Here is a 57671-nt window from a genome sequence, read left to right on the forward strand (position 1 = left end):
CAGAGATATTACATACAAAGCAGAGAGGAAAACAAGCATGGTCAGGCAAATCGTTGCTTATGCCGGATCTTGGCTTTCTTGTGACCACGACGACTAATGGCACTTGTACAGCCTATGCTGTGGAGGGTGTTATGGATAAAGCTATAACAATGCTCCAGTTTAAACTGGGGGGCAATGATTGATACTGAGTTGGCTGATTCTATATTCACCATTGCACAAAGACCTCATAAGTTTTATGCTCTACCATAGAGTAAAAAGCCCATAAAATAAAAGAAAGGTATCAATGTCCTCTAAACTTACGCGTAACCAAACATTGGTTCTCAATACTTTAAAGAATGCGCAAGGACCTTTAAGTGCTTATGCGATTCTTGATCATTTACGCAAAGAAGGATTTCGTGCACCTCTCCAAGTTTATCGCGCATTAGAAAAACTTGTCCAACTCAAGTGTATTCATCGTCTTGAAAGTGTAAATGCTTTTATGGCTTGTTTACATCCTGAAAATTGCCAACACGAACTGACAACTTTTATCATTTGTGAGAATTGTGGTAAGGTCAATGAAATACAAAACCAAACGATTGTATCTAACCTTAAACAAATGGTTCAAGCAGTCGACTTTCAAGCACACAGCAGCACCCTAGAAATACGAGGCATTTGTAAACAATGCGCAACAGAGTAAGATCTCAATACTTGCAAGTCTGTATATTTAGCATTATGTTCTAAACATTATGTTCTAGAATTGTCTTATTCTTTGAAACACTCTTATTCGTCTTTACATATGTATCGCTTTTTATCCTATAGCGATGAGCTTATTTTGCGCATTGAAAAATAAATTTGAAAGTATAAAATCATGTCTACATCTGAGACAACTGTTTCAACAAAAAAAAAGAAAATAATGCACGCTCTTCTTGTTGCCTGTGCGCTTTGTGTGCTTTGGTTTGGCTATAAATGGATAACAGATTGGCGTTATATGCTGGCAACAGATGATGCTTATGTCCAAGGAGATATAGCAGCTATTGCTCCTAAATTAAATGGATATATTGAAAAGATTGCTATTAAAGCAAACCAAATTATCAAGAAAGACGATGTCTTATTTCACTTAGACGATGGCGATTATCAAATAGCCTTAGAACAGACAGAAGCCCGTCTCAACACACAACAAAAAACGCTTCTCCGTATTGATGCACAAATTATAGCTGCACGCAGTATTTTAGATGATGCGCAAGCACAAAAAGCTGCCGCCTCAGCCATAGCAACGAATGCACAACTAGCCTTACAACGCACGACGAAACTTAAAGCAAATCACTATGCACCTCAATCGGATGTGGATGATGCCCAATCAGCTTATGAACAAGCCATTGCAAATGTTAAACGTGCAGAAGCACAAATAGCTGCGGCACGTGCGAATATTCAAGTTCTAGAAGCACAACGAAGTGAAACAGAAAGCCAAACAAAGAGTTTAGAGCTTTCGCGTAAAAAAGCACAACGTGATCTTGATTCAACCATTATCCGGGCTCCATTTGATGGCATTATTGGGAATTTAACAGCAAAAACGGGCGATTTTGTGGTAAATGGCCAGCGCCTTGCCGCATTAGTCCCTCTCCACGCACTTTATATTGAAGCGAACTATAAAGAAACGCAGTTACAAAATATTCATTCAGGACAAACTGCTTATATTGTTGTTGATGCCTTCAAGAAAGATGTATTTACAGGTAAAGTACTTTCCATTTCCCCTGCAACGGGAGCTGTTTTTTCTCTCTTGCCACCACAAAATGCTACCGGTAACTTTACAAAAATTGTTCAACGTATTCCTGTACGGATTGCTATTCCAGAAGACGTTTTAAAAACAGGGCGTATTCGAGCAGGAATGAGTGTTTCAGTGGAAATTGATACACGTACAAAGCCACAAGAGAAAGATCTCTTATAACAAACGATCAATGATCTTAACGAGATATCTCCCATGCCCGAGTCAACACACTCTCAAGAACACATAGGAATCCAAAAAATTGTCGTTTTCATTGCTATGTCTTTTGGCATGTTCATGGCTATTTTGGATATTCAAATTGTTTCTTCCTCTTTAGCTGAAATTCAGGCTGGTCTTTCAGCAAGTTCTGAAGAGATTTCATGGGTTCAAACCTCCTATCTGATCGCTGAAGTTATCATGTTACCTCTTTCTGGATTCTTAGGAAGATTGCTTTCAACACGTGTTTTCTTTAGTATATCAGCTATCGGATTTACGATTACTTCTATTCTTTGCGCAACGGCAACATCGATTGAAGAGATGATTGTGTACCGAGCACTCCAAGGCTTTATTGGTGGAGGTATTATTCCGAGCGTCTTTGTTGCCTCCTATGTGCTTTTTCCACCATCAAAACGCCCTATTGTGACCCCTATCGTTGGACTGGTAGCAACATTAGCCCCCACCATTGGTCCAACAGTGGGCGGCTATCTCTGTCACATCTCATCATGGCATTGGCTCTTTCTCATTAATGTACCTTGCGGGGTTATTATCTCGATTCTCGCTTGGAAATTGATTGATTTTGATAAAGCTGATCCTTCTTTAATGAGCAAATTTGACTGGTTAGGACTCGTTTCTATGGCAGTATTTCTAGGAACTTTGGAATATATTCTAGAAGAAGGGACACGACGTGATTGGTTCAATGATAATTTGATTTTAACTTTATTCATTGTTATGATCTTATCAGCAGTCTTTTTCTTCTGGCGTGCTTTGACCGCAAAAGAACCAATTGTTGATCTCTCAACTTTTGCGAACTTTAACTTTTCAACCGCATCAATTTTTTCTTTTATGCTTGGAATAGGTCTTTATGGACTCACATATCTTTATCCTGTCTATTTAAGCCAAATTCGTCATTACGATGCTCTCATGATTGGAGAAACGTTATTCCTTTCGGGATTTGTCATGTTATTAACCGCCCCCCTTGCCGGATTCCTTTCAGCACGAATTGATGCACGTTTGATGATAGCGATAGGACTTTTTGGCTTTGCATTAGGAACTTGGATGGCGAGCTCTATCACAGACAATTGGGATTTTTGGGAACTCTTTTGGCCTCAATTTTTCCGTGGTTTTTCTATTATGTTATGTATGGTCCCTGTTAATAATATTGCCCTCGGGTCACTTCCACCGGAACGAATGCAAAATGCTTCTGGGCTGTTTAATCTCACACGTAATCTTGGTGGTGCCGTGGGACTTGCTATTATCAGCACCCTTATAACAAAACGCACAGACCTGCATTACGCACGAATAGCTGAAACCGTTCAATACGGAAATAACCAAGCAACTGAAATGCTTTCAAAGCTTACTCTATACTTCAAAACTGCAACTTTTGATTCACAGACTCTTGCTCTTTTCCAAATTTTTAATATGGCACGTATACAAGCAATGATTATGGCTTTTAGCGATCTTTTCTTTATAATAACCATTATCTTTATCGTCTTGACATTCATGACCCTTTTTCTCAAAAAAACGCCTCCCCTCACCGACACTCCTTCAGGTCACTGAGCTTAATCTTATGAAAGTTATCAAATCTTGTACCTGATATTTACACGCCCTACCCTTCGCATTCGGATAGGCACGCGTTCACATATTGATGCAAAATACGAAAAGCAAATATCTTTCCATATTTTATATACCAGAAAAGGCTTCAGCAAAAACATGTTTAAGTATAGCCTTCCTCCATTGAGGAATAATCATTTTAAATTTACAAACTCTTTAAGTACAAATTCATTTAGATATTTTTAGAGACATCGATAATCATCACAAAAAAGCTTTTCTTCTGATTCACTGTAATTTATGGAATGGACCAATGGCACCAAAAATAAAATTTTTATTTTCATGAGTCTAGCTTTAAATCCTAACTTCAATTGAAAGATTTTCAGTATCCATCAACTGGAAAAGCTCTGTAAAAAATCGATAAAAACGGCTCACAAGTTTTTCTAAAACCATCTAAAACAGCGCAAAAGATGCAAACCCCTCAATAAACAACTGAAATTATCATAGAATCCAGAAATGCAAATGAAGAAAAAACTGATAGGCAATAAATCTCTCTTCAAACTTTGCATCTCAGAAAAATATCTTGCCATGAAGAAAAATGATTCCCACAGCCATCGCTGTTGGCAAATAAAACTCCCTAAGCAACTTTATAATGCTGAAAGCGGTTTAATTTTTCTCGTTCTCCACTAGAGACCAAAGTACCGTAGCATCCAGAAAGATATTCTGGTATCAATTCCAACGCTTGAAAACGGTGCTTTTCATAAGGGCCCGGCATTGCCAAATTTTTTGTTAAACTGCTTGAGAAACCAAAACGCTGATAAAAGTCACAATCCCCCACAAGCAAAATAGCCCCATAACCTAATTCTTTTGCCTTTTGAGTTGCATGATGCATCAGAACAGATCCTATCCCCATACCAGAATATTCCTCTGAAACAGCCAAAGGTCCTAAAAGCAAAGCATGTTGTGTGCCATTTTGCTTTTTTTTAAACCGCACATGCCAAAGCCGTACACTCCCCACCAGCTCTCCAAGTGCATTTTTAACAACAAAGGATAACCCACACGCCGCCAAACGCCCACGACGTAAAGCTTCTGATGACTTACGCCTACGTCCCTTTCCCAGAGCTAAATCGAGCAAGTTTTCCCGGTGTGGTTTATCAGCTTCTTGTTCACAAGCAAGCGTAAAAAGCGCACCATTTTTTGTTTGAAAATGTATCATATTCATCTTTGACACACACCTCACTATACCTTTGTTGTGATAAATAAGAAACTTAAATCACATAAGACCGCAAAGGCTCAAAACCATTAAAAGCAACAGAAGCATAAGTTGCCGTGTAAGCACCCGTTCCATGTATCAACAACGCATCCCCTACCGTAAGAGATAAAGGTAAGGGATAAGGTATTTTTTCATAAAGAACATCCGCCGAATCGCATGTTGGACCTGCTAAAATGCAAGGCACCATTTCCGTATCATTATGGGGTGTTTCAATAGGATAGCGAATAGCTTCATCCATCGTCTCAGTAAGACCATTAAATTTTCCAACATCAAGATAAACCCATCGGACATTATCATTGTCCGCTTTTTTGGATATAAGCACAACTTCTGTGCGAATAACACCAGCATTCCCAACCATCCCACGCCCTGGCTCGATAATGGTTTCAGGAATACGATTACCAAAATATTTTTTCAAGGAATCAAAAACAGCCGTACCATAAGCTTGTTCGGTAGGAACATCTTTCAAATAACGCGTTGGAAATCCCCCTCCCATATTAACGAGCTTTAATAAAATCCCTTCTTGCTCCAAATGTCTAAAAACCGTAGCCGCATCGAATAAAGCACGATCCCATGCATTCAGATCTGTCTGTTGAGATCCTACATGAAAAGAAACACCATACGCTTGTAAACCTAATTGATGTGCCCGACGTAAGACATCGACAGCCATGGCAGGAACACAACCAAACTTACGCGACAATGGCCACTCTGCCCCTTTTCCATCAGTCAGGACACGACAAAAAACGCGAGCTCCTGGAGCAGCACGCGCAATTTTTTCTACTTCTTCAACACAATCAACCGCATAAAGCGAAAGACCCAATGCATATGCGCGCGCAATATCACGCTCTTTTTTGATGGTATTTCCAAAAGAAATACGATCCGGCGTCGCTCCTGCTTTTAACGCCATTTCAATTTCTGCAACAGAAGCAGCATCAAAAGACGATCCTAAAGATGCAAGCAAACGCAAAATTTCAGGAGCAGGATTTGCCTTTATCGCATAAAAAATGCGAGACTGAGGAAGAGCTTTTTCAAAATTTAAATAATTTTCACGGACAACATCAAGGTCAACAATTAAGCATGGCCCTTCAGAATGATGTTTTGCAAGAAAATCACGAATACGTTGCGTTACCATTTGCAATTCTCCCAAGGGAAGCAATCCCTTCCTCTCTATTTAGACAGCAGAGAGCCGCCAATAACCAAAAGACGAAAAGCATACAACCGCCTCCTACACCCTGATGACAAAAAAATCAGGAAGAAAACAGAATTGTATTGAGCGAAGGAACAGCGCGAAAACCGCGTTATTCTACTTTATCTGCCTTTTTGATTGGAGTTGAGAAAACCACTTCCGCACTGAAGGCAATGAGGTGTGCCTCTATAGTTACCTCAGCGTTTGGACAGCTGAAAGACACCAGAAAGGCCCGCACCGTCGTTGCTTCAAGATGTCCTCATTCTTCCGGTTGGCCAAAAGAATGACTGGAGCGGTTAGTTCCAGGTACCGTACCGGTTAATCTCACCATTTGAGAACCAGTGGACACCCACAGGCACGTGCGACTTTGGGCAAGATTGCATATAAGACCAATTTTTATTCATTTCAATCATTTTTTTTATTTTAAACATTTTTTAATTTTTAAAAACAAAATGATGCAAAAAAGTAACACTCCTCACCAGCAGATAAATAATCTTCCCCCTTTAAAAGCGTTACAATCTTCACGAAGAAACACATCATTTAGCTGCCAATCCACACTCTTACCTTTAAGAGAGCTTCTTTGCTTGAGGATTCCTATCCTCTCTTCTCTCATCATCTATGGAAAAGGAACTCAAAGACCCCTTGGGGAACATCCTTGTGATGTTTATGAAATCATAAGGCCAACACGACCATTTCATTTCCTCCTTTATACCAGTCTCATCTTTAACAGCTTACTAATCGTATATTATATCATTCTAAAATGGCTTTTAAAAATGCATAACCTCTATATTGAGCTACCCCCTTCTCATTGCATAAAATTTGCTGTTTCAGAATGTAAGATATTTGCAAAAAAACCAACATTATAAGATCAAGGATACCGGATAAAAAGACATGGCGTCGGTTTATATCTCTCCATCAACCTCTTCGTTTTATACACCAAACAAAAAGCGAGAAAACGACTCAGCCTTATAAAATGTTCTTACGCTCCTCTTAAAAAGCTTCTCTCTTAACCAACAGAAAGTTTTAAACTTTAAGGGACAATATTTTTATGAACCTTGATGAGACTGAACAGCACGCAATTTTGCAAGTTGGAACTGCCTATGACGCTCCCGAAAACGCTGCCTATCAGCTTCATTCCGCATGTTATAACAAGAATCACACGAGACACCTTCTTCATAATGAGACGATAATTTGCTTTCAGCATTGATAGGGGAACGGCATGCCCGACACAATTCACGCCCACACTCTTCAAGACCATGGCCAACAGAAACACGCTCATCAAAAACAAAGCATTCACCCCACCACAAACTTTTTTCTTTTGGGATTTTTTCCAAATATTTAAGAATACCACCTTTGAGATGATAAACCTGATCATAGCCAAGCTCACGGACATAAGCGGTCGATTTTTCGCAGCGAATACCACCTGTACAAAACATAGCCACTTTCTTTTTCTTTTTCAAATCAGCTTCATGTTTGCGCACCCATTCAGGAAATTCTCGAAATGTTTTAATCCGTGGATCAACGGCTCCTTGAAAACTGCCAAGTGCATATTCATAATCATTGCGCGTATCAATCAAGATTGTTTCTTTATCTTGGATTAAAGCATTCCAATCTTCAGGGTCGACATAAGTACCAACAACCTTTAACGGATCAATACCTTCAACCCCCATTGTTACAATTTCTTTTTTCAATCGCACTTTTAGTCGATGAAAAGGCATTTTTGACGCCCATGAATATTTAATTTCCAGCGTTTGAAATGCCGATTCACCGTTAATAAAATTGGCTAATGCTTTAATTGCAGCACAAGACCCCGCAACAGTTCCATTAATACCCTCTTGTGCTAAAAGCAGAGTCCCTTTGATGCCATTTGTTTGGCATAAATCCAGCAAAGGTTTCTGTAATTGACGATAATGCTTCAAATCAGCGAAGCAATAAAGTGCAGCAACTTTAAAATTCTTTTCCATAAGTCTTGCCATAACGCGCGTTTCATTCAATTTCAAGATCTATTCATCGACTCTTTAACATATTGTGCTTAATCAAACGATAGCAACAATATCATCTCTCAAAGAAAGAAAAATACCATGTGCCAAAAAATAGATCACCTTTTATCACTGCTTCAAGAACAAACTGTCATACCTGTTTTGTGCATTGACGATTTACAAAACGCAATACCCCTCGCACGCGCTCTTGTCAAAGGCGGATTGAAAACAATTGAGATCACATTGAGAACAGCATATGCATGCGATACAATAAAAGCAATTGCACAAGAAGTGCCTGAAGCTATTGTTGGAGCAGGAACAATCCTCAACGATGCGCACTACGAACAAGCAGAACGTGCAGGAGCAAAGTTTATCGTAAGCCCCGGCTTCTCAAACGCATTGATCGATTGTGCAAAAAACAGTGAAATCCCCTTTCTCCCAGGCGTAGTGACACCAAGTGAATGTATAAAAGCACTAGAAAAAGGCTATTCATATCTTAAATTTTTTCCTGCTGAAGCAGCGGGGGATATTGCCTTTGTGCAAGCTTTATCCTCTCCCTTCTCTAAAATTAGGCTTTGCCCAACAGGTGGCATTACACAAAAAAATGCTACACAATGGCTCCAGCTTTCTAATGTCTTCTGCATTGGAGGATCTTGGATGGCTCCTCAACAACTTATTGCAGCAAGTGATTGGGATGCAATCAGCGCCTTAGCACAGACAGCAGCACAGCTCTTTTCTCATCCTACCAAAGCGCATTCCACAACATAAGTGGCGGCCCCCTTCAACAAGACCAAAGGCTTCACACATCCATGCACAATCTTTTAGCATTGCCATAGAACCGCAAATCATTACGCGCTCTTCATCAGGGATGATTTTCGGCAAACCTGTCGTTTCAAAAAAAGCACCGCTCTTCGAAAAGCGGCATCACAACGCTTCTCTCATCCTACAAAAGCACGTTCTACAACATAAGTGGCAGGCGCATTATTTGCCCCTTCAACAAGACCAAAGGCTTCACACATCCGTGCACAATCTTTCAGCATTGCCATAGAACCGCAAATCATTACGCGATCTTCATCAGGATTAATTTTTGGCAAACCTGTCGTTTCAAAAAAAACACCACTCTCCATAACAGTCGTAATACGCCCCATATGTTCAGAAGGTTCACGCGTAGTCATGGGATAAAATTTTAATTGTTGCGCATATTCACCAATAAGCGGATCTTCTTGTAAAGACACTACAAGCTCTTTTGCATAGGCAAGCTCATTACATTTTCGGGTTGTTTGAATAAGAACCACTTGAGAAAATTTTTCATAAGTTTCAGGATCACGGATAAGACTTGCAAAGGGTGCAACCCCTGTCCCCGTTGAAAGAAGATAAAGACGCTTACCAGGAACCAAAGCATCCAGAACCAATGTTCCCGTAGACTTTTTACGCATGAGAACTGTATCACCAATTTTAATTTTTTGGAGATGTTCTGTCAGCGGACCACCTGGAACTTTAATTGAAAAAAATTCAAGCTGCTCATCCCAAAATGGACTTGCAATCGAATAGGCACGATAAATTGGCTTTTCTGCATTTGGCAAACCAATCATAACAAACTCACCTGAACGAAAACGAAAACTTTCCGGACGATTCAGACGAAATTTAAACAAACGGTCTGTGTAGTGATACACTTCTTGAACAATAAGCGCGAACACATTTTCAGGAATCGGAAAGTTTGATGAACCGCTGTCGATGTCTGCCTGAACATGCGTAGCAAAACTATTCATAAACTCTTCCTCACCTTATTTATTGAACATAAACTTAAGTTTCTGAGCATGATATACCGCTCATATACCTCTCTGCCAATATTTCTCTTAAAACATAAATCACGTAATTAACATTTTTGTATTAAAAATAACCGAAATAGTAAAACTTTTGAGCCTTACAATCAAAAACTATAAAAATATTCCCCTTATTATATCTGTTTATCTCTATGTTGCGAAATGAAAGAAGAATAGAACACATAGTCTAACCAAATCCAAAAAAACACCACCCACAAAGTATCGGATTATCTCATGCTTATTGGTAACAAAGAAAATACAACACAAGCATTTTTAAAGGATCATCCACGCAATAAATAAAGCATACATGCAAATATACTCAAACTAAATCAACCCATAAAAATAACACAGCAATTTTATGACAATCAACACGACGCATAACACACCCTGTTCTTATTAAGACAAAATAGAATGTTTCAAAATAAATCTTTAATAAAAGAAAGCTCTTCTAAGAAGACCGCTAAATTTATGCTTGTATAAAACACAAATATTAGCGGTACTTAAAAAAACTGATGAAGAACTAGTTCTTATTGCGTTTTTATAACTTTCCAGCGCTTACCATCAGACATATACATTTTTTGTGTTCCCTTATTAACTTTTGTCACACTGTTATTAACATAAAGAGATGACCCGTAGCTAGCGCGATGATCAACAAAGATTGATTTCGACTTAAACAGACCAGGCCGTGGAAAATAAATATTAGGTGCCCAAGAACCATTGCGGGAACGAATAACGATCAAATTGTTTGCTTTCAATGCATCAGAAATCGTTTGCGCACTCAAATTTTTCTCATTTATAAAAGCAACTTGAGGTGCATGAGGTGAAGGTATCCCTTTAAGATCATTCACAACAGTGGTGCAAGAATTATTATCACAGGAAGCTTGAACCACATAAGGATCATTGCAATTTCCGTAAGTGTAGGTACTTTGCTTCGCTTTGATTGTGTTATCACCTATAGGATTTCTAAAGATTGAACGCTGCGCACCCATCACAAAACAAGATGAAAGCTGATTAACTCCTTGAGAATATTCTTCAACAAAACCAAGAGAACTATAAAACTTACCAAATGTTTTGGGAACTTCAATAACACCTACGATCGTTTTTGTACCATTCGTTAAGTCTGTTATAGTACCAGTAACCAAATTTTTATTTTTTGAAACATCTAATTTGTACTGATGCTCTATTTTCCAAGACACTTTAATATCACATTGCACCCCAGAGCCTTCATGACTGAAAAAACGGCACTGTCCACTTTTCCAACCGACAGCCTTCCAAATAGAATAATTAAAAAAATGGACACCTCCTCTATTTTGTAAACCAATATATCCATTATTTCCGTTTTTAAAGGCAAACTGGTTTGCCCAGAAATAATGAGAGCGCAATCCACCGTCATTATCGATCTTTTGAAAAAAAGACAATTGGTTAAAGTTTGAATAAGCAGGCCATGCATTCCGGACAGAAACAATTCCGCCAGCAACAACAGCATAACTTGGCGAACTCATTAAAAACAATACAAAAACGCACAATATTTTTCTGATTTTATAATACACAATTAATTTCCCCCCTAAATTTATTATAAAACTGATTCTATCAAAATCGCATTCTAAAATCAATGCTCCTAAAAGAATTCAATTTCATTATAAAATAATGATACAATACTGCAGATGGGCTCTTATTTTTTAAATATGCCTTAACCAAGAAAAATAAATAAAAGTTTTTCCTTCTAGCAATTTTGCGAGGATTATGTATCCATAACCACACCAATAAAATAAATGATATCTCTTGTCGCTAAAGCAAGTGTTTTATATTAAAAGACCGCTTTTACAGCACATTATCCAATATGAGCTGCTCATAATTTTAACAAAAACAAACAATATGCACACCCTTCCCCTCGATCATAAAAATCTATATGAAGAAATCAACGGGAACTTTTTGTCTCATTGACACGATGATAGGATTTTAAAATGAATAAATTCATAAATGATGAAACAAAATTTCCTTCTACAGCTGTGGCGACCATTAATGTGAGTGCTATTGTTGCAAATTATACAACGTTATCCCAACGTGTTTCTCCCACTGAATGCTCTGCGGTTGTGAAAGCAAATGCCTATGGGTTGGGTGTTAACAAAATTGCTCCTGCGCTTTATCAGGCTGGATGCCGCACTTTTTTTGTTGCCAAAATCGAAGAAGCGCTGCACTTAAAAACCATATTACCATCAAATGTCACGATTATTGTTCTAAACGGAATTTTACACAAGACAGGAGGGCTGATGGCTGAAGCAGGAATTATCCCTGTTCTGAATTCTTGGAATGCAATCGAAGAGTGGCAAATAGTCTGTCAAAAAAAGGATAAAAGATTTCCCGCCATTGTGCAAATTGATACCAATATGAACCGCTTAGGACTTGATAAACAAGAGGTACAAAAACTCATCAAACAGCCTACACTTTTTGAAAAAGCAGAAATAAAATATATTCTCAGCCACCTCTCTAATGGAGAGGATAACACACATTTATCCAATTATACACAATTGGCTACTTTCAAAACCATCCTTGCACAATTACCCGCTTGCAAAGTTTCCTTTGCTAATTCTGGAGGTATTTTTCTTGGAAATGATTTTTATTTTGACCTTGTTCGCCCAGGCATCGCACTTTACGGAGTTGATCCCCGTGGAAAACGCTCAACGCCTCTTAAACCTGTTTTAAAGCTTGAGGCCCAAGTTCTTCAAAGCAGCTCTGTTGAAGCAGGATGCCCTGTTGGATATGGAGAAACCTTCATTACCCATAGACCAAGCACACTTCTAACTATTTCTATCGGCTATGCAGATGGCTTGCCACGCATTCTTTCTAATAAAGGGAGTGTTTATTTTAACGGAAACAAGCTTCCTATTGTCGGGCGCATTTCTATGGATTCCATCATTGTTGACGCTACGGATCTTCATAAAAAACCTCAAAAAGGTGATTGGGTAGAACTGATTGGCGCGCATCAAACACTTGAAAAACTCTCGACAGATGCCGACACTATCCCCAATGAAATTCTGACTTCTTTAGGTTCACGCTATAAACGCATTTATATTTAGCATGCTTTAAAGAAAGAAAGTGATGACACTCTTCATTTGAGAAGATGGTATTACACACCCTTCTAGAGAAATTATGGTGAACAAATAGGTATCTCCTATACCCCAAACCCTATTATTCTATTCATCAAATATTATGCAAAGTGACATGAGAAAAAGAAAGAGCGCAAATATGATCCATTTTTAAAGGGTATAGCGCATAAACACAAATAAACTCAGAAAAACGAAATCAATCAAGAACAAAAGCCCACACAGAAGGTGTGAGCTTTTATCATTATCATAAAATAAATTTAATATGTATTTCCTAATGGCGGACAAGAACAAATGAGCATTCTATCTCCCGCAACATTATCAATACGGGAAACAGGAGGCCAATATTTATTTGCTGGATCAAGAGAGGAATGAGGGAAAGCAGCTTCTTGTCGCGAATAAGGTCGTTCCCAAGCGTCATCTACCGTATCTATCAATGTATGTGGCGCATTAACCAATGGATTATTCTCTTTTGGCCAAACACCTTCACCAACTTTTTTAGCTTCTTCAGCAATCAAAAGCAAAGCATCACAAAAACGATCAATCTCCGCTTTTGGTTCTGATTCCGTTGGTTCAATCATCAAAGTACCAGGAACAGGAAAAGACATTGTCGGTGCGTGAAATCCATAATCAATCAAGCGTTTTGCAATATCATCAACACTCACTCCATACTGGTCTTTCAAAATGCGAGTATCGACAATACATTCGTGAGCAACACGTCCATGCTTTCCTCGATAAAGAATAGTATAAGCCTTTGAAAGGCGCACAGCAATATAATTGGCATTCAATATTGCTGTTTGTGTTGCATATTTCAATCCATCAGCCCCCATCATTCGGATATACATCCAAGTGATCACAAGAATAGAGGCACTTCCATAAGGAGCAGTCGAAACAGCATACGCTGTCCCCTCTTGTTCATGACCTGGTAAAAATGGCTTGAGATGTTCTGCCACCCCAATCGGCCCCACACCAGGACCACCTCCACCATGAGGAATAGCAAAAGTTTTATGGAGGTTCATATGACAAACATCCGCCCCAATATCTGCCGGACGTGCAAGCCCAACAAGTGCATTCAAATTAGCACCATCAAAATAAACCTGTCCTCCATTTTCATGGATAACAGAGCAAATATCCTTAATACTTTCCTCATAAACACCATGGGTTGAAGGATAAGTGATCATCAGAGCTGCTAAGCGATCCTTATGCAATTGTGCTTTCATTTTGAGATCATCAACATCAACATCGCCATCACTCAAACATTTCACCACAATCACTTCCATTCCTGCCATATGCGCAGAAGCAGGATTGGTACCATGCGCGGATGCGGGAATAAGACAAACTGTACGTTGCGGTTCTCCTCGCGATTGGTGATATCTGCGAATTGCCAAAAGCCCCGCATACTCACCTTGAGCACCAGAATTTGGCTGAAAAGAAACTTGCGCAAACCCTGTAATTTCACACAACCACGCACTCAATTGATCAATCATTTCCCTATAACCCATTGCATCTTCTTTGGGCACAAAGGGATGGATATTGGCGACCGTAGACCAACTCACAGGCATCAATTCCGCTGCAGCGTTAAGCTTCATTGTGCAAGAACCAAGCGGTATCATTGCTCGATCCAATGCCAAATCCTTATCTGACAAACGACGCAAGAAGCGCATCATATCTGTCTCTGAGTGAACTGCATGAAAAAAAGGCTGTGAAAGAAAAGCACCGTCACGCCCTTTCCCCAAAAGGCGTGAAGAAACTTGATCCACCAACTTTGCACCAAAAAGCTCTGCCAAAGCATGGGCATCTTCTTCTGTCGATAACTCATCAAAATTGATGGTAATTCTGTCATCATCCAAAAGACGAACAAGACACCCACCAGCTTTTGCGAGACGCGCGATCTCTTGGGCTCTTCCCTTAACAAAAATGCTGACACAATCAAAAAAGTTTTTCCCTTCAACATGAACGCCTGCTGCTTCTAAACCAGCAACAAAACGGCATGTTAAAAGATGAATTCGTTGAGCAATTTCCTGTAAGCCTTGTGGACCATGCCAAACAGCATAAGCTGTTGCCATATTTGCCAAGAGAGCTTGTGCTGTACAAATATTCGACGTCGCTTTATCGCGTCGAATATGCTGTTCACGTGTCTGCAATGCTAAGCGAAAACCAACGCGCCCTTTTGTATCAACGGATTGACCAACAATCCGCCCTGGAATGAGGCGTGTTAGCACATCACTGACCGCAAGATAACCAGCATGTGGCCCGCCAAATCCCATTGGAACGCCATAACGCTGCATAGAGCCAACAACAATATCAGCCCCCCATTGCGCAGGTGATTCCATAAGGATGAGTGCCAAAGGATCGGCCACAACAATCACCAGAGCGTCTTTTGCCTTTGCCTCTTTAATGACTTCACTATAATCGTTAAAAAAGCCTTTTGTATCTGGCCAAGACAAAACAATTGCAGCTGTATTAGAACAAATTTCACCATCCTGTCTTATTTGAATCCCTTGTGTTTCAGCGCGTGTTTGTGCCACACTCAAAGTTTGAGGATGCAAAAGACTGTGAAGAGAAATCTTTGTTTTTTTCTCACGAGTAAAGCGTACCGCTATCGCAAGAGCTTCAGCTAACGCCGTTGCTTCATCGAGAAGTGAAGCGGCCGCAACAGGCAAACCAGTAAGTTCACTCACCAATGTCTGAAAATAAAATAGGAATTCCAAACGACCTTGGCTAATTTCTGCCTGATAGGGCGTATAAGCAGTATACCAAGCTGGATTCTCAAAAAGATTTCGTAAAATAACCGGAGGCACAAAAGTTCCATGATATCCCTGCCCAATAAAACTTTTATGCACATAGTTACGCCCCATCATCGTGGAGAGTTCTTCCAAGGACTGCCTTTCACTTGCTGCCTTTGGAAGATTAAGCGAACGCCCTAAATGGATAGCATGGGGAACCGCTTGAGAAATCAGTGTATCAATACAATCAACCCCTAAGACATCAAGCATTTTTTGCGTTTCATCAGGGCGAAGTCCAATATGGCGAGAAAAAAAATGACGCTCTGACATGACGTTCATCCAATCAGTGCTTTATAAGCAGCCTCATCCAGCAACCCTTCAAGTTGCGTTTCATCCTGCAATGTCATTTTCCAGAGCCAACCTTCTTTTTCAGCTTTTTGATTCACCAGTTCAGGGTTATCTACCAAAGCCTCATTTTTTTCAACCACTTCACCATTAAGAGGCGCATAAACATCTGAAGCTGCTTTCACAGATTCGACAACAGCAGCAGCATCTCCCTTGGAAAGTTGCGTTCCCTCTTTTGGCAAATCAACAAAAACCAAATCTCCTAACTGTTCTTGCGCATAATGCGTAATCCCAACAGTCACAACTTGTCCTTCAACATTGAGCCATTCGTGATCTTCTGTAAAATAAATTTTAGGCATCGAAAACTATCCTTTAAAATAACGTTGTTCAACAAAAGGAAGTGAATGAACAGACAATACAATCTTTTTGCCACGCAACTCTGTAAAGACTTCCGTTCCCTCAACTTTCCACTCAACAGGAACGTAGCCCATCGCTACAGGACCATCAAAAGAAGGACCAAAACCACCTGAAGTTACCACCCCAATCTGCTTGCCCTCATGATCGAAAAGCATCGCACCAGCGCGAACAGGTTGACGCGTTTGTGGTTTTAACCCAACACGACAGCGCGTAGGCCCTCTCTCCAGTGCTTCAAGAAAAGCCTTTGCTCCATAAAACTGTGCTTTTTCTCGAACACTTTTAGGAACAGCCCATGTCAGCGCTGCATCAATGGGCGTTGTATCGGGTGTAATATCATTACCATGCAAGCATAACCCTGCTTCCAACCGAAGACTGTCGCGTGCGGCAAGACCAACCCACTCTACACGAGAATCACTCAGCAATTTTTCAGCCAATGCATGCGCGTGCCCTATGGGAAGAGCAATTTCAAAACCATCTTCTCCAGTATAACCAGAACGCGTTATAAACCAATCTTGTTGTGGTTCGAATCCTTCCATAAACAACAGTTCATTACCCGGCATCCCAGCATCAACCATCACCGCTGCCGCTTCTGGACCTTGCAAAGCAAGCAGGACTCTTTCAAGAGCAATGACTTGACACGCAAAACCAACAGCTCTCTTCTCAAGTTCTTCAAAATCAGCCTGCGCATTTCCAGCATTGGCAACCAGCATAAAACGTCCCTCTGCCAAACGGGTAATGATAAGATCATCAAGAATTCCAGCCTGTTCATTGAGCAAATAATTATATCGAGATTGACCAATTTTTAACAATGCAGCATTAATAGGAAAAGCATAGGATAAAAATTCCACTGCTTGTGGTCCTTCAACGGCAATTAATTTCATATGAGAAATATCAAAAAGCCCTGCATGTGCACGTGTATGAAGATGCTCTTTCATAACCCCAAGAGGATAAGTTAAAGGCATTTTCCAACCAGCAAAAGCACCAAATTTTGCTTCTGCCTTTTCGTGCAATTGATGTAAAGGAAGCATTTTAAAAGAAGATGTTTCAAATTCTTGTGATGTACCCATAATATCTCCAAAGTCGCACTTAACGCCCACACAATATGGCCGCCTCCGCACCCTTCTGTTATAAACCTGAGAGACTCGCGAAAAAATCTTTCGCTTACACCTTCGGCGCGGACCTTCCCGACTTTCCAGATTCGCCTTAGTTCTTTTACGGTCCTTAGAGCCTGAGAGATTATGGGCTGTTTTCCCCTTCGGCGGCAGATGCGAAAGCTTGCAGTCTGCACTCTCCCGCAAAAGAATGAAAGAAACGACAATGTTCTTTCCGGCATATTCTCATCTATAATCTATCTTTTTTACACTGTCATCAGGAAAGTGATGGGTTTAGTCTTATTTTTTAACTTGCATAGACTGTTTTAAACGATTTATAATAGCCGTAAAGAAACACTGTAAAGGTTGTTAATTGGAAACAGTTATTCATTTAGCAAATTGGGATATCCGTTCTCCTCATATCCATAATAACAAACCTGAAAACAACCATTGATCACGAAAACAGCCTTTTGAGTATTATGAAAATGAGATGGCCACTCTTTAAGAAAGTGAGGAGAAGAATTACATAAGGGCTATCAGTAAGGATATAGCTTAAAAAAACTGCAAAGTATTAAACACTCAAAAGGATTGCAAAACAATACCCTCTTTTGCGCAACTGTAACCCTCATAACGGAGTTTCATACCTTTTAAGAGTAAAGATTTCGAATATTTTATCATCACTTTAACGCATAAGGGATTATTTTTTTCTCTCTCAATTATTGTCTCTCAATAGTGTCATAAATTGCGGCTATTTACATACCAAACTTCAACAAATAAGGGTTACAAGATACTCATGAAAGCGGGCAATGTCCATTACAACGACGAACATGATCTACCAAAGCAAATTGCTCTTTTTCCTTTAGAAGGAGCGCTTTTACTACCAGGTGGTTTTTTATCACTCAACATTTTTGAACCAGAAACGCTCGAAATGGTTGAAAATGTTATGGTATCTAATCGTTTATTAGGAATTATTCAACCGCTTCCATCTGAGACAGACCGTTTCTGCACACCACTTTACAAAATAGGTTGTATAGGGCGCATTACCAACTACAATGAAATGGGAAACGGGCATCTTTTCATTATATTACAAGGGGTTTGCCGCTTTACTTTAGAACAAGAATTGGTGAATACAAACCTCTATCGCACCGCTCTTATCCAACCGAATATACAAGATTTAGAAGAACCCGATATTACAGAAAATATTAATCGAGAAAACCTCCTCGACATTGTTGAGAAATATCTTACCATCCATGAAATAGAATATAATTGGGACAGTATCATGCAAGCACCAACACCTCTATTAGTGAATGCTTTTTCAGCTCTTATCCCCTTTACACCAGCAGAAAAACAAGCTCTATTAGAGGCTTCAGATATTGATATTCGTGCCCAAACCCTTCTTGCTTTAACAGAACGCTCCCTTATGAAACAAACAGGAGCACATTACCATTTAAACTAATGATTGCGAAAACATGAAAAAAATGACCACCGATCCTAAAATGCTCGAATTACTGGTTTGCCCAATCACAGGCGGGACACTCTCTTTAGACCGAAAAACACAAGAATTAATTTCATTCAAAGCAAATCTTGCTTACCCTATTCGTGATGGTATTCCCATTATGCTTGCCTCAGAAGCGCGCCCTTTACAAGATCGTGAAAAGGCAACATATAAAAAATAAAGAATCTTCTTGTAGCAGCCTGTTATCATTGATTGCTTCATGAAAATGACCACCGATCCTAAAATGCTCGAATTACTGGTTTGCCCAATCACAGGCGGAACACTCTCTTTAGACCAAAAAACACAAGAACTAATTTCATTCAAAGCAAATCTTGCTTACCCTATTTGTGACGGCATTTCCATTATGCTTGCCTCAGAAGCGCGCCCTTTACAAAATCGTGAAAAGGCAACATATAAAAAATAAAGAATCTTTATTCATTTTTGTAGCAGCCTGTTATCAATCACCTCTTCATCAAGCTGAATTCTTTTTTAACTTCATTGTCTCACTCTTCGCGCATTTTAAAAAAGCCATTTGGCTAAAAAAGTCATTTGGTAACACGCCAATTCCATCATTCTCTTTACCAACGCCCAACGTCTCATCTGCTCTAGATGGTTTCACAAGCAACATATTAACACCTCATAAGAAAGCTTTTTTCCTATGAGAACAGGATAAAATCCTCTTAACCAAAAGAGAGCATAAAAAACGCATGGGAATTAAAATTTATAATATAATCAATAACATTGATACCCACAGAAAACCAATTTATCATTCAAAAACAGATTAAATTGACAAGAAAACCGTTAGCAAACAAAATCAAACCAGCAATGACTTTTTTTACCCATATCGTCATCCCGTAATATTTTTAAAGGTGCAATAATCGGCTAATTTTCGCAAACGATTGCTCATCAAAAAAGCGGGAAGAAAAATTGACCAAAATCCCTTCAAAAGAGTGAACCTGCATTACAACAGTTGCACTTTAATGTAAGAAAAACCAACAAGCAAACTTGCCTTCATTGTGATTGACGATCTCAAGAAATTGCCCTAAGAATGAGATCAGTGGTTTTGGTCGTATACGCAGCGATCAATAGGGCCTGGAAGCCTGAAAAACTCGAACACAAAAAATGAACCCGCTTTGCGGGTATCCCGGGATTCCGGGGACTCTTGTTATGTCCAAGTGCTCTAAGCACTAAAAGCAAGAGGCTGTTTAGGTTCAGCACTTCCAGTCCCCGGAATACAAATGCGAGGGCGCTCGCAGCCGGTGGGGGATAAAGTGCAAGCAAAAAATCCACATTTGAATGATATTTCTATAGGCAAAAAAATTCGCTTTAGAAGAAGCATCATAAAGAGAGCATAAAAAATGCACGGGAATTAAAATTTATAATATAATCAATAACATTGATACCCACAGAAAACCAATTTATCATTCAAAAACAGATTAAATTGACAAGAAAACCGTTAGCAAACAAAATCAAACCAGCAATGACTTTTTTTACCCATATCGTCATCTCATAATATTTTTGAAGGTGCAATAATCGGCTAATTTTCGCAAACGATTGCTCATCAAAAAAAGCGTGAAGAACAATTGACCAAAATCCCTTCAAAAGAGTGAACCTGCATTACAACAGTTGCACTTTAATGTAAGAAAAACCAACAAGCAAACTTGTCTTCACTGTGCTTACCTTCATTGTGATTGACGATCTCAAGAAATTGCCCTAAGAATGAGATCAGTGGTTTTGGTCGTATACGCAGCGATCAATAGGGCCTGGAAGCCTGAAAAACCTAAACACAAAAAATGAACCCGCTTTGCGGGTATCCCGGGAGTCCGGGGGCTCTTGTTATGTCCAAGTGCTCTAAGCACTAAAAGCAAGAGGCTGTTTAGGTTCAGCACTTCCAGTCCCCGGAATACAAATGCGAGGGCGCTCGCAGCTGGTGGGGGATAAAGTGCAAACGAAAAATCCACATTTGAATGATATTTCTATAGGCAAAAAAATTCGCTTCAGAAGAAGCCTCATGGGGCTTTCTCAAAAACAATTAGGCAAGCATTTAGGTATAACATTTCAACAAATCCAAAAATATGAAAAAGGCTTGAACCGCGTGGGCGCAGGACGTCTACAAGAAATTGCTCATATCTTAGAGGTTCCCATTTCCTTCTTTTATGCGGATATCGCAACAAAAGAAGATAGCACATACCACCATGATGAAAAAATAACCAGCAAAGACGAATATCAACTTTTAAAAACTTTCAGAGTCCTCAAACCCGAAAAACAAAAAGCAATCTTGCGATTGGTTTCTGATCTAATGTAAAAGAACTATATTTTTTATAATTTTAGTGAATCTTTCTTAAATAAACGCTTTTATAATTTATAGAACTTTGATTTATAAAGATAATTTACTTTTTTACCTGTTAAATGAGTCCCCCAAAATATTGTAAGATTCTTTCATTTCAAAACATTCCACACCTGCTTATGTTGGATCAATCAAAACCATCCCCTTGCACATTATAAATGAGATTATCACGTGGATAAAAGAGAGAGAAGAAAGGCGTAAAAATGCCTGTAATGTATTGTCTCAGATACCAAGGGCTCTTGCAACAGGGCTCTTGCAACATTGGGAAGCGGTAAAGAATATGATGGCGCCGGTTTGTACCGTCATAAGCATAAAGATGATGGTGCTCAGTGGCTTTTACGCTATACCATTCACGGGGGCGGCGTCGTAAAATGAGCTTGGGGGCTTTAAGAGATGTCTCTTTAAAACAAACCTGTGAATTGGCAACACAATAGCGTTCTATTCTTTATGAAGAGCGTGATCCCATGAAAGAAAATGATAAACAAAAACGTGAGGCAATGCGTAATCATTACTGAAAGGATTAAATGAAAATTACAAAGTAAAAAGCGAAAACGATACTAAAAAGAGTGTTGTTCCTTTCGTAGTACTCTAAGAACAAACACGTAATGAATAAACGAGAAAAACTTCAGCAAGGCTATGATGGAGCCGGCTTGTACCTTCATAAGCGTAAAGATGGTGATGTTCCATGGCTTTTACGCTACACCATTCACAGGCGGCGTCGTAAAATGGGCTTGAGGGCTTTAAGAGATGTCTCTTTAAAACAAGCGCGTGAATGCGCAACCCAATGGCGTTCTGTTTTGCATGAGGGTCATGCCCCCCTTAAAGAACGTGAAAAACAAAAACGCGAGACAATGCGTAACCATTACTGGAAATATTACATGAAAATTACAAAGTAAAAAGCAAAAACGATACTAAAAAAGTGCTATTCCTTTCATAGTGCTCTACGAACAAACACGTAATGAATAAACGAGAAAAACTTTAGAAAGACAATGCATGATACAATCATTATAAATTGTAAAATGTAACCATCGCAAGGGAAACAATTGACAGGAGATAAGCAGTTCACTAAATTGAAGCGCTGTCAAAGAGATCCGCATGTGGCTTGGCGTAAAATATTCAAGCTTTCTTAATTCTTAACAACCAAGAGAATGACAAATTAAAAAATGAATCGACCCGTATTACTTATAGGAAAAAATAAGTATACATGAAAGTAAGACCTCTAAAACCAATAATATGATTTAATATTCTTGGCCAACTCATACTCTTATAAGGGTTGCCTAAGGAAAAAAGAGAGAAGGACAGGAGTATGGAAAAATGAGTTTTAAAGTTGCAATTGTTGGCGCAACTGGAAATGTTGGTCGTGAAATGCTTACAATTCTAGAAGAGCGTGGTTTTCCTGCTCATGGAATCGTTCCTTTGGCATCACGACGCTCCTTAGGGCAAAATGTTTCTTATGGTGATAAAACTTTAAAAGTAAAAGCACTTGATAATTATGATTTTTCTGACACGGATCTTTGCCTTATGTCTGCGGGCGGAAGTATTTCCAAAGAATATGCCCCTAAAATTGCCGCGTCCGGATGTGTGGTCATCGACAATTCATCCACTTGGCGCTATGATACCAACATCCCATTAATTGTGCCTGAGGTGAATGCACAAGCCATTGATGCATTTTCTAAGCGCAATATTATCGCTAATCCCAATTGTTCAACAATTCAACTTGTTTTAGCATTAAAACCTCTCCACGATGCAGCAAGCATCAAACGTGTTGTTGTATCCACTTATCAATCAGTCTCTGGAGCTGGTAAAGAAGGAATGGATGAACTTTTTGAACAGTCACGAGCTGTTTTTGTTGCAGATCCCATCACATCAAAAAAATTCACCAAACGCATCGCCTTTAATGTCATTCCCCATATCGACGTTTTCATGGAAGATGGTTATACAAAAGAAGAATGGAAAATGACGGTTGAGACAAAGAAAATTCTTGACCCGAAAATCAAATTAACAGCAACTGCTGTCCGTGTTCCTGTCTTTATTGGTCATGCTGAAGCTGTTCATGTTGAATTTGAAAAACCACTCAGCGCCCACGAAGCACAAGCGCTTCTCCGCGATGCACCTGGTTGCCAAGTAATTGATAAGCACGAAGATGGTGGTTATAAAACACCCTATGAAGGCACGGGTGAAGATGATACCTTCATTAGCCGCATTCGTGAAGATATTACCGTTGAAAATGGTCTAGCTTTCTGGGTTGTCGCCGACAATTTAAGAAAGGGAGCAGCACTCAATGCAATTCAAATTGCTGAATTGCTTATCTTCCGTAATTTGATAAAGCCCAAATCAGCAGCCTAAACAAAAAGCAGCATGAAGTGAAAATGCTTCATGCTGTTATGTTTTTTCTGTCATCTCAATAATCGTTAGATTTGCTTTATCTCTGTGGAGCAGGATAAGTTACAATACGGTAGCGCGTTTCATTGCGTTCAAAATTTTTGAAATTAACATCATCTGGAAAAAAAGGGTTATACGCATTTACGTGTTTTACTGAAACACCTTGTGCTGTTGGTGATGGATTCAAAATTGTTCGTTCATCCCTTTTTTTAACCCCTGTGGGGTCAAGAATCACATCTGTTCTGTGGTACAATTGTTGCACATTTTTGCGTATTTTCTGAGGCAGTGTAAGAGTTTTAGAGCCCGAAACTGTCTGCTGTCCTCTTTTCTTTTGTGCCTTTACCATAGAATTTGGTTTTACATGCATCTTTGTAAAAGAAATCACAGGAACATCGTTGACATTGACATAACGCGCAGATGCCCAACCAACTCTTCCCCTATAACCAAGAAAACACCAGGTCTTATGAGAAAGACACCCATTAATCTGCACTTTTGCTCCCGTTGGAATATTTGCAATCACTTTATAAGTTGTTGCTGGACCTGTGCGTAAAACCACCTGCCCTGTTGCAACACGAGCAACGGTTCCAATCGCTGCATGAGGAGCGGCCATTGCCATCTCGACTCCATTCAAAGCGAATAAAATCCCACCAAAAGACAATAAACGCCCAAAAGACAATAAACGCATTGTAGCTAATAAAAATTTCTCTTTTAACATTCTTTTTTCCTCTCCAAAATATAAAAGGCAAAATATTCACTTTTTCAAATAATTTGCTGTATTTAGTTCAAGTGGATACGCATTCTTGATCTCTTAAAGACCCATCCCATTTTGAGAAAATTTCTCTTACCTTATCCTCTACCGCTTCCATACACACGAGCTCTTGTCTTGAGGATTTTGCCTTGATTATGCAAGTTTCTCCATTCTTCTCGTAGATTTACCGCCAAAACGTTATCTTACTGGTTAGCTCTTCAGCCAATCATTCATGTAAAGAAGTTTTGAAAGCGTCATTGGTTCCTCGAAAAATGGTGAAGAGTCAAAAATTTATTGCCTGAATTTGAGCGAAGAGTATCGAGCAAATGATGTGTTTTTGCAAAAATACTTACAGTAGAAAAAAATAATATTTTCTTTTGCATAAAAATGATTGAATATTCTATGAAGCTTTTATAGTCTCATATCTCCATAAAATAGAAATATATTAAAACTTTCCTTAAAAAAGCTTGGAAAGAAAGGCAAAAACACATGACATTAAAGAAATTCTCTTGGAAAACCACACTTGGATTACTCCTTTCTCTCTTTACATTCTTTTTGTCTCCGAGCTTTTCCATGGCAGCAGACAAATCAAAAATCAAACTCGGTGTTATGGAAGGACATGAAGCAACTGTTTGGAAAGTTGCTGCCGAACAAGCAAAAAAAGCAGGTTTAGAGATTGAACTTGTTTATTTTTCCGATTACACTCTACCAAACGATGCGGTCAATGCAGGCGATATTGATGCCAATGCTTTTCAACACACACCTTATCTGAATAACCAGATTGAACAGCGTGGTTACAAACTTTCCGTTGTTGGATACACATTCATTGCCCCAATTGGTGTCTATTCCCACAAAATAAAACAGTTAAAAGAACTTCATGATGGAGCACAGGTTGGCATTCCCAATGATCCATCAAATGGTGGAAGAGCTTTACTTCTTCTCAATTCTCTAGGTCTTATTAAGTTAAAAGATCCTCATGATATTCTTGCAACACCACTTGATATTGTTGAAAACCCTAAAAACTTACAAATTCGTGAATTAGATGCCGGCATGTTAGGGCGAGCACTCAATGATTTTGACATTGCGGTTATCAACACAAACTGGGCGTTGGTCTCTGGATTAAATTTAGAAAAAGATGCTCTTGCATGGGAAAAAGCAGAAAATAACCCTTACAACAATATCATTGTAGTGCGAACTGCCGAAAAAGATGAGCCATGGGTTAAAAAATTAGTTTCTGCTTACAATAGTGAGCCTGTTCGTGCAAAAATCAAAGAAATTTTTGGACCAGCTGCGCAGACATCTTGGTAATTGTGCCAAATATCCTGGTAATTTTACCCAATCGCTTGGGAAGTATTGAATGGAAAAACCCGCTCTGATCTCCTTAAAAAACATCAGCCGTTGTTACAGCAAAACGGCTGGTTTTCCAGCAATTGATAATTTATTTCTAGATATCCATGCCGGCGAAATCCTTGGCATTATCGGACGCAGCGGAGCGGGAAAGTCCACACTTATTCGTTGTTTAAATGGCTTAGAGAAAATTGATACGGGGGACATTCTTTTTGAAGGAACCAACATTTCAAATTTGACAGAGACACAATGGGCGCCTTACCGTCAACGTATTGGCATGATTTTTCAACATTTCAATCTTTTGTCATCACAAAATATTCTTGATAACATTGCATTACCCCTTAAATTAAAAGGTATAAACAAAAAACAGCGCCATAAACGCGCTCTTGAGCTTATTGAACTCGTAGGATTATGTGGTAAAGAATACTGTTATCCAGTGGAACTTTCAGGGGGACAGAAACAACGTGTTGGTATTGCACGTTCCCTCGCCGCTAATCCTAAAATATTATTATCAGATGAAGCAACCTCTGCTCTTGATCCTGAAACAACACAATCCATTCTAGAACTTCTTGCTGATATCAATAACCGCCTCAATCTTACCATTGTGCTCATTACCCACGAAATGGAAGTTGTGCGCACTATTGCCCATCGTGTTATTGTCCTCAATCAAGGACGCATTGTGGAAGAAGGACGTGTGAAAGATATTTTCACATCACCACAAGAAGAGACAACCATTGCCATGCTCAAACTTGTTACTCCACAACTTCCTGAAAAATTTGCAAAAAATCTTAAACCGATCGGTCAAGAAGCCGTCATTGAAATTAATATTGCCGGTGAAATTGCCCAACAGCCTTTTCTCCATCTTCTTGAAGATGCAATCGGTTTAAGAGCACGTATTCTACATGGTGGCATTGATACAGTTCAAGGAGAAACCATCGGTCGTTTATTCTTAGGTCTTCCAAGCCAAAATAAAGAGGCGTTAGAAAACGCCGTCAAATGGTTGAGTGAAAAAGGGCGCTATTGCGAGGTGTTAGGTTATGTTTAATATTCTCTCTCATGAACTTTTCAGAGCCATTTTTGACACGATAATGATGACAATAAGCGCTTCTTTTATGGCCCTCATTATCGGGCTCCCCCTTGGTCTTGTGCTTTATACAACAGCTCGTGGAGGAATTTTTGCCTCATGCCTCATCAATCGCCCTTTGAGTATTATCATTGATAGCCTTCGTGCCATTCCATTTATTATTCTTGCATTTTACCTTCTTCCCCTTACGCGTATCGTTGTAGGAAGAGGTGTAGGCATGCCTGCTGTCATCTTTGTCCTAACCATTTCAGCTATTCCTTTTTATGCAAGAATGGCAGAGCTCTCGTTTAAAACAGTTGAGAATGGTCTCATTGAAGCAGTCCGTTCTATGGGAGCAAGTCGTCTTCAAATTATTAGACATGTTCTTATTCCTGAAGCACTCCCTAGCCTAATCACGGGTTTTACCGTCATGATTATTTCTCTTATCGGAGCCACTTCACTTGCTGGATATCTTGGCGGAGGTGGTTTAGGTGATATGGCGATCCGCTATGGCTATCAACGTTATAACACCCCCATTATGACAAGTGTTATCATTCTTTTGATCATTCTCAATGTCATAACTCAATGGTCTTCTGACAAAATTGTACAAAAACTCGACAAAACAAAGCATTAAAAAAATTTAGAAATAGGCATGTTCTTATTCCTGAAGCATTCCCTCGCCTGATCACAGGTTTTACCGTCATGATTATTTCTCTTATCGGAGCCACTTCACTTGCTGGATATCTTGGCGGAGGTGGTTTAGGTGATATGGCGATCCGCTATGGCTATCAACGTTATAACATCCCCATTATGACAAGCGTTATCATTTTTTTGATCATTCTCAATGTCATAACTCAATGGTCTTCTGACAAAATTGTACAAAAACTCGACAAAACAAAGCATTAAAAAAATTTAGAAATCTGCGGACGTCTCACCAACCATAGCAATGATAAGCCACTGAGCGGTAAGAGCAGGCTTTTTAAACTGTTCAATTTCTAACGTTACGCCATAGTGAAAAACAACGCGACCAGAAGGGCGGATTTCAGCATCATTTAAAACAAAACGCGCACGCACCCGTGCCCCTGTTTTTACAGGGCTCATAAAACGCACTTTATCAAAACCATAATTAATCCCCATTGTTGCTCCTTCCAACTCTGGAAGAGCCTCATAAGCGAGTGTAGACAAAAGCGATAATGTTAAAAAACCATGAGCAATAGTACCACCAAAAGAGGTTTTTTTAGCTCTTTCCTCATTAACATGAATCCATTGATGATCATCTGTTGCGCATGCAAATTGGTTAATCATATCCTGCGTCACAAGATGCCACTGCGACAAACCCATTTCTTTTCCTATGAAATCTGCGATATCTTGTACTGCTATTTTTCGTTGCATCACGCCATTCCTGTTTTATTTGACAAAAGCCAACACACCCTCTTGCTTTTATAGAATCCATTGATTAGAGCATCAAGAATAAAAGGTTAACGATCTGAAGAGCAATCACATTTTATGAGCAAAAAAGTATTCTGGAGCAAAATAATTTTTAAATAGGAAGAAATCATGGCCAGCAATGTCAGCCTAACAGGTTTAGCGCGTGATTTAAAACAGCGTGCAGAAAAACATCCCCCTATTCGCATTGGACTGATTGGCTGTGGCGAAATGGGAACAGATTTGCTCTCAAGTGTTGCCCATATGGATGGCATAACAGTTGCAGCTGTTGCCACTCGAACACCATCACGTATTTTTGATGCCGCTCTGTTAGCCTATGGAGAAAAGGGTCATGCACGCGAAATTGAAAGTGCCAATGCTTTAACGCAAACCATCGAAAAAGGTTTAATCGCCGCCACAAATGATATTGATTTTATTTTACATCATGAACAAATCGATATTATCGTTGATGCAACAGGCTATCCTGAAGCTGGTGCCGAAATTGGCCTTAAAACACTTGAAAACAATAAACATCTTGTCACAATGAATGTTGAAGCAGATGTTACAATTGGTGCTTATCTCAAACATGAAGCAGAAAAACGGGGCCTTGTCTATACACTTGGTGCCGGTGATGAGCCAACGTCTTGCATGGAGCTCATTGAATTTGTTTCAGCCCTTGGGCACAAAATTGTTGCAGCTGGTAAAGGGAAAAACAATCCGCTTATCTTTGATGCAACACCTGATGCTTATGAAGAAGAAGCAGCACGACGCAATATGAATGTACGCATGTTGGTTGAATTTATAGAAGGTTCTAAAACAATGGTTGAAATGGCCGCCATTGCCAATGCAACAGGGCTTCTCCCTGATTGCCCAGGAATGCATGGTCCACAAGCAGCACTCCAGGATTTAAGCAAAATGCTTATTCCAAAACAGGATGGGGGTATTTTAAACAATTATGGTGTTGTCGATTATTCAACAGGTCAAGGCGTATCCCCAGGTGTTTTTGTCATTGCAGAAATAGCCCATCCCCGTCTACGCGAACGTATGGAGGACTTAAAAGTTGGTCAAGGACCTTACTTTACCTTCCATCGTCCCTATCATTTAACAGCAATGGAAGTTCCCCTCACCTGCGCACGTGTTATGCTTTATGGGAAAAAAGATATGGTCCCCCTTAGCACTCCAGTAGCAGAAGTTTGTGCTGTTGCTAAAAAAGATTTACACCCTGGAGATCAGTTAGATTTTATTGGTCTTTACACTTATCGTGCTTGGATCATGAACAGTGTAGAAGCACGTGCTCATCACGCTATTCCTTGTGGTCTTTTGGAAAAAGCAACCGTGACAGCTGAAATAAAAAAAGATGAACTCATTACAATCCATAATACTGTTATTCGTGAGGACCAATGGATTGCACGTCTTCGCGCCAAACAAGATCTATTACTGAATTGCTTTTCTTCTACAGGTATATAAATAAAATTTTATACTCTTTTGACTTATAAAGTAGCGATAATCCTGCAAAAACAGCAGGTTATACTCTTTTAAAAGGGCGCTTAAATCATTTTAACCCCTTTACGCGTGCATAAACAAAGCGCCCTCTATTTTTCACTTTTCTATTCACGGCAATAGATTGATTTATAAAGATAAATCATCATTTTGCATAGAGAATGAGAGCCTTAAATATCCTAAGATTCTCTCATCGCAAATCTGTTCATATTGAATCAATCAAAATCATCCCCTTACACATCATAAGGGGGATTAGCGTGTGGATAAAAAACACTAAAAAAAGGAGAAAAATACCTCTTATGAATCGTCTAAATGCCAAAGATTCTCGCAACATTGGGGGCTGGTAAAGAGTATGTAGAATAGGCTTGTACCTTCACAAGCGTAAAGAGAGTGGTGCGCAATAGATTTATCGATATACCATCCATGGACAGCGTCGTGAAATGGGCTTGGCTGCTTTAAGAAATATCTCTTAAAAAAAGCGCATGAATGTGCAACACAATGGCTTTCTTTTCTACATGAGGGTCGAGCCCCCATTAAAAAACGTGAGACAATTTCACAACAGCACAAATGCTTTTGTGAAGATATTTTTCTCCAAGAATGATCAACAAAACACGCCAATAAAAGAGAGAAATTTCGATGAGATTAACAAAAAAACTTATAAGATAAAAAAAAATAACCCTACAATGGACGACACAGCACCAATAAGATCCCCGGTGAGCAAAGAAGACAAACATACTATAAACCCACACCACCCCAAAACGCTTTAAATAAAGAGACATTTTCAGTTTTTCCAAAAGCAAATCTGTCTTGCCCTTCAGCATCACGAATAACAGCCATGTCTATAGCCTTAATAACTTCTACAACTTCAATAGCCATACCCTCTCCTGTTGCTGCTATAGTAGCAACAGGTGTCCCTTCTTGAAATCGCACTTTTATACTGTTCGCACAGCACTTTACAGTTTGTACAAAACACCGAATAGACGCTGTTAGAATGGACAAACACATACGACTTTTCAATATAGCTTTCTTTGCTCCTCTTTTTCTTCACTGAAGAAATTCAAAGAATATTTACAGTTATAAAAAACAAAATTTATTCTCATAATCACCATAGATAATATGATATGTTTTATCATATCTATAAATTATAGTATAACACATTATGTATTTCATGTAAAAAGTAAAAAATATTATGCAAATGAATTCATAAAAATGATGAAAAAACTTACCTGAAAATGATATAAATTCATACTACAATAAAGAAGATATTTAAAAATCAATTCATCATAAGAAATATATTTATAATTCATGAAGAGATGGACTGTTCCTACTTTTTTGTAAATTTACAACAGATAAAAATAAATAATATAACTGATCTGTTTTGCATTCTCAAAAATGCTAAGCAGTTTTGTTTTCTTACAATAAAAAATAAAATATAGATTCAGTAATTTAAGAGATAAAACAAAAAATGTGCCTGATGATAAAGCAAAGAAAACTGTTATAAATGCAAAGAGAAGAAAATCGTCTCCTTTTATTTTCAATTTTCTTACTAGCGCTCTTTATTCTCATTCTGGTCAATAAAAACGACTAGAATAGTAGACCTCCTTCGCTTTTAAATGAAAAGTGCTCATCCTTTGTAAAGAATCAATCGGTTTGTTATCTTAATAGTTACCTTACAAAAACCCTCATTATACGCGTCTTAACCGTTCAAAATCATTATCTCTTTAGTGAACACGCCAGAACCTCTCCACCCCATCACTTGAGCAAAACTTCCCTGAAGACCTCTTCCCTGTCACTCCACCCACGCAATTTTTCTATCATGAATTACAGAGATATTTTTAAAAGTTGTATTGATTAAAAAACAGTATACCATTTTGCTACATTGCATATAAATTTGCTACATTGCATATAAAATGGAATAAAGCACATTCTCACAATTGTGATATAAAATATAAGCCTTACCATCACTTTCTTTTTCACATCAACAACCACACATTACTCTTTGCCTTTTAAAGGAAAACGCCCCTTCATTCGTAACAATTTGCTTGAGAATGAGAATTCATCGTTTTTCCTATTGAACTCTCCCCAACATCGTAAGAACCTCTCATTTCAATCTTGTGGATGTTGGATCAATTAAAATCATTCCCTTACATATTACAAATGAAATGAACGTATCGATAAAAATATGAGAAGAAAGAAAAATGCTTCTCATGAAGCGCCTTAAGGCAAAGGTTGTCACAACATTGGCAACAAGTAAATATAATATAAAGCGCATCATTCTAAAATCTTAGCGTTTTGAAAATAGGTTTCTCATCAAAAATTTTTATAAAACACACTTTACTTTTAAACATCGACAAGGCGATAGTACACCGAAATGGGAATATTTTTCAACGGTCTCTTTTCCTGTTTTTAACAAAATGCTGTTTTTGTTCTCTCTCTTTAAATGCACGACAACACTCTTGTTTGCGTTTTTTCTACAGATAGATTAAATTGAGAAAAATAACCTCACCATTTTTGATCATTTTATCTCTCTTAACCTCTCTTTTGGACAATAATTTATGGTATCCAACACGCCTTTTCTTGCTCTTTTACCCTTGGGCGCACATGAATATCATGGACAACATCTCCCCTTTGAAACTGACTGGATTATTGCTGAAGCTTTTGCAAAAGCACTCACCACACAAACAAAAGAGCAATTTGAGATCATGCTCTTACCGGTTGAAAAAATTGGCTATTCCATTGAACATATGGATGTTCCGGGTACACAGACACTCAGCTTTTCTGACGCTATCGAGCGGTGGATAAATATCGGTGAGAACTGCTATCGTAAAGGCATTGAGCGTTTTCTTCTTCTCAATGCGCACGGAGGCAATGCACCTTTAATAAGTATCGTGATCACCGAATTACGAAGACGTTTTTCAATGCTTGCCATCGCAACAAGTTGGAGTCGTTTTGGCCTACCGCAGGGTTTCATAGCTCCCTCTCAACAACATCTTGATATCCATGGAGGTTTCATAGAAACCTCCTTAATGCTTTATCTCGCACCAGAAAAAGTGCATATGGAGAAGGCAAAAAATTTTTACAATAAGCAAGCTGATATGATTGCCAATTATCAATATTTACGCGCTTATGGTCCTCATGCTTTTGGATGGACAATGCGTGACCTTAATAAACAAGGAGTAGCAGGAAATGCAAGCAAAGCAACAGCACAAGCAGGTGAAGCAATTTTCTCTCATGTGCTTCGTGGGCTTTGTGATTTACTCGATGATATCAATCAATTTAAAATAAACACCTTCCAATAAAAGGCATCCTCCATGGAAAAAAAACAAAATATGCCCCATAAAATTCCCGTTACAGTTCTCACAGGCTATCTTGGTTCAGGAAAAACCACTCTTCTCAATCGCATTCTGAGTGAAAATCATGGCAAACGTTATGCCGTTATCGTTAATGAATTTGGTGAAATTGGCATTGATAATGATCTTATCGTTGCATCGGATGAAGAAATTTATGAAATGAATAATGGCTGTGTTTGCTGTACCGTACGTGGCGATCTTATTCGTATTCTGGAAAGCCTCATACAACGCTCTCACCGCTTTGATGCGATCATTATAGAAACAACAGGACTTGCGGATCCTATTCCCGTTGCACAAACTTTTTTCATGGATGATACTATACACGAAAAGACCGCACTTGATAGCGTCATAGCCGTCGTTGATGCAAAACACCTCCCCTCTCAACTTAAAAAGAGCCGTGAAGCTGAAGATCAAATTGCTTTTTCTGATATCATTCTTTTGAATAAAATTGATCTTGTTACGGCACAAGAGCGTGCACAGGTTGAATCGCTTATTCTTGCAATTAATTCCCAAGCTGTACTTTATACAACAGAGCGCGCGAATATCCCTCTTGATAAACTGCTCAATCTCGGTTCCTTTGACCTCCAACGTGTTTTAGAGAACGATCCCCATTTTCTTGATCCTCAACATAAAGACCATATCTGTAGTCCTGATTGCCATCATGATCACCAACACCATCACGCATCCCCCCTTCATGACATTACCGTTACTTCTGTAAGTTTAACAACCGGTGCTCTTCAACCAGAAAAGTTTTTTCCATGGATTCAACACATTACGCAACAACAAGGTCCTGATATTTTGCGTTTAAAAGGAATTATTGCCTTTCAAGGAGACGCTGATCGATATGTTATTCAAGGCATACATATGATTCTTGAAGGGCAGCATCAACGTCCATGGCGTGAAGATGAAAAACGGCAAAGCCGGCTTGTTTTTATCGGCCGCACCCTTGATGCCGAAAAGCTTAAAACTGGTTTTGAAAATTGCGCATAAGCGAGTAACAATGCCAAGCATAACCCATTACAATCTTCAAAGTTATTGTCTCTCCTGTGGTTTTATTGACAACAAACCCGCTTTCGTTTCAGTGGAAGGTTTCATTGTTTTTTTAACCCCAATCCCGAAAGTTGTTGAAGCTCATCAAGGAATCATTTCAAGCCATTTTGCCCCCGACAACACAGCGATTATCACGGGTGGAGAAGACGGGAAAGCCTGTCAAACAACAGCAGATGGTCAGATAAAAGTACTGGGACATCAAAAAGGTCAATGGATAAACAAAGTTACTTTTGGACCACGGAAAGTTTTTGCTTTTTCCTCCTCACGTTTAGCATTGGCAAATGTCGGTCAAGGGCTACAAGAGCTGACGCATGAACGCAGTGTAGAAAGTCTTGCATTTGCTCCAAAGGGCTTACGGCTTGCCGTTGCCCATTACAATGGTGTCACCCTACATTGGCTCTCAACGCAAACACCTCCAACCACACTGGTATGGCAAGGAGCACATTTTAATGTCACCTTCTCACCAGACAATTGCTATGTCATTTCCACCATGCAAGAAAATGCCCTACATGGCTGGCGCCTCGCTGATAAGCAACATTTACGCATGAGTGGCTACCCAAGCAAAGTCAAAAGCTGGTCTTGGAGCGCAAAAGGAAAATGGCTAGCAACATCAGGCGCCTCAGCAGCCATTGTCTGGCCCTTTCATAGCAAAGATGGCCCTATGGGTAAAGCACCACTGGAACTAGGCACACGCGCAAATGCGCTTGTTCATACCGTTTCATGCCATCCAAGCGAAGACGTCGTAGCAATAGGCTTTAATGACGGAATGATTTTGTGCGCCCATTTTCAAAGTGGAAAAGAAGTCCTGCTAAAAGATTGTGGGAAAAGCGCCATTTCAACGCTAAACTGGGATCAGACCGGACATAACCTTGCCTTTGGCAGCGAAAACGGTGAATGTGGTATTATCAATATTTCTGTTTAAGAAAACAACCATGATCACAAATAAAACAGCCGTAGTTCCCTCCTAGCAATAATTGAACATAAAGCCCCTCTTCCTCCCCCCAAAAAAACACACTAACAAGATGTTTTCAATCACAGCCCTCAAAAGTCATACATTGTGCCCTTTTTATTAATAAACAAAACAGCCTTGATGAAATAAGAACGATTTCCCTAAATAAAAAGGCAGCATTTTTGCTGCCTTTTATATAAGAGGGACATGTCATCCTTTGTTAAAAAAGATAACGAAGACCAGCAGAAAAACTTACTCCAGAAAACCCTGCTTTTGTCAATCTATACTGATAATTTATATCTCCATGCAGCGCAAAGTTCGAAGACAATTTGGCATTAAAACCAACTCCTGCTTCTAAAGAGGAACCAAAAGCACCTAACGGGAATTTATCTTTAAAATACACAAACTGCTTTTCTCCAAAACCATGGACAAAATGAAGTTTCCCATTGAAAGCAATAACGGGCTCTTTTTCAAAAGCAGCAAGTGCCTGCGTTAAACATCCACCAACACGCATCACCCATTGATGAAGTTTTCCCATTTCAATATCAAAACCATCAATATCGGATGCCTTATCAAATTGCAGATTTTGATAAATAACCTGAATCTGCGGATCAAAAAGAAGACCTTTATATCCTGTTATAAATGTTTTACCACCAACCAACGAAGCATTGAAAGGATTTGTTCTTTAATGTTGCCGTCTTCCCCCTTTCAAGGATCATGACATCACCCTTAAACAAGCCATAGGAAAGAAGACCATTGAGATAAAAGCCCGTATCCTCCTGCATGCTACCCTATGCTGTCACTGCGCCTTTATGAAAGGTCCTTTTTGGGCTTTGTTCAACATTCAAAGGTTGCAAAGATAATGTTTCATATGCCTCCATAACCTTAAAAGAAAGAGTACTGTATGCAATATTGATATTGTTCAGCAAAATGACAACCTCTATGGCATTATACTCAATGCGCACCTCTCCACAACCATATTCAAATGCGTATAAGGATGAAATACCACAATGATTACTATCATAACTGCGTAGAAACAAAGCAGAATATAAACAACCGCACATTCCCCTAAAAACCAGTTCTTTAAAAACAGCTTACAAATATGTACTGATCGAAAAAATCATCATAAAAAGCAGAAATTGAACGCTCTGAAATATAAAATCCCACTCCAACCTCATTTTCAGAAAAAGAACAGAAAAACAAGAAAGCATTTTAAAGATATGTAAGAGAGTTGTTTTCAAAATTGTGCAAAACAATTGATAAAAAAAGCCACAAGCAATGCTGGTGGCTCTTTAAAGAATGGATTAAAAGACGTTCAAACTAGAAACGGTAGCGCAATCCCCCAGAAAAACTAACGCCATAAAAGCCTGCCTTGGTAAGTTTGTGTTGATAAACCAAATCAGCATGAAGCGCAACTTTTGAAGACAATCGGGCATTCAAACCCAATCCAGTTTCTAGAGAAGAACCAAAAGCACCCAACTGGAAAGCATCTTTAAAATGCACAGTTTGTTTTCCTTAAAAATCATGCGTAAAATGAAGTTTTCCATAAAAAGAAGCCTCTTGATCCTTCTGAGAGGAAGAGAACATCTTCGCCAAACGTCCACCAACACGGGCCACCCATTGATCAAGTTTTCCCATCTCAATGTCGAAATCATCAACATCATGGGCCTTATTAAACTGGAGATGTTAGTAAACAACCTGAACCTGCGGATCAACAACAAAACCTTTATATCCTGTTGCAAACGTTTTACCGCCAGTCAAAGAAGCACTAAAAGGATTACCCTTTAATGTTGCTGTCTTTCTTCGTGCAAGGGTGAGAATATCTCCTTTGAACAAACCATAGGAGAAAAGACCATCCACATAGAAGCCTACATTATGCTGCATGGTACCATATGCTGTAACCGTCCATTTATCAAATGCACTTTTCTGACTTTGCTCAACATCGACAGGTTGTAGAGAAAGCTTTCCATAAAACCCCATAACCCCAAAGGATATGGCGCTGTCAGCATTTTCAATCGTATTGAGCAAAAGACCTGCCTCTAAAGCGTTATAGGTAAGATCACCATTATACCCATATTCAAGCGCAAATAAATCTGAGACATAACGGTAACTCCCACCATAACCACGCAAAAATGAAGCAGGTTTTTCATGAATTTCCACCATTCCACTGGAAGTCATCCGCAGTGCCTCCAACTGCTTATTTTGATTATTAACATCCATTAAACCAGCATAAAACATGCTATTTGGCAAAAGAAGATAGGTTGGAACTTGTGGAACAACGGCTTTAATCTCTAAAATCTCTAGCTCTAAACTACGATCAAGAACAGGACGAAGCTTAGGAGCAGGATTCAACCGAGTATTAGCTTCAATATATTCATTCTCGAGGCGGAAATCCCAATGTTCTCCTCAACCCTCGACTAATTTTTGAACCGCACTTGCCTTCCCTAGTCGAGATTTTGGACCATAAGCATAAAGCCTATACTGATAAGGAAAATTATCTAACGCAACATAATCACCGTCTAATTTAAAAGAATCCTCCTTCGCTCTCCCAGAAACCTGAATAATTGAGATACCCTTGTTATTGCCTTCAAAACCTGTGCCTCCCCTTGGACTTCCAGAAACAGCATCTACATGGACTGTTGTTTTTGCTTCAACATCTCCATAGATTAAAAGACGATCGGTTTTTTGCTCTTTAAGAGCGCCCCTCTTATTCAAATATGTATTGAGATAAAGACGTGCATGCCCCTCCGCCCTATAAACCTCACCTGATCCTTTTCAACGCGAAGTGTTTGATCATGACCAGCTTCACTGGAATTTGGTTGTTCAAAAATAAGAGAACTATCAATAAGATGGAGCAATGAAATTGATGAAGCACCTATCAAGTGAGAAGAAACAGTATTTTGCAAACTTTGATTTTTGGATCGCGTTAAAGTCCATTTTGTCCCCTTCCTCAACCGAAATTCAGCATGAGAACTTTTATCAATACGCGCCCACTACAAGCGCAGATTCATCAGCTGCAACCTTTATAAAAAAAACCTCTTCAGCCTTTAACAATAAATCTCTAGGACATTCTAGAATTATTATAAACTGTAACAAATCCACCAGATTTTCTACTATGAACAGCCGTACCATTTGAAACTTTTAAAACAGTCGTGGACAAAAAAACACTTCCTCGTTTAGGCAAGTTCCCTTCTGGCAAACCTCCAAATAACTCAGCCTCCCCCAAAAACGATAAATCTCTTCGTTCGTACGAGGTCTGTCTCCACTCCTACAACACAGAATTCATAAGCTGCATTTCCCTCTACTAAAACAATAGATTGTATAATATCAATAATGCTACCCCCCTAATGAAACACCATGTGCATCGGAAGCTTTAACTTCACCTTCTAAAAACTGGACAGCGCCTCTATACCCTGACATCTGAAAAACTGAATTTCTCTCATGGACACTTATACACATCACCCGCTCACCCTTTTCGGTAATGGAAACGCCCTTTAAAGTGATTTGCCCCTCATTTCTTCTTGTTTGAACCGCGATACTTTTTGTAAATTCAATCACCCCTTTTTCTATCTCAACGGATCCCGAATTATCGGCCACGATACCATACTTCCAAAAGCTTGTATTTAAATCATCGGGATTTAAAGCATCTTTAATAGTTATATTCTTCCCTAGAATAGGCGTGTTTTTTTGAGATGCTTGTATGACAACAGTTTCATCACTCTTTCCATCAATTTTCTGATACGTTTTTTCGCTAATGTAATGTGTTTTACCATCATTGTACTGATAAGATGAAAGTGCGCTATTACATGCAAATTGATTTTTACCATTTTGCTCCTTACCATTAACAGCAACGCTAGATGGCGCCTCAACAACAGCTTGTTCCTTTGCAATGACATTGACACAAAAAGAAAGATAGCTGTTGTTACAGTGCACAAAGAGAGATGATTTTTAAATATCTTGACCATAATTCTAACCGTAAATTTCTTTCCAAAACTTTGATAAAAGCAAACATTGCATTGAATTACCCTTACCAAAGATATGTTTAATACGCTTTGTTAAAAATACACGCAAAATTAATATGTTTTGTATTTTATGTAAATATGAAATAAAAGATTACTCAAAAACACCATCATAACTCTGAGATTCTCACAAAGAACTATGAAAATACAGGCTTTATCAAGCTTCACGCATAGAAAAATCCTTGTAAAATAGAAAATTGGTAAACCTCTGAATACAAGTCTCATCCAATTAAAAAAAATCAAATCAGGAAAGACATTTAAGATATGCCAAAGACCTCTCTTCAAACACGCTAGCAAAGATTTCTAAAAAAAGAGCCACAAGCATAGCTTGTGGCTTTTAAAAGGATTTATTTAAATATGGACGAGACTAGAAGTGATAACGCAAACCCCCGGAAAAGCTGGTTCCAGAAAAACCTGCTTTTGTCAGTTTGTGCTGATAAACCACATCACCGTGAAGTGCAAATTTTGAAGACAATTTGGCATTAAAACCTAATCCAGTTTCTAGAGAAGAACCAAAAGCCCCCAACTGAAAAGGATCTTTAAAATGCACAATTTTTTTACCTCCCAAACCATGAGAAAGGTACATTTTACCATAGAAAGAAACAACACGCACCTCATCCGTTGTAGGAAGAGTTTTTATCAAACGCCCCCCCACACGTGCGACCCATTGATCAAGTTTCCCCATCTCAATATCAAAATTATCAACATCATGCGCCTTATCAAACTGGAGATGCTGATAAACAACTTGAACGTTCGGATCAAAAATAAGACATTCATCCCCTATCATAAACGCTTTACCAGCAGTCAAAGAAGCACTGAGAGGATTGCCCTTCAATGTTGCTGTCTTACCACGGGCAAGAGTGATAACATCCCCTTTGAACAGACCATAGGAGAGAAGTCCATCCACATAAAAACCTGCATCATGCTGCATACCGCCATATGCTGTCACTGACCATTTATCAAATGCACTCTTTTTGCTCTGTTCAACATCTAAAGGTTGTAGAGAAAATCTCTCATAAGAGCCCATAATCCCAAAAGAAGCGGTACCATATGCATTTTCAATTGCTTGAAGCAAAACACCTGCTTCTATAGCATTATAGTCAAGCTCACCTCCATAACCATATTCAAGAGCAGAAAGGTTTGAAGTATAACGATGACTCCCACCATAGCCGCGCACAAAAAAGGCAGAATTTTCATCACTTTTCAACAGTCCACTAGCATCAATTCTCAAAGCTTCTAACCGTTTACTTTGATTGCCAATATTCATCAAACCTGTTTGAAACAAAGCATTTGGCAAAAGCAAATAAGTTGGAACTTGCGGAACAACAGCCTTGGGACGAGGTTGCAAATCTGGTACGAGAGGAGGCTCTGGAGGAGGTGTTGGACTAGGAGAAGGTTGAGGACCAGAATCAACATATCCATTTTCGAGACGGAAATCCCAAAACTCCCCATCCCCTTTCACCAATCTTTGCGTTGCACTTGCTTTCCCTAAAGAAGATTTCGGCCCATAAGCATAAAGCTTATACTGATAAGGTGAATTTTTTGCTGTTACATAACCACCATCTAATTGAAAAGAATCTTGATGTGCCTCTCCTGAAACCTGAATAATTGAGATCCCTTGTTCATTTCCGCCACTACCCGTAGATTCCCCTGGACTTCCTGAAACAGCACGCACATGAACCATCGTTTTCCCAGCAACATCCCCATAAATCAAAACACGATCAGTTTTTTGATTCTCAAGAGCACCACCTTTATTTAAATATGTATTAAGATAAATCTCAGCATCACCCTGTGCCTTATAAACCTCACCCGTTCCTTGTCCAATATTAAGTGTTTGATAATTGTAAACCGGAGCAGATTTCAGTTTCTTAAAATTAATAGAACTATCCATAAGGCTTACTAATGAGATAGATAAGTCCTTGGAAAAATCTGACTCATGGGAATTATTTTGTTGTCTTTGCTTTAAAATCCATGTTGAATCACCGCTCAAATAAAGTTCAGCAGTAGAATTATCATCGACAAAGACTCCTCCTTCAAGGGTAGAAGCACTCGCTAAAACTTTTACCGAAGCACCATTTTCAGCTTTTAACAACAAACTTCCTGAGCTTAAGGTACTTTGCGTTAAACCAACAACACCAGACGTCTTTTCGCTACTATAAATAGCCACATCGTCTAAAACTGAAAACATCGTTCTCTGCAAATTAACAACTTCCAATCTCCCTGGAGTTTCCTTCTCCTTTGAATCTTCTTTCTTCTCGAATTTCTCCCCTAGTTTTTCTCCTTTAAAATATATACCGTAAGCCCCTTTACCTCGCACTGTAATAGAAGAAGATTCAATATTAACTTCAGTTACATCAACATTATCCGAATTGACTTCAGTTGTAGAAACCTCATCCGATAAGGCGTTAGTCGGCAGAATCGAATTAAAAGTAGCTACAGTATTTTCTGATAATATGCCATGGGCATCCGTAACATCAATAATCCCATTTTTAAAATTAACAGCCCCTCCTAAATCCATACGCACAACCGCATGATCCTTGCCTTTGTCCCCCTTCCCAGTAATTTTTACATTCTCGAGATTTACTTTTCCCCCTAACATCGAAGAAACCCCATAGCTGTTCATAAAATCAACTGATCCACCTGACATCCAAATTTCTGAATTCTCATAACTTAAAAGACTTGCGGTTCCATTAGCGGTCTTAATTTTTGTATCTTCTAAAAGAACAAACGAATTATCTGTTGCATCAGCCCCCTCATGACTTTCCTCAATTTTTCCATTTTTTATCTCAATCACTCCATTACTCGCGCGAAGAGCTATAGTTGTGCCTTTAAGAATCGGGTCTTCCAAAACAATCTTACCGTTCTCTAATACATGCACACCGACTAGAAAAGATTTATCTAAAACTTCACTTCTAACAGTTACATTCTCCCCCGTAACTTTTGTCCCCCCCCCTTTTACTGTTACAGCAGTAAGATTATGAGGAGTATTCGTCATCTTATAAGACTTATTGTCAATTTTATCCTCTGTACAGTTATCACATATATAATAAGCACCATTATATAGCATCAACTTCCCATTAGAGTGATTTTTGTAAACATACTTATTACTATCATTATCCCCGCCTTCTCCGCTAAGAGGAATACCGCGCCTCCCACTAAGATGTACACCACCCTGACTATTATATGGAGGGACATACAAACTACCACGCTCCCCTTCTTCTCCACTGAGAGGTTTGTTAGGATAGCGACTCCCACCAAATGTGTTTTCGGTAACGGTAATTTTATAAACAGGTCGACCAGATCTCCCTACATTTGCACCAACGACTCCTCCATTTTGTAATAATGAAAGGATAGCCGTTGTAGCCGTATATAAAACTAGACGATTTCTAAACAATTTAATCATAGTTCCCTCGAAACTTTACTGCCCCTCTCATTGAAAATAAAAGCACCGATAAAACAGCCTCACCGACACCTAAAAACACAAAAAGGTGTAAAGAAAGGATGCATCTACTGCTCATTTGACCCGTGCAATGAATTATCCAAACAAACTTAGTGGAAAATCTGCATATAAGACAAAACCACCTATAAGAGAATAATAATATATTACACTTTATAGGTGTATAATGCATTCTGTGTTTCGTGTAAAGTAAAAATAAAACTATAGCGTGTAATTAATAAAATTTACTCTCTATCATTGTGAAATTTGAAAGACTGGCAAAAGATGCACATGAAAAGGCTATAAAATCAAAAAAGATGAATTTAAAAATCAGATTAAAGAAACATAAAATAGCATAACGAATACGGTAAGATCAGATGGGGTATTGTGCACCAACACTGAGTTTTTCCATCATTTAAAAGCGCCTAAAAGCTTGTCATCACATCATATTTATCACCAAAAATTCAGGAACGTATTTTAGTATAGACAGCCATAAAAATGGCTTCACACACAAAACAAAAGACATATCATGATTTTTTCGCTCATATCATAACAAAAGAGCAATAGTTTTTTAATGAATCAATACAAGAGAAAGAAAAAAGGCAGCACAATGTGCTGCCTTTTTAAAGTACGTATTGTACCTTATTCTAAAACTGATAGCGTAATCCTCCAGAAAAACTAGCTCCAGAAAAACCAGCCTTATTAAGCTTATGCTGATACATAACATCGCCATGCAACGAAAACCGCGTAGACAATTTGGCATTAAAACCTAATCCAGTTTCTAGAGAAGAACCAAAAGCACCTAACTGAAACGCATCTTTGAAATGGACAGATTTTTTACTTCCAAAACCATGAGCAAGGTGAAGCTTACCATAGAAGGAAACAGCATTCATTCCTTCAGATCCTGTAGACGCCTTAATCAAACGTCCACCAACACGGGCCACCCATTGATCAAGTTTTCCCATCTCAATGTCAAAGTTATCAACATCATGAGCCTTATCAAATTGAAGATGTTGATAAACAACCTGAACCTGCGGATCAACAACAAAACCTTTATATCCTGTTGCAAACGTTTTACCGCCAGTCAAAGAAGCACTAAAAGGATTACCCTTTAATGTTGCTGTCTTTCCTCGTGCAAGGGTGAGAACATCTCCTTTGAACAAACCATAGGAGAGAAGACCATCCACATAGAAGCCTACATTATGCTGCATGGTACCATATGCTGTAACCGTCCATTTATCAAATGCACTTTTCTGACTTTTTTCAACATCGACAGGCTCTAGAGAAAGCTTCCCATAAGAGCCCATAGCTCCAAAGGATATGGCGCTGTCAGCATTTTCAATTGTTTGCAACAAAACACCTGCCTCTACACCATTATAGCTAAGATCACCTTTGTAGCCATATTCAAGTGCTGATAAATCTGAAGCATAACGGTAACTTCCACTATAGCCGCGCAAATATAAAGCAGGATTTTCACGAACTTCTACCATTCCATTTGAAGTAGCCCGTAGTAACTCCAACTGCTTGTTTTGATTGCTGATATCCATCAAACCAGTATGGAATACACTATTTGGTAAGAGCAGATAAGTCGGAACTTGCGGAACAACAGATCTTACGACTTGCTTAGGAAACCCAAATTCAACCATAGGATTAGAAGACTTAACATATTGGTTTTCTAGACGGAAATTCCAAAACTCTCCACCATCCTTCATAAACTTCTGCTGAGCATGTTCCTGTTTTGAAGTCACTTCTGGAGCATAAGCACGAAGAGTATATTTGTAAGGCGAATTCCTCAACGCAACATAATCACCATTGAGTTGGAAAGAATCCCTTGCTGCCTTTCCATAAACCTGAATAACAGAAACACTATGAGGAGTATTCTTCTCTTCTCCTACATTACCGGAAACACCTCGCACATGCACTGTTGTTTTTCCCTCAACATCCCCATGAATGACAAGGCGATCAGTTACTTGATTATCGCTTGGATCATTGGGGTTTAAACGTGCATTGAGATGAATTGAAACATCGCCCTGTGCTTTATAGACAACACCTTTACCGTCTCCAATGCGAAGTGTCTGATACTCAGATTCTGCAGATTCCAAAGGCATAAACTCTATACGGCTATTGACGAGATTTACAGAAGAAACGCACGAATCTATGCATCCTGAATCAGAAGCTCTCAAATTTTCATGCACACTTCTTTTCAAAAACCATCCTGATCCATTGGTTAAATCTAATTGAGCATAAGAGCTTTTATCAACGCGCGCGCCACCCGCAATTACAGAATGATCAACTGAAACCAATATATTAGAATTATTCTCAGCTTTTAACAGCAAGTCACCAGAAAGAGTTGTTTTGTTTTCTAAGGAAACACGACCACCAGAATTATTACCATAAATAGCGACACTCTTTAGCACTTCAAAATCAGTTTTTTTCAATGAAACTTCACCGGTTATGCCTATAGGTGTTTTTTCCTGTGAAGATACAGCATTTCGCTTAACAACTCTCTTTTTTCCAGAACGCTGTACTGACGATTCTACAACGTTTTTCTCTAGGTTCTTATTTTGATTCTTTTTTTCTACTCCTTTTCTTTCTGTTCCATCAAAATATATACCATAGGATTTATCACCTTCTACCTTAATATTAGAAAACTCGATATTAGCCCGATTCATAGAAGAGCGAACTTCTGAGGATCTCTTCCTTCTAGAAGCACCTGCCTCAACAGTGTTATGCGCACCCCTAACCCACAAAGCATTGGCATCAGTAATAACATTCCCATTTGTAAAATCAACAGAAGCATTATCTCTCAACAAGAAAGCTGCACGCCCAAATCTCTCCGTAGAATCCTGCTTATTTTGTTCTTTTTTTACCGTAATATTAACTTTGTCTAATTTAACATCCCCCCCTGATTCTGATCTCACAGCCGCCCCATTTTCTAGAGTAATAGTCCCCGATTTCATGACTATTTCACCAGCATTACTAGCCAGGCCAGCTACAGCTAAATCTCCCGTCACATTAATATTTGTATTACTTAATTCAACAGAAGACCCAGATCCCACCAAAGCACCTACGTAATGAACATTGACCGCTCCATCATCCATCTTGACCTTTCCACCTCTTTGCGCCTCAAGCCCTATCAGAGAAGACTGCACTGTTGATTTTTTGTTCAAAACAACCTCTGCATTTTTGTCTGCAAGTATAGCACTCACAGCTCTTAATTTAGTAACGTCAATATTACTGTCTTTGTCAGAAGAATGCGACCCACTAATATTAGCTTGCTCTAGCTTGATAATTGTATTCTGATTTTCTACACGCAAAGAATGCTGATTCTGATCACTCACCTTCAGTGTAAGATTTTTTATTGTATGTTCTACACCATCATTACACAAATAGGAAGTAGATGCCTTCGTACCATTTGACTCCGTATTATTACACTGAGAAGCAACAACTTCAGCACCAGTACCATTACCAACAATACCAACACGCGCGACAGGTGAAGACGAAGATACCTGAGATTTTCTAGAACTATTAGGCTTTATGGAAGGCTTATTCTCCACAGAAACAGTAACCTCTTTCGATGGAGATACAGAACTATTATTAATACTACCAGAACGCGCAACAGATAAAGGCGAAGGTGGCACAGAACCATTATCAACACGACCAGAACGCGCGACAGATGAAGGCGAAGATTTCCTAGAACCCTCATTATTTATGGTGGATGCATATGAAATTATAGGTAAAACCTCCAAAGCAATAGTAGATTCATCGGATCTAGCAACTGAATCAACAAGCGTAGGAGCTACAGTGGTAAGAACAGGAAGCGTTACAGATTCATCTCTCTCTCTAAATTTATCACCATACAATTCAAGATCTGAAGCACCTTCTACTGTAAGAACACTATCTGTGTCATAACTATCTGTGTCATAACTATTGTCAGAATAAATATCATCTGTGTCAGACCTCGTAAGTGTGGAATACAAAACACGCTCTCTAGATCCATTAGAAGTAGTGGAAGATGTAACGTCTTCTGGAAGAAAAAGCTCTATCGTCTCACCTTCTTCATCAAATGACTCATCATCAAATGACTCATCATATTCTTCATAATCTTCTTCATAATCTTCTTCATAGGAAGATTCTTCATAGGAATCATCTTCTTCTTCATCAAATAATCCATCTCCTTCATCAGATCTAAGAAACGAATCCCCTCGAGAAGGAGTCACAACTACAGAATCCTCAGAACGAGACAGAATGACTTCCTCATCAATTTTAACAGACTTAGAAACAATATACTGATTTTCTAAACGAAAATCCCAAACCTTACCACTTTTCGCAACTAATGTATTATCAAAAGACTGCATATTCGAAGAAGAGTCTGAATAAGCACGAAGAACATACTGATAAGGTAACCCATCTAGGGTAATATAATTACCTTGTAGTGTAAAAGAATCCTCCTTTGCATCTCCAGAAACCTGAATAAGCGAAACACTGTAAGGCATTTGCTGAGATTTATCTGATTTCGATAATGCCGATTCTGATGATACTCTATCTGAAATAGGATTTACATGCACCTTAGTTTTTCCGGAAACATCACCATGTATCAAAAGTCTATCAGATACTTGAGCACTATTGGTATCCGCACTATTGGTATCCCTAGGTATCAGATTCGCATTAAAGTAAATGTTCGAATTCCCATCCGCACTGTAAACTACACCTGTTCCATTCCCAATGCGAAGAGTTCGATACTTATTGCTATTAGTACCTCCTTTAATGTCCTCACTTTCAGTATTTTCTGAAGAAGTAAAAAATCTAATACTACTCTTTGAAAGTTTCATAGACGAAATACATGAATCCATACACTTTGGATCAGAATTTTCCTGACCGTTATATAAACTCTTTGTTACACGCCACTCCGATCCTCCAGATAAAACGAAGTCCGCACGAGAACCTTCTTCAACACGCGCAGCACCTGCAATTAAAGAATCATCAACAAAAACCGAAAGCTTTGCCCCTTTTTCAGCTTTCAACAGTAACCCACCTGAAAGAGTTGACTCATCTCTTACAATAACATGACCATTTAAATTTTCACCATAAATAGCAATACCTCTGGGAACTCTGAGAGTAGATTTTTTTAATAAAGCTGCATGCATTATATCATTTTTGTCTATATCATATATATCCCGTGCATCTTGATCAAAATATATACCATAAGAATTACCTTCTGCTTTAAAAGTTGAATTTTCAATATCAACTATTGTAAAGCTTAGACGAGAGTTCAGAGCAGACATTTTTTTAATAACCGCACCCATATTTCTATTTTCTAAACAAACCTCTGATATCTCTGATGTCTCGTTTGAACAATGTAGATCCATCATAGTGGATAAAGCCTCCATAGATACGGAATCCACGGAAGAAACACCATCAAGATTTCCATCATTTTGTTGTTTTATAGAAGCTAATCCACTGTTAGCTGCATCACTACGAGTCTTAATAATTCTGGATTGATCTTGGGACATATCATCATCGAGATCATCAACTTCCTCAAAAGACGAACGGAGTAAAGGGAAAGAACCTTTCAAGCCATCATTTACCTGCAATACAACAACATCGGAACCTTCAAGCTGCACACCCGAAAAGGAAACAAAACCTCTATCTGCTAACAAACCAACACTTTTATCATGAGAATCAGAACCCTCGCCATTCAGTTGTTCTTTCTTAACAATTTTAATAGAAACGTTTTCCAGAAAAGTCCCTACTCCTCCTACCGACATCACTCCTACCCCCCCCTCAGACACAGTCATTTCTCCACCATTCATATACATAAAAGATGCGTCAAAATTCAACAGACCTATTTTACGAGCATTAATATTTACATGATCCAAATAAATACCCCCACCACCTTCAGAAAAAGCGCCTACATAAGCATCGCTGATAATTCCTCCATTCATATTGATCATTCCAGCGTCTTCAGCTCGAAGCCCAATAAAAAAACCCACAACATTTGAGTTCTTTAACTTAACTGCTGCACTCATACCTTTATCAGCACCCCTTACCCACACACCAATACTACTGTTCTGAACTTTCTGATCATCTTTGAGATCCATAAAGACTAAACGCATAACATCTTGCATCTCTATTGTAGTATCAGAAAAACCTAATATTTCTATTGGGCTCAAAATCGACACATTATCCAAAGTAAGAATTTCCGGGTCTTGATTACTTGAACCTTTTAATGAAGATGAATTTTGATTTTGAATTTCATCAACTCCATGTACATAAACAGCAGTCAAGCGATCATTCGGTACAATAACACTCTGCCTTATTGTATTAAGACTCTGCTTTATTGCACCTCTCGTATTTGCACCTCTCGTACCTTGGCCACAAGAAATAGAACTATATATTAGTCTACCATTCATAGATTCAAATAATCTTTGTGCTAATGCAGGCGTTTTTATGCTAGCTGGCACATATTTTACTCCGTTAAGTAGCTGCTCCACTTTTCCATCAGGTAGCGCAACACCTGCTCGAGAAGCCATCACATCCGAGCTCACACCAGGATATTGTGCATCACTAAATGCAGGACGCAAATTGCCTCTTGTTGACCTTGTTACCCTTTCAGGACTCTGCGTACCTGAATAACCTGACGTATCTAATGTCTCAGCACCTGGCACCCCGGTATCATGCTGCTGAGGATTAAAAACATGACTGTATACAAGACCAGAAGCACCAGAAACAATATAATCACAAACAGACTTACCGTAATTTATAGCAGAAGCCTCCCCCTCTACTCCTCTGCCTCTATCCCCATCATCTCTAGATACTAACTCAGTTGTTGGGTTAAGTTGTGTACTTGCAGCATAATAAGGAGAATCTCCACTGCTATAGTAGCTTGCCATATCACCGACGAGTGGTAAGCTACTTGCTATATCACTGACGAGTGGAAAACCAAATGATGGCATAGAAGGAACATAAGAAGCAACAGAAGAGAACCAACTAGAACTAGAAGCACCCACGCCTTGTAAAAAAAAGAAAACGCTTGTTGTGAGCGCACACAGACGTGTACGATTTTTAAAGACATTAATCATATGTTAAACTTTCCAAATATTGTTTGCAAAAGTACTAGAATTGAGTGAAAATAGATAAACATCCAATCTGTAACATAAATAAATCTACTTTACAACATAATGTAGCAAATTAATTGATCGATTTGTGTATAAGTTTGTGCATAAAAATGCCTCAGTTAAACTTTTTAAGTAAGAAAACTCTTTGATGATTTTTAAGAAAAGGAAAAAACAATGATAACCAAATATCCAAAATGGGCAGTAGCCATCTTGATTGTTGTAATGAGCTTTACAACACCTTCATGGGCAAATACGAACATTGATGCCAATATCACCATCAATCATGTTTCAGGTACAACTTCTGTTCCCGTCTCTCCTCAAAAGGTTGTTGTATTTGATCTTGCAACACTTGATAATATAAATCATCTTGGTATCAAAGCCGTTGTGGGTGTTCCGGAAGGAAAGAAACCTGCCTATCTGCAAATGTTTGATGAAGCAAAATATGAAAAAATTGGGACTGTCTTTGAACCGGATTACGAAAAAATTGCGACTCTTCAACCAAGCTTGATTATTATTTCATCGCGGACTCAAGCCAAATATAAAGATTTATCCAAAATTGCTCCAACGATTGATCTAACCGTAAGCAATGACAATTCTCTTGAAGATATTAAACGGAATTTGTCTATTCTTGGAAAAATTTTTGGTAAAGAAAAAGAAGCAGAACAAGATATTGCAAAGCTCGATGCAGCTTTAGAAAAGGTTCGTGAGAGTACCAAAGGAAAAGGTACGGGGCTTGTTCTCATGACTTCTGGTGGAAAAATCAGTGCTTTTGGTCCAAAGTCTCGTTTTGATATTTTCCATTCATCATTTGGAATTACTCCTGCAACCGATAAACTGACTGTGCAAAAACATGGACAACTTATTTCGCCTGAATTTATCCTTGAAACCAATCCTGATTGGTTGTTGGTCATTGATAGAGACGCAGCGATTGGACGAGAAGGACAATCGGCAGAACAACTGCTCGATAATGCGCTTGTTAAACGCACAACAGCTGGCAAAAAAGGACAGATTATTTATCTGGATTCTTGGAGCTGGTATCGAGCAAGTGGTGGCCTAACTGGACTTCATAAAACAGTACAACAAATTCATGAAGCCTTTACAAAAGGCAAATAAGCACAAAAATGACTTGCCAAAAATAACTTGCTTGTCATAAAAATGAAATTTAAGAGCAAAGGCTATTTACTAAAGGGCCTTTGCTTTCTTTATTGGAAAATAATTTGACGTGAAAAATTACTGGATAGCCATAATAATTCTTTTTCTACTCTCTGTTCTTAGTATTTTTGTTGGTTATTCAGATGTAACGCCTTCTGATTTGTTATCAAATAATTCACATGCTTGGCTTATTTTTTGGCAAACACGTCTTCCCCGCACCATTGCTGTCCTTTTGGTAGGGGCAGCGCTCGCCCTTTCAGGCATGATTATGCAACTCCTTGCACGCAATCGCTTTGTTGAGCCATCAACCGCTGGAACTGTTGAATCCGCGTCTCTTGGCATCCTTTTTATTATGATTTTTCACCCTGATCTTCCTGTACTTGAAAAAATGATTGTCGCTACAGTTTTTGCCATGATTGGTACGCTACTTTTTATGTTTTTATTGCGCCAAATTCCTTTAAAATCTGCTCTCATTGTGCCACTCACAGGAATTATGCTAGGATATGTTATAGGTTCCTTAACCAATGCTATTGCTGATCATGAAATGCTTCTTCCTTCTCTTCAAGCCTATTTATTTGGCAGCTTTGCAATGATTCTTGAAGGAAAATATGAAATTTTATGGTTCTCTCTTCCTCTCTGCATTCTTGCTTATGTCACCGCAGACCGCTTTACTGTCGCTGGTCTAGGAGAAGATTTAACCAACAATCTGGGGCTGAATTATCGTACTGTCATGTTTTTTGGTCTCTTTATTGTCGCATCGATCACCGCTGTTATTGTCTGTACCGTCGGTCGAATTCCTTTCGTTGGACTGATTATTCCAAACCTTGTTTCAAATTTCATGGGTGACAATATGCGCTATACGGCTCCTTGGGTTGCAATCAGTGGTGCAGGATTGGTTTTGCTCTGCGATCTCTTAGGGCGAATCATTCATCCTTCTCTTGAAATTCCTATCAGCACCATGATGGGGATTATCGGTAGCTTTATTTTTATTATATTGCTTTTACGCTGGAGAAAGCGTCTTGGATAAAAAGAAGGCAACAACACTTATTCTCACAACGCTTATCGTCATAGCGTGTAGCGTAGTCATTTTGTACATGACGTGGAATATCAACATCTATACGTGGACATTTCGTCTCACAAAACTTGTCTCTCTTGTTGTTATTGCATATGCAATTACTGTTTCTACTGTTTTATTTCAAACAGTTGTTAATAATCGCCTTTTGACTCCCTCTATTATGGGATTTGATCAACTTTATATTTTAATTAAAACCACCATTTTGTATTTTTTAGGCTCTCTTTCTTTGCCTTTTTTTAATGAAGAGGGACAACTGATTTTTGAAGCTCTTATTCTCATTCTTTTTTCAATAAGCCTTTTTCGCTGGCTTTTTTCAGACAGCATAAAAAGTCTTCATTTAACCCTCTTGATTGGTGTTATTTTAGGAGGTTTTTTTTTCAGTTTACGGATGTTCATGCAATTACAGTTAAATCCGGATCAAATGATGAATTTAACTGACATTATGTTTGCAAATTTCAATAAATTCAACACATCCTTGATAAGCTTTGCCACAATCATTATTTTCATTGTAAGTCTGATTGGATGGCGTTCGCGTCATCTACTTGATATTCTTGCTTTGGGACGCGAAAATGCAATCAATCTTGGCGTTAATTATCACAAAAGCACGACAGCTATTCTGATATTAGTTTCTATTTTTGTCTCCATTTCTACAGCACTGGTAGGCCCTGTCACCTTTTTTGGACTGTTAGTTGCCAACCTTTCCTATGAAATTTCTCCTCAAGCAAAACATGCTATCGTTGTACCAATTGCAATATTATTGGCTATAATTTGTCTGGTTGGTGGACAGTTTATTTTAGAACAAATTTTCAATATGGCTGGACGTTTGAGTTTTATTATTGAATTTTGTGGTGGAACTGTCTTCTTAACATTATTGATGAAGGGAAAACTAAAATGATTGAAATCAACCATCTTTCCAAGGCTTATGGAGCGAGGTTGATTATTGATGATTTATGCCTTCGTCTTCCCAAAGGAGGGATTATTTCTCTCATTGGTCCCAATGGTTCGGGAAAATCAACTCTTTTGATGCTGATAAGACGTCTTTTGCCGCACCATAAAGGATCGATTCATATTGATGGCTTCGATATTGCTAAAATGCCACACGATATGTTAGCGCAAAAACTCTCAATCCTGCGTCAAGATAATCCTTTATCCTTTCGTTTAACCGTATATGATTTAGTAAGTTTCGGACGCTATCCTTACTCAAAAGGCTGGTATAACAATGAAGATAAACAATTTGTTGACAGTGCGCTTCGATATCTTGGTTTACAAGACCTAAAAAACTGCTTTGTAGATGAACTTTCTGGTGGACAACGTCAACGCGCTTTTATCGCAATGGTTATTTGTCAAGATACTGATTATCTTCTATTAGATGAACCATTGAACAATTTGGATATGAAACACTCTGTTTCTATGATGAAACAATTACGCCGTACAGCCGATGAACTCAACAAAACCATTCTTATCGTTATGCATGATATTAATTTTGCATCATCTTATTCAGATATGATCGTTGCACTTAAAAATGGGAAGGCGGCTTATTGTGGAACACCAAAACAAATCATACAGCCAGAAATTCTTAAAGACATTTATGATATGGATATTAAGATTAAAACAATTGACGATATACCCATCGCCCTTTACTATCGGTAAATTCCTCTCTTCTCAATAACCGTAAAAATCCTTTTTACCCTTGCCTACACTATAAAATCTGCTAAAAGGAGCACTATTCAGCTGCTGGGGAATAGTTTAATGGTAGAACAGCGGACTCTGACTCCGTCAATCTTGGTTCGAATCCAAGTTCCCCAGCCAATATTTATGTAGCTTGTGTAGTTGTAGCTTGCCTGTAGCTTGCCACCAGGTTTTGCATAATTTGCCACTAGGTTTTGCAGCAATTCATTTTTTTCAAAGGTCTTTTTAGACGATTCTCAAAGAAGTTTTAAGAGGTGTTTAGAGCCTCTTTCATGAGTCTTATTTTTCTCTACCCAGAATCACAATTTGAGATGATTCATCTCTTCCAATAACCCCATTATTTGACATCTAAAATATATAAAATATGCATGCAGAGACCAACAAATTTTGTATCATTTGCATCATATTTTGTAAAAATAACCTCATTTTCAAAGGATTTTCATTTTTTCAAAGGGCTCTCAAAGGGTCTTCAAAGGCCTTTCAAAGGTCATTTATTGCCTCTTTTAGGGGAATTGAATAATCGTTTCTTCCTATCCCAAGCATATTACTAAAAAGAGAAAAAGCATTTGAGCAATTGGGGCAACTTGACCCTATTGCTCTTTAGCATGCAATTGTGCAATGTTTGCACTATTGTTGGTGTAAGGAATTGGGTAAACATTACCCTATTGCTCATCTTCACGCACTTGGTACAACCTACACCAATTTCTTCAAATGCCTATCATCATCAATCAAAAGGTCAAGTTGACCCTTTGATTTTTTATCCCCTTCACACTTTATATATTGTGATTTAAAAATGCATTATCGCTTCCTTGAGCAATTGGGGCAACTTGCACCTATTGCATGATAACAAATAATTCGGTCAACTTGACCCTATTTCTCATCAGCAAACCAAAGTGCAATGTTTCCACTTTGATTCACATGCGCATCACCGATCAAAGGGTAAACTTTACTTTTTGATTTTCTTGTGCACGGCATTCTACGAGGTTGACTTTTCCCATGGCTGTTTTCCCTTTTCTGGTGCCTCTAAGGTGATTTCTGTGGTATAGCCGCTTTGTTTCTCATAGCGGTGGGTGACGGTTGCGGCTTTCCATGCTCCATTGATTTGCTCGCGGAACCCTTGCAAAATGAGAGGTTGATCGGCCATGATTTCTGGACGCCCCTCTAAAGCCAAAGAACCACTGCCCATACCACGACAAAGCCGGTCCGATTCTGATGCGGCAGCAGCCAAAGCTTCCTCTCTGCAAGGATAGCAACCACGCAAACGCCGTGTGGGGCCTTGGAGATTCGTTTGATATTTGACAGACAGCTGTTTTCCTTGCGAGCGATCAAAATAGGTTGATTAAACGCTGCCATATTGGGTGCGTGGCTCGAGGGTAAATTCCCAACTGGAACAATCATGCTTGGCAAGAGTGATTGCCGGTAAATTGTTGCCGCTTAAAAATAAAAACTTAGTGTCTTTGATAAAAAAACGTGCCTGCATACGCTCCGCAAGGCGGGTTAAAAAATCAATTGTCGACTGATTGGTGCACACCACATAAGGCAAGGTTTTGCTATAAAACTCTTGGTCGACTTTGGCTTGATAACCATGACGCTTGGCTAAGCTTTCGACAATCTCACCAATGGTTTGATTGTCAAAATGCTCACTTGTCTGTTCTTTGAGTTCGCCACGCATCGAAGCGCTTTTGCCGCAAAGGCGTAAAATCTCTCCATCACTGCCCCCGATACTGACAACCGATTCGACAACAAAACGCCCCATAACAGCACTGATGCTGTCATGATAACCAAACTTCACCTGCAGAGTGCTGTTCTTTTGTGGAACCTCTAAATCATTGTCCCTATCATCAAACTCCGCTTCAAAGCGATCGGCTTCATTGCCGGCATGATCGGTAATGGTGGCGCTAAGAAGACGCTGGTAGAAAACCTCATGGACGGTTTTTTCTCCAACCTTAACCTCAATAAAAGGAGTGCTCCGCCTTAATCCCATAACCGCTTCACTCTGCTTTGAGGAGGAACAAAGACAAATTCAGGCAAAGTGATCTCTAAACCCCGTGGCAAAACAGCACCATATTGGGCAATCCCTGAATTGGCTCTCAAGGTGGCTTCTAAATAGCCCTCTAAGAATCCAGCCTGTTGACGGTCTCCTAACACCGCCATGGCATGTTGAAAGCAAATCAGATCGAGACTGAGATCTTCTAACTCTACAACAATGTGCTTTACTGGTAGCTTCATAGCTGTCGTCCCTCTTGGAAATATCCTTGCGGTTTGCCCCCATCAAAAAAGGGCAACAGACTGATGGAATAACGGATACGCTGCGATTGACCAGAGCGACTGATATAATCGTGGTCTTTGGTGATCGAGGTGATCACCACGGGACCATGGAATATGGCACTATAGCTTATATCATTGACCCAACGAAGCATCTGTACCGGTTTTGCTGCTCGTATGGTCATAGTGAGTGCATCAATGGCTATACAATCACCAAACTCTTCTGGAAACCATACGCCATGGATGGTTTTGGCATCATTGCCATAGCCGGTAAATTGCAAGCTGGGGGCTTTGCCAAAACGCTCCATAGACACCCATGAGGCGGAAAACTCTTCTTCAAAGGATTGGAAATTCAGCCAATCGACATAAAATTGATGCGGGCCTAGCATCATCAAAGGATCTTGCATTGCTTCTCTCCCCTCAGTGCTTCTCCCTCCCCCTTATTCTGTGCCGCCATGCAAGGCATTGGCTTTTGCCCGTTGGAGGGCATGACTTACCGCACGGCCGGTAGCAAGAGGATCACGCGCCCCATTGACATGCACCGTGACATTTTGATGGTGATAAACGGATGCGCTCTGCTTGTTTTTGTCCGTTGCCTGCGTTGTCACAGGGCTGGTTTGCGAGTGACCGGCAAATTGTACAATTGGCTGCAAAGCTGTTTTGCCACCAAGCCAACTGGGCACTGGAAACCACACGCCATGGATGGTTTTGGCATCATTGCCATAGCCGGTAAATTGCAAGCTGGGGGCTTTACCAAAACGCTCCATAGACACCCATGAGGCGGAGAACTCTTCTTCAAAAGATTGGAAATTCAGCCAATCGACATAAAACTGATGCGGGCCTAGCATCATCAAAGGATCTTGCATTGCTTCTCTCCCCTCATTGCTTCTCCCTCCCCCTTATTCTGTTCCGCCATGCAAAGCATTGGCTTTTGCCCGTTGGAGGGCATGACTTACCGCACGGCCGGTAGCAAGAGGATCACGTACCCCATTGACATGCACGGTGACATTTTGATGGTGATAAACAGATGCGTTCTGCTTGCTTTTGTCCGTTGCCTGCGGTGTCACAGGGCTGGTTTGCGAGTGACCGGCAAATTGTACAATCGGCTGCAAAGCTGTTTTGCCACCAAGCCAACTGGGTAAATGAAACATGTTGGAGAAATCAATCGAACCAATCCATCCTTTGATACGACCGGATAAGGATTTAAAAAAATCAGTCAACTTTGTGATGGAGGACAGAAAGCCATCGACAATCCCATTGGCAAGATCTTCTCCGGCCTGTTCCATACCCACCTTGGCTTCTTCTGAGAGCTTTTCGCGGGCAAAAAAACTGCCCAACCAGCTCCAAAAGCTGGAGAGACTTTGCTTAAAACCCTCTAAGACATTACCAAACCATTGGGATAGAGCAACAAGCCCCTGTTTGAACTTTTGCCAAGCTTGAGAAAAGTCAAAAGCAGCAGCAAGGATGTTTTTCCATCTTGTAATGGTTGCGGTATCAGCACCAAAAAAGCGCATGACAGCTTCAAAGATACGGCCAAAAGCATGGACCAGCCCGCGAGCAAAACCCTTGACAAAAGAGGAAAACCGATCCCAATATTTCCACAAGGCAAAACAAGCCGCCATGATTACTGCCACAACAGCGGCAATCAAAGCCCCTATCGGGGAAAAAACAGCACCAACAACAGAAGCAATGCCTGTTGCTACCACTTCTATCACTGTGCCAACCCAGCCAAAAGCAGCAGCAAAGGCGGAACTCAAGACCATAAGCCCGCGAAAGGCTGCCACCAACAAAGTCATGGGCCGCAAGAGACGA

General features: G+C 39.2%; 46 protein-coding genes, 1 tRNA gene, 6 pseudogenes and 1 riboswitch (1 of these 54 running past the window's edge). Of the genes and pseudogenes, 27 read left to right on the forward strand and 26 right to left on the reverse strand.

What is annotated here, in order from left to right; genetic code table 11:
* The first annotated feature begins 59 nt into the window (after positions 1–59).
* From NMK50_RS10435 to NMK50_RS07275, 4 genes are all read left to right on the forward strand, one after another.
* A complete protein-coding gene (locus tag NMK50_RS10435; RefSeq protein WP_256481350.1) occupies positions 60–182 on the forward strand; it encodes a hypothetical protein in 123 nt (40 codons plus the stop codon).
* 101 nt (positions 183–283) lie between these two features.
* Entirely contained in the window at positions 284–676 is a 393-nt protein-coding gene (locus tag NMK50_RS07265; protein WP_254769921.1) for a Fur family transcriptional regulator, read from the forward strand.
* Positions 677–847: 171 nt separating this feature from the next.
* On the forward strand, positions 848–1924 hold the full coding sequence (locus tag NMK50_RS07270) for an HlyD family secretion protein (RefSeq protein ID WP_254769922.1): 1077 nt from the start codon (positions 848–850) through the stop codon (positions 1922–1924).
* 33 nt (positions 1925–1957) lie between these two features.
* Positions 1958–3517: a DHA2 family efflux MFS transporter permease subunit gene (locus NMK50_RS07275; protein ID WP_254769923.1), complete on the forward strand. Its 1560-nt coding sequence runs from the start codon at positions 1958–1960 to the stop codon at positions 3515–3517.
* Positions 3518–4145: 628 nt separating this feature from the next.
* Here NMK50_RS07275 and NMK50_RS07280 read toward each other — a convergent pair.
* The 3 genes from NMK50_RS07280 to trhO all read right to left on the reverse strand — a co-directional run bounded on the left by NMK50_RS07280 (position 4146) and on the right by trhO (position 7928).
* Positions 4146–4730, reverse strand: a complete 585-nt coding sequence (locus NMK50_RS07280) for a GNAT family N-acetyltransferase (protein WP_254769924.1) — start codon at positions 4728–4730, stop codon at positions 4146–4148.
* 46 nt (positions 4731–4776) lie between these two features.
* Positions 4777–5910 carry a type III PLP-dependent enzyme gene (locus NMK50_RS07285; protein ID WP_254769925.1) on the reverse strand — a complete coding sequence of 378 codons (1134 nt, stop codon included), beginning with the start codon at positions 5908–5910 and terminating at the stop codon, positions 4777–4779.
* Between the two features lie 1100 nt (positions 5911–7010).
* Positions 7011–7928 carry an oxygen-dependent tRNA uridine(34) hydroxylase TrhO gene (gene trhO / locus NMK50_RS07290; protein WP_254771213.1) on the reverse strand — a complete coding sequence of 306 codons (918 nt, stop codon included), beginning with the start codon at positions 7926–7928 and terminating at the stop codon, positions 7011–7013.
* A gap of 117 nt (positions 7929–8045) precedes the next feature.
* Here trhO and eda point away from each other — a divergent pair, with 117 nt between their 5' ends.
* The gene (gene eda / locus NMK50_RS07295; protein ID WP_254769926.1) at positions 8046–8711 is read left to right on the forward strand and encodes a bifunctional 4-hydroxy-2-oxoglutarate aldolase/2-dehydro-3-deoxy-phosphogluconate aldolase; all 666 of its coding nucleotides are present in this window, start codon (positions 8046–8048) and stop codon (positions 8709–8711) included.
* A 170-nt stretch (positions 8712–8881) separates the two neighbouring features.
* Here the strand turns inward: eda and NMK50_RS07305 are convergent, their stop codons facing one another.
* Positions 8882–9712, reverse strand: coding sequence for a ferredoxin--NADP reductase (locus tag NMK50_RS07305; RefSeq protein ID WP_254769927.1), 831 nt, complete (start codon positions 9710–9712; stop codon positions 8882–8884).
* 581 nt (positions 9713–10293) lie between these two features.
* The gene (locus NMK50_RS07310; protein ID WP_254769928.1) at positions 10294–11268 is read right to left on the reverse strand and encodes a DUF3472 domain-containing protein; all 975 of its coding nucleotides are present in this window, start codon (positions 11266–11268) and stop codon (positions 10294–10296) included.
* 462 nt (positions 11269–11730) lie between these two features.
* On the opposite strand from NMK50_RS07310, the gene alr reads away from it, so the two are divergent.
* Positions 11731–12843 carry an alanine racemase gene (alr, locus tag NMK50_RS07315; RefSeq protein WP_254769929.1) on the forward strand — a complete coding sequence of 371 codons (1113 nt, stop codon included), beginning with the start codon at positions 11731–11733 and terminating at the stop codon, positions 12841–12843.
* Positions 12844–13130: 287 nt separating this feature from the next.
* Here alr and gcvP read toward each other — a convergent pair whose 3' ends face one another.
* Genes gcvP through gcvT form a run of 3 tightly spaced genes read right to left on the reverse strand, consistent with a single transcriptional unit; the run spans position 13131 to position 17425 of the window.
* Positions 13131–15926 (reverse strand): aminomethyl-transferring glycine dehydrogenase, encoded by a 2796-nt coding sequence (gene gcvP, locus NMK50_RS07320; RefSeq protein ID WP_254771214.1) that lies wholly within the window; start codon positions 15924–15926, stop codon positions 13131–13133.
* A gap of 5 nt (positions 15927–15931) precedes the next feature.
* The gene (gene gcvH / locus NMK50_RS07325) at positions 15932–16300 is read right to left on the reverse strand and encodes a glycine cleavage system protein GcvH (protein WP_254769930.1); all 369 of its coding nucleotides are present in this window, start codon (positions 16298–16300) and stop codon (positions 15932–15934) included.
* 6 nt (positions 16301–16306) lie between these two features.
* Positions 16307–17425, reverse strand: a complete 1119-nt coding sequence (gene gcvT / locus NMK50_RS07330) for a glycine cleavage system aminomethyltransferase GcvT (RefSeq protein ID WP_254769931.1) — start codon at positions 17423–17425, stop codon at positions 16307–16309.
* Between the two features lie 138 nt (positions 17426–17563).
* A riboswitch (glycine riboswitch) is annotated at positions 17564–17663 on the reverse strand.
* Positions 17664–18242: 579 nt separating this feature from the next.
* Here gcvT and NMK50_RS07335 point away from each other — a divergent pair.
* From NMK50_RS07335 to NMK50_RS07365, 7 genes and pseudogenes are all read left to right on the forward strand, one after another.
* Positions 18243–18905: an LON peptidase substrate-binding domain-containing protein gene (locus tag NMK50_RS07335; protein ID WP_254769932.1), complete on the forward strand. Its 663-nt coding sequence runs from the start codon at positions 18243–18245 to the stop codon at positions 18903–18905.
* Positions 18906–18918: 13 nt separating this feature from the next.
* On the forward strand, positions 18919–19125 hold the full coding sequence (locus NMK50_RS07340; protein ID WP_254769933.1) for a Trm112 family protein: 207 nt from the start codon (positions 18919–18921) through the stop codon (positions 19123–19125).
* Positions 19126–19170: 45 nt separating this feature from the next.
* The gene (locus tag NMK50_RS07345) at positions 19171–19368 is read left to right on the forward strand and encodes a Trm112 family protein (RefSeq protein WP_254771215.1); all 198 of its coding nucleotides are present in this window, start codon (positions 19171–19173) and stop codon (positions 19366–19368) included.
* 1518 nt (positions 19369–20886) lie between these two features.
* On the forward strand, positions 20887–21249 hold the full coding sequence (locus tag NMK50_RS07350) for a helix-turn-helix domain-containing protein (protein WP_254769934.1): 363 nt from the start codon (positions 20887–20889) through the stop codon (positions 21247–21249).
* A gap of 258 nt (positions 21250–21507) precedes the next feature.
* A pseudogene (locus tag NMK50_RS07355) lies at positions 21508–21803 on the forward strand (Arm DNA-binding domain-containing protein); the annotation flags it as partial.
* 93 nt (positions 21804–21896) lie between these two features.
* Positions 21897–22163 (forward strand): annotated as a pseudogene (locus NMK50_RS07360) (Arm DNA-binding domain-containing protein); the annotation flags it as partial.
* Between the two features lie 442 nt (positions 22164–22605).
* Complete coding sequence (locus NMK50_RS07365; RefSeq protein ID WP_254769935.1) at positions 22606–23637, forward strand: aspartate-semialdehyde dehydrogenase; 1032 nt, start codon at positions 22606–22608, stop codon at positions 23635–23637.
* A 76-nt stretch (positions 23638–23713) separates the two neighbouring features.
* Here NMK50_RS07365 and NMK50_RS07370 read toward each other — a convergent pair whose 3' ends face one another.
* On the reverse strand, positions 23714–24388 hold the full coding sequence (locus NMK50_RS07370) for an SH3 domain-containing protein (protein WP_254769936.1): 675 nt from the start codon (positions 24386–24388) through the stop codon (positions 23714–23716).
* A 522-nt stretch (positions 24389–24910) separates the two neighbouring features.
* On the opposite strand from NMK50_RS07370, the gene NMK50_RS07375 reads away from it, so the two are divergent.
* The 4 genes and pseudogenes from NMK50_RS07375 to NMK50_RS07390 all read left to right on the forward strand — a co-directional run.
* Positions 24911–25729: a MetQ/NlpA family ABC transporter substrate-binding protein gene (locus NMK50_RS07375; RefSeq protein WP_254769937.1), complete on the forward strand. Its 819-nt coding sequence runs from the start codon at positions 24911–24913 to the stop codon at positions 25727–25729.
* Between the two features lie 49 nt (positions 25730–25778).
* Entirely contained in the window at positions 25779–26813 is a 1035-nt protein-coding gene (locus NMK50_RS07380; protein ID WP_254769938.1) for a methionine ABC transporter ATP-binding protein, read from the forward strand.
* Entirely contained in the window at positions 26806–27465 is a 660-nt protein-coding gene (locus NMK50_RS07385; RefSeq protein WP_254769939.1) for a methionine ABC transporter permease, read from the forward strand. The genes NMK50_RS07380 and NMK50_RS07385 overlap by 8 nt, the downstream gene beginning before the upstream one ends.
* An 11-nt stretch (positions 27466–27476) precedes the next feature.
* A pseudogene (locus NMK50_RS07390) lies at positions 27477–27737 on the forward strand (ABC transporter permease subunit); the annotation flags it as partial.
* Positions 27738–27743: 6 nt separating this feature from the next.
* Here the strand turns inward: NMK50_RS07390 and NMK50_RS07395 are convergent.
* Positions 27744–28223: a MaoC family dehydratase gene (locus NMK50_RS07395; protein WP_254769940.1), complete on the reverse strand. Its 480-nt coding sequence runs from the start codon at positions 28221–28223 to the stop codon at positions 27744–27746.
* A 165-nt stretch (positions 28224–28388) separates the two neighbouring features.
* Between NMK50_RS07395 and NMK50_RS07400 the strand changes: the two genes are divergently transcribed.
* Both NMK50_RS07400 and NMK50_RS07405 read left to right on the forward strand, forming a co-directional pair.
* Complete coding sequence (locus NMK50_RS07400) at positions 28389–29723, forward strand: NAD(P)H-dependent oxidoreductase (RefSeq protein ID WP_254769941.1); 1335 nt, start codon at positions 28389–28391, stop codon at positions 29721–29723.
* 323 nt (positions 29724–30046) lie between these two features.
* Positions 30047–30321: pseudogene (locus NMK50_RS07405) on the forward strand (integrase); the annotation flags it as partial.
* 170 nt (positions 30322–30491) lie between these two features.
* Here the strand turns inward: NMK50_RS07405 and NMK50_RS07410 are convergent.
* Positions 30492–30773, reverse strand: coding sequence for a hypothetical protein (locus tag NMK50_RS07410; RefSeq protein WP_254769942.1), 282 nt, complete (start codon positions 30771–30773; stop codon positions 30492–30494).
* A gap of 1538 nt (positions 30774–32311) precedes the next feature.
* On the opposite strand from NMK50_RS07410, the gene NMK50_RS07415 reads away from it, so the two are divergent.
* From NMK50_RS07415 to NMK50_RS07425, 3 genes are read left to right on the forward strand one after another with little or no spacing between them, the layout of a single operon-like run.
* Positions 32312–33055: a creatininase family protein gene (locus tag NMK50_RS07415; RefSeq protein WP_254769943.1), complete on the forward strand. Its 744-nt coding sequence runs from the start codon at positions 32312–32314 to the stop codon at positions 33053–33055.
* Positions 33056–33067: 12 nt separating this feature from the next.
* Entirely contained in the window at positions 33068–34096 is a 1029-nt protein-coding gene (locus tag NMK50_RS07420) for a CobW family GTP-binding protein (RefSeq protein WP_254769944.1), read from the forward strand.
* 10 nt (positions 34097–34106) lie between these two features.
* A complete protein-coding gene (locus NMK50_RS07425; RefSeq protein ID WP_254771216.1) occupies positions 34107–35078 on the forward strand; it encodes a WD40 repeat domain-containing protein in 972 nt (323 codons plus the stop codon).
* Between the two features lie 247 nt (positions 35079–35325).
* Here NMK50_RS07425 and NMK50_RS07430 read toward each other — a convergent pair.
* The 10 genes and pseudogenes from NMK50_RS07430 to NMK50_RS07455 all read right to left on the reverse strand — a co-directional run.
* Positions 35326–36148, reverse strand: a pseudogene (locus NMK50_RS07430) (autotransporter outer membrane beta-barrel domain-containing protein); the annotation flags it as partial.
* A gap of 277 nt (positions 36149–36425) precedes the next feature.
* The gene (locus NMK50_RS10695; RefSeq protein WP_441296295.1) at positions 36426–36608 is read right to left on the reverse strand and encodes a hypothetical protein; all 183 of its coding nucleotides are present in this window, start codon (positions 36606–36608) and stop codon (positions 36426–36428) included.
* 12 nt (positions 36609–36620) lie between these two features.
* Positions 36621–36743 (reverse strand): hypothetical protein, encoded by a 123-nt coding sequence (locus NMK50_RS10700; RefSeq protein WP_441296296.1) that lies wholly within the window; start codon positions 36741–36743, stop codon positions 36621–36623.
* Between the two features lie 48 nt (positions 36744–36791).
* The gene (locus tag NMK50_RS10705; protein ID WP_441296297.1) at positions 36792–37457 is read right to left on the reverse strand and encodes an autotransporter outer membrane beta-barrel domain-containing protein; all 666 of its coding nucleotides are present in this window, start codon (positions 37455–37457) and stop codon (positions 36792–36794) included.
* Between the two features lie 54 nt (positions 37458–37511).
* Positions 37512–37820: an autotransporter outer membrane beta-barrel domain-containing protein gene (locus NMK50_RS10710; protein WP_441296298.1), complete on the reverse strand. Its 309-nt coding sequence runs from the start codon at positions 37818–37820 to the stop codon at positions 37512–37514.
* On the reverse strand, positions 37817–38011 hold the full coding sequence (locus NMK50_RS10630) for a hypothetical protein (protein ID WP_374112167.1): 195 nt from the start codon (positions 38009–38011) through the stop codon (positions 37817–37819). The genes NMK50_RS10710 and NMK50_RS10630 overlap by 4 nt, the downstream gene beginning before the upstream one ends.
* A 155-nt stretch (positions 38012–38166) precedes the next feature.
* The gene (locus tag NMK50_RS07440; protein ID WP_254769945.1) at positions 38167–38331 is read right to left on the reverse strand and encodes a hypothetical protein; all 165 of its coding nucleotides are present in this window, start codon (positions 38329–38331) and stop codon (positions 38167–38169) included.
* 110 nt (positions 38332–38441) lie between these two features.
* The gene (locus NMK50_RS07445) at positions 38442–39038 is read right to left on the reverse strand and encodes a hypothetical protein (protein ID WP_254769946.1); all 597 of its coding nucleotides are present in this window, start codon (positions 39036–39038) and stop codon (positions 38442–38444) included.
* Between the two features lie 453 nt (positions 39039–39491).
* On the reverse strand, positions 39492–42527 hold the full coding sequence (locus tag NMK50_RS07450) for an autotransporter family protein (RefSeq protein WP_254769947.1): 3036 nt from the start codon (positions 42525–42527) through the stop codon (positions 39492–39494).
* A 680-nt stretch (positions 42528–43207) separates the two neighbouring features.
* On the reverse strand, positions 43208–49642 hold the full coding sequence (locus NMK50_RS07455) for an autotransporter outer membrane beta-barrel domain-containing protein (protein ID WP_254769948.1): 6435 nt from the start codon (positions 49640–49642) through the stop codon (positions 43208–43210).
* A gap of 210 nt (positions 49643–49852) precedes the next feature.
* On the opposite strand from NMK50_RS07455, the gene NMK50_RS07460 reads away from it, so the two are divergent.
* The 5 genes from NMK50_RS07460 (at position 49853) to NMK50_RS07480 (ending at position 53714) form a co-directional block, all read left to right on the forward strand.
* Positions 49853–50791: a siderophore ABC transporter substrate-binding protein gene (locus NMK50_RS07460; protein ID WP_254769949.1), complete on the forward strand. Its 939-nt coding sequence runs from the start codon at positions 49853–49855 to the stop codon at positions 50789–50791.
* 109 nt (positions 50792–50900) lie between these two features.
* The gene (locus NMK50_RS07465) at positions 50901–51857 is read left to right on the forward strand and encodes an ABC transporter permease (RefSeq protein ID WP_254769950.1); all 957 of its coding nucleotides are present in this window, start codon (positions 50901–50903) and stop codon (positions 51855–51857) included.
* Positions 51850–52800, forward strand: coding sequence for an iron chelate uptake ABC transporter family permease subunit (locus tag NMK50_RS07470; protein WP_254769951.1), 951 nt, complete (start codon positions 51850–51852; stop codon positions 52798–52800). Before NMK50_RS07465 ends, NMK50_RS07470 begins: the two co-directional genes overlap by 8 nt.
* Entirely contained in the window at positions 52797–53555 is a 759-nt protein-coding gene (locus tag NMK50_RS07475; RefSeq protein ID WP_254769952.1) for an iron ABC transporter ATP-binding protein, read from the forward strand. The genes NMK50_RS07470 and NMK50_RS07475 overlap by 4 nt, the downstream gene beginning before the upstream one ends.
* An 85-nt stretch (positions 53556–53640) precedes the next feature.
* Positions 53641–53714 (forward strand) — tRNA-Gln (locus NMK50_RS07480).
* Between the two features lie 856 nt (positions 53715–54570).
* Here NMK50_RS07480 and NMK50_RS07485 read toward each other — a convergent pair.
* The 5 genes and pseudogenes from NMK50_RS07485 to NMK50_RS07505 form a co-directional block, all read right to left on the reverse strand.
* A pseudogene (locus NMK50_RS07485) lies at positions 54571–55578 on the reverse strand (phage late control D family protein).
* Positions 55569–55823: a tail protein X gene (locus NMK50_RS07490; protein ID WP_254769893.1), complete on the reverse strand. Its 255-nt coding sequence runs from the start codon at positions 55821–55823 to the stop codon at positions 55569–55571. Before NMK50_RS07490 ends, NMK50_RS07485 begins: the two are co-directional and overlap by 10 nt.
* Positions 55820–56266, reverse strand: coding sequence for a phage tail protein (locus NMK50_RS07495; RefSeq protein WP_254769894.1), 447 nt, complete (start codon positions 56264–56266; stop codon positions 55820–55822). Before NMK50_RS07495 ends, NMK50_RS07490 begins: the two co-directional genes overlap by 4 nt.
* A gap of 33 nt (positions 56267–56299) precedes the next feature.
* Positions 56300–56725, reverse strand: coding sequence for a phage tail protein (locus tag NMK50_RS07500; protein ID WP_254769895.1), 426 nt, complete (start codon positions 56723–56725; stop codon positions 56300–56302).
* Between the two features lie 33 nt (positions 56726–56758).
* Positions 56759–57671, reverse strand: the 3' end of a protein-coding gene (locus NMK50_RS07505) for a phage tail tape measure protein (protein ID WP_254769896.1). The gene runs 1055 nt beyond the window's last position; the window shows 913 of its 1968 coding nt (coding positions 1056–1968); the start codon falls outside the window, past its right edge; it ends in the stop codon at positions 56759–56761.

This window comes from Bartonella harrusi, assembly GCF_024297065.1.
GTDB lineage: Bacteria > Pseudomonadota > Alphaproteobacteria > Rhizobiales > Rhizobiaceae > Bartonella > Bartonella harrusi.

Excerpts from the sequence above, each read along its gene's own strand:
- NMK50_RS07280 (WP_254769924.1), bottom strand. The coding sequence starts at position 4,730 with ATGAATATGATACATTTTCAAACAAAAAATGGTGCGCTTTTTACGCTT.
- NMK50_RS07385 (WP_254769939.1), top strand. The coding sequence starts at position 26,806 with ATGTTTAATATTCTCTCTCATGAACTTTTCAGAGCCATTTTTGACACG.
- NMK50_RS07400 (WP_254769941.1), top strand. The coding sequence starts at position 28,389 with ATGGCCAGCAATGTCAGCCTAACAGGTTTAGCGCGTGATTTAAAACAG.
- gcvP (WP_254771214.1), bottom strand. The coding sequence starts at position 15,926 with ATGTCAGAGCGTCATTTTTTTTCTCGCCATATTGGACTTCGCCCTGAT.
- NMK50_RS07460 (WP_254769949.1), top strand. The coding sequence starts at position 49,853 with ATGATAACCAAATATCCAAAATGGGCAGTAGCCATCTTGATTGTTGTA.
- NMK50_RS07500 (WP_254769895.1), bottom strand. The coding sequence starts at position 56,725 with ATGCAAGATCCTTTGATGATGCTAGGCCCGCATCAGTTTTATGTCGAT.
- NMK50_RS07425 (WP_254771216.1), top strand. The coding sequence starts at position 34,107 with ATGCCAAGCATAACCCATTACAATCTTCAAAGTTATTGTCTCTCCTGT.
- trhO (WP_254771213.1), bottom strand. The coding sequence starts at position 7,928 with ATGGAAAAGAATTTTAAAGTTGCTGCACTTTATTGCTTCGCTGATTTG.
- gcvT (WP_254769931.1), bottom strand. The coding sequence starts at position 17,425 with ATGGGTACATCACAAGAATTTGAAACATCTTCTTTTAAAATGCTTCCT.
- NMK50_RS07450 (WP_254769947.1), bottom strand. The coding sequence starts at position 42,527 with ATGATTAAATTGTTTAGAAATCGTCTAGTTTTATATACGGCTACAACG.
- NMK50_RS07335 (WP_254769932.1), top strand. The coding sequence starts at position 18,243 with ATGAAAGCGGGCAATGTCCATTACAACGACGAACATGATCTACCAAAG.
- NMK50_RS07365 (WP_254769935.1), top strand. The coding sequence starts at position 22,606 with ATGAGTTTTAAAGTTGCAATTGTTGGCGCAACTGGAAATGTTGGTCGT.
- NMK50_RS07495 (WP_254769894.1), bottom strand. The coding sequence starts at position 56,266 with ATGCAAGATCCTTTGATGATGCTAGGCCCGCATCAATTTTATGTCGAT.
- eda (WP_254769926.1), top strand. The coding sequence starts at position 8,046 with ATGTGCCAAAAAATAGATCACCTTTTATCACTGCTTCAAGAACAAACT.
- NMK50_RS07375 (WP_254769937.1), top strand. The coding sequence starts at position 24,911 with ATGACATTAAAGAAATTCTCTTGGAAAACCACACTTGGATTACTCCTT.
- NMK50_RS07395 (WP_254769940.1), bottom strand. The coding sequence starts at position 28,223 with ATGCAACGAAAAATAGCAGTACAAGATATCGCAGATTTCATAGGAAAA.
- NMK50_RS07270 (WP_254769922.1), top strand. The coding sequence starts at position 848 with ATGTCTACATCTGAGACAACTGTTTCAACAAAAAAAAAGAAAATAATG.
- NMK50_RS07455 (WP_254769948.1), bottom strand. The coding sequence starts at position 49,642 with ATGATTAATGTCTTTAAAAATCGTACACGTCTGTGTGCGCTCACAACA.
- gcvH (WP_254769930.1), bottom strand. The coding sequence starts at position 16,300 with ATGCCTAAAATTTATTTTACAGAAGATCACGAATGGCTCAATGTTGAA.
- NMK50_RS07310 (WP_254769928.1), bottom strand. The coding sequence starts at position 11,268 with ATGAGTTCGCCAAGTTATGCTGTTGTTGCTGGCGGAATTGTTTCTGTC.
- NMK50_RS07265 (WP_254769921.1), top strand. The coding sequence starts at position 284 with ATGTCCTCTAAACTTACGCGTAACCAAACATTGGTTCTCAATACTTTA.
- alr (WP_254769929.1), top strand. The coding sequence starts at position 11,731 with ATGAATAAATTCATAAATGATGAAACAAAATTTCCTTCTACAGCTGTG.
- NMK50_RS07380 (WP_254769938.1), top strand. The coding sequence starts at position 25,779 with ATGGAAAAACCCGCTCTGATCTCCTTAAAAAACATCAGCCGTTGTTAC.
- NMK50_RS10700 (WP_441296296.1), bottom strand. The coding sequence starts at position 36,743 with ATGGGAAAACTTGATCAATGGGTGGCCCGTGTTGGTGGACGTTTGGCG.
- NMK50_RS07420 (WP_254769944.1), top strand. The coding sequence starts at position 33,068 with ATGGAAAAAAAACAAAATATGCCCCATAAAATTCCCGTTACAGTTCTC.
- NMK50_RS10435 (WP_256481350.1), top strand. The coding sequence starts at position 60 with ATGCCGGATCTTGGCTTTCTTGTGACCACGACGACTAATGGCACTTGT.
- NMK50_RS07285 (WP_254769925.1), bottom strand. The coding sequence starts at position 5,910 with ATGGTAACGCAACGTATTCGTGATTTTCTTGCAAAACATCATTCTGAA.
- NMK50_RS07490 (WP_254769893.1), bottom strand. The coding sequence starts at position 55,823 with ATGAAGCTACCAGTAAAGCACATTGTTGTAGAGTTAGAAGATCTCAGT.
- NMK50_RS07305 (WP_254769927.1), bottom strand. The coding sequence starts at position 9,712 with ATGAATAGTTTTGCTACGCATGTTCAGGCAGACATCGACAGCGGTTCA.
- NMK50_RS07275 (WP_254769923.1), top strand. The coding sequence starts at position 1,958 with ATGCCCGAGTCAACACACTCTCAAGAACACATAGGAATCCAAAAAATT.
- NMK50_RS07370 (WP_254769936.1), bottom strand. The coding sequence starts at position 24,388 with ATGTTAAAAGAGAAATTTTTATTAGCTACAATGCGTTTATTGTCTTTT.
- NMK50_RS07475 (WP_254769952.1), top strand. The coding sequence starts at position 52,797 with ATGATTGAAATCAACCATCTTTCCAAGGCTTATGGAGCGAGGTTGATT.
- NMK50_RS07415 (WP_254769943.1), top strand. The coding sequence starts at position 32,312 with ATGGTATCCAACACGCCTTTTCTTGCTCTTTTACCCTTGGGCGCACAT.
- NMK50_RS07340 (WP_254769933.1), top strand. The coding sequence starts at position 18,919 with ATGAAAAAAATGACCACCGATCCTAAAATGCTCGAATTACTGGTTTGC.
- NMK50_RS07345 (WP_254771215.1), top strand. The coding sequence starts at position 19,171 with ATGACCACCGATCCTAAAATGCTCGAATTACTGGTTTGCCCAATCACA.